The organism is Marinobacter mangrovi (genome assembly GCF_016798325.1).
GTDB lineage: Bacteria > Pseudomonadota > Gammaproteobacteria > Pseudomonadales > Oleiphilaceae > Marinobacter_A > Marinobacter_A mangrovi.
In genome coordinates, this window is sequence record NZ_JAERVO010000005.1 from 113,788 (window position 1) to 171,458 (window position 57,671).

Consider the following 57,671-nt stretch of genomic DNA (forward strand, 5'->3'; position numbering starts at 1 on the left):
AGGTCACGTTATGCACGGCATTGCCGTGCCCGCGAATATTGATATGCAGCTCGAAAGGCTGTCCGGGTCGGTAGCTTCCCGCGTTGGTTTCTTCCTCAAGCGGATAGCCGGTGAGAGCCTTCCCCTCAGGCTGCTGCACCGTTTTTTCCCGGCATTGCTCGACCAACTGCTGCGCTTTTTTCGCCGGCACCTCCGCCCACGCGTGAGCGGCCGTCAGAACGGACAGGGCCAAGGCAGGCAAGGTGACACGCTCGGCCAGTCTGGTGAATCGCATACGTTCCTCCGTGTTGGCTGTGCCCCCAGTGTAGGAAAAAAAACGGGCCGGATTGAACCGCCCTCCGCGTGACGACCCTTTAATGGGTGCTTATGAACAGGAACGACAAACCATGCCTCTTTTGACCACACCGGCTTGAATCCGGCCTGCCCCATTCCTAGGCTGGTCGGGTAGGACATTCAGCGGCAGGGTCCGCCCCCATTGCAGGAGGGTCGCACGGTGACCACGACGGACGTTTTTCCTCAAACCGCGGTCAACGCGGCTCTTCTCCACACCCGTTGGTCCGCTCTGTGAAAGTGCCGTCAAGCACCAGCTTTGCGCTGATCGGAGCCGGCCTGATTGCCATCAGTTACGGCCTGGCACGCTTCGCCTTTGGTCTGTTTGTGCCTCCCATTCGCGATGACCTGGCACTGACGCCGGAGGTCATCGGTGTCATCGGCGCTCTGCCGCTGATCAGTTTTTCACTGGCCACATTGGTTGCGCCGATCGTTGCCATTCGTTTCGGGGCTCGCAATACCACCGTGCTTTCCGGCGTGTTCGGCGTGGTGGGGTTGGCGGTGATCAGTCAGGCTTCAGGTGCCCTGTCGCTGGGGGTGGGCGTGTTCGCCTGCGGCATTTGCACGGGTTTGATGATGCCGGCGCTGACCGCGGCCATGCAGGCCCTGGTCAATCGCTCGCTGCACGGGCGGGTCAGCTCGGTGATGAACGCCGGGACCAGCGTCGGTGTGATCGTGGCCGTGCCAGCCATCCTGTTTGTCGCCAGTGCCTGGCGTTCGGCGTATCTCGTCTTTGCCATTCTGGCAGCGGTCGGGGTCATCGCCGCCCGCACCTTTATTCCGTCGGTATCGCGTGTCACGCCCCTGAACGCGGCCCCGCCTCCGCCGATCACGCGACTGCACTGGTGGCAGCTTTTCCGGCTCTCGCTGTTTGCCTTCGCGATGGGCTTTGTGTCCGCCGCCTACTGGATCTTTGCTCCGGACCTTATGGTGAACCTCAGTTCCCAGCCGCCGAGTGCCACCGGTTGGCTGTGGCTGGCGGTTGGCATCGCAGGCCTTGGAGGCGCAGTGGTGGCCGATCTGGCCGACCGCAACAACCCGCCCATCACCCAGGCCCTGATGCTGATGATGCTGGCGGCAAGCCTGGCCCTGCTGGCAGCCAGTCCGAGTCAGTTGGTGATCACCGCGTTTTCGGCGCTGGTGTTTGGCCTGGCCTATATGAGTCTGACCGGACTCTACCTGATGACCGGCATCCGCCTGTTGCCGGGCCGGTTGTCGATGGGGCCGGTGCTGCCCTTTATGGCGATCTCGCTCGGCCAGGCCACGGGTTCACCCGCCGTCGGCCTGCTGGTCAAGACGTTCGGTTACGCCGATGCGTTTGCCATGTTCTCCGCCATCGGCGTTGTCGTGGCTTTGCTGTCACCGCTCTATCCCCGCCACATTGACCAGGAGCCTGAGGAAGTCGAAGAGGATGAAACGGGCCTGCAGGCCGCTTATGACTACCAGCTCCAGGGCGAGGACGGCGAGCCTTGGGAAGATCACGGGCTGCCCAAGTCGGGGACGGCGCCCAAGCTGGAGACGGAAGAGAATCGGAGCTGAAAGACGGTTATCCACCGCTGGTTCAAAGTCAGCCACAAGTCAATGAACCCGCCGGGCGACTTCAGAACGACCAGTTCGCCGACCGGGTCAGCAACGCTTCTGAGGGTTGGGATAACAACCGGGTCAGCAGGGGCGGTTCAAACTGCCGCCGGATGCTGACTGCGTAAAACTCCTCGAACACGCCGGGCAACGCGCCGTAATCCACCAGACTGCCCCGCTCCAGCTCGTCACGGACCACGACCGGCGGCAATACCGCAAAGTGGCGTGTGTCCCGCGCCAGCAGACGCATCATCGCCATGTCGTCTACCTCCGCGACAATACGTGGGCTGATACCGTGGTAGTCGCACAGTTGGTCGAACGCATGGCGGATGTTGTTCTCCGGTCCCGGCACGATCAGGCTGCGCTCCACCAGCAATTCGGGAAACGTCTCCACACCGGTTACCCCCGGTGGGCCAATCACGCTGACGCCTTGCCGGGCAATGCGACGCGAGCGCCATGGGTTCTTTTCATCGCCATGGACGGGCTGGTTGGACAACACCAGGTCCAGTCGGTGGGCTGAGAGCCGGCGGATCAGGTCGTCCAGGGTGCCGCTCTGAATGATCAGCTCGATGTCGTCTCGCCCGAGCAGGGGTTTCAGGAACCCTTCCTGAAAGTTGCGGGAAAGGGTCGCCACCGCCCCGATCCGGAGGCTTTCCCGGTTGGCCTGGATACCGGAGCTGAACAGCTCCGTGAGCTCCTCGCCCTGCCGGAAGATATCTTCGGCATAGCCGAAAGCCACGCGGCCGGCCTCTGACAGCTTCAGCCGGCGGCCCTCCCGGATGAACAGCGCGTAGCCGAGACTGTCCTCCAGTTTGCGGATCTGGCCCGACAACGCCGACTGGGAAATGTGGAGGGACTCCGCGGCGCGGGTCAGGTGTCCGGCTTTGGCCACAGTCCAGAAATAGAACAGGTGATGGTAATTCAGTTTCATGGCAATTGTTCTCTAAAAAAGAACGATAGGATCTTTTTAAACCATTTTTTATATGAATGCATTCCCGGCAAAGTAAGCACAACGTCAACGGGAGGCCTTTATGAACGACCTTGCAACCGTATTTTCCATGCCAGCCCTCCTGGCCTGGCTCCTTCTGCCGGTGTCGCTCCTGCTGCTGGCGGGCTTCACGGGCTGGCAATCCAGCACACGGACCACCGGGCTCTGCTGGCGCCTCGCCAGCCGCCTGCTGGTGCTCTCGATCGGGGCCACCGCCCTCATCGGCGTGCTGCTGGTGGTCGATGCCTGGATCGCCGACACCGGCCTGCCGGAGATGGGCCATCGCCTGGGGCTCCAGCCCGATGGACTGGCCGTCTGGATGGCCCTGATGGTGGGCTTCATTGGCTGGGTCATTCTCCGCTACGCGGACACCTACCTGCTGGGCGATCCCGCACGCCATCGCTTCCTGCCCTGGTTCCTGACCACGCTGGCGAGCGTCCTTCTCCTGGTTTTCACCAACAACCTGCTGGTCCTGGCCTGGGCCTGGGTCGGTGTCAGCCTCGCCCTGCATCACCTGCTGACCCTGTACCATGACCGCCCGGAAGCCCGTCTCGCGGCGTTCCAGAAGTTCATCGTCAGCCGTATCGGCGACATCTGCGTGATGACCGGCGTCTGGCTGCTCTACCGCCACTACGGCACCTTCGACCTGCCTGCCATGATCACATCCGCCGGTGACACGGCCCAGGGCAGCACCCATCTCGAGATCGCCTCGGTCCTGTTCGCCGTGGCAGCGCTGCTGAAGTGCGCCCAGGTGCCGTTCCATGGCTGGCTGCTGCGCGTCATGGAAGCGCCGACGCCGGTCTCCGCCCTGCTCCATGCGGGCGTCATCAACCTTGGGGGCTTTCTCTGGCTGCGGCTGTTCCCGGTGCTGGACGGTTTCTCCCCGGGGCATCTGGTCCTGCTCGCTGTCGGCGGCCTGACGGCGGTGGTCGGGGTGCTGACGATGATGAGCCAGGCCTCCGTCAAACACGCCCTGGCGTGGTCCACGTCGGCCCAGATGGGCTTCATGCTGTTCGAGATCGGCATGGGCGCCTACACCCTGGCCTTCCTGCACCTGTTGGCTCACTCGCTCTACAAGGCCCATTCGTTCCTGGCTTCGGGGCGCACGGTGTCGGCGTCCCGGGTGGCGCCGTTCGCAACGGCCGATATCCGTTCGCGCCTGGCCTGGAGTGCAGCCGTCGCCGGCTTCGGGCTCGCTCTACTGTGGCTGAAACCGGGGCTTGTGGAGAATAACCCGGTGCTGGGGGCCATGCTGATCCTGGCGATTTTCGGGTCGGTGCTCGGTCTGCCGGCGGGTATCCGCCTGCGTCAGAAGCTGCTCCTGGGCGGCCTGGCCGTTGGCCTGATACCAATTTATGGGCTCGCCCACTGGCTGCTGGGCCCGGTCGTCGCCCCGCACTTCACCGGACCACTGCCCCTGGCGGGTGTGGTGATCGGACTGCTGATGGTCGGCACCCTCGCCCTGGTCTCACTGATCCTGCTGCTGAATCCGCAGAGCCGGATAGCCCGAACGCTGCGATTCCACGTGAGCAACGGCTTCTACCTGATGTTGCCTTTTGACCACCTGACAACGCGGCTGGCGAACAGCCTCGCCTGGCGGCAACCGGCCGAGGCGGCGTCGAAGAACGATCTGTCCATCCTGGGAGACAAGTCATGAATCAGGTCAGCGTATCCCGCTTTGGTAAACCGGCACTGGCGTCCGACCAGAAAGACGCCCTGACCCGGGCAACGTCCGTGATTCCACCCAACTGGCCGCTGGACCGGTGGATTGCCGTCAACCCCTGGTGGGGCCTGCGGCACCTTCCCGCCGAGCGGGCCTCCCGCATTCCCGGCGCGCGGGCCAAGACGTCCATGCTGATGCCGCCCGCCTTCTACCGCGATGCCTGGCAACGGGGCCGCATCCGGGAAGAAGACCTGCGAGACGCCCAGCGCGAGAGCGACGGCCATGCGACGCGGGACACCCTGCTTGCCGCCCTGAAAAACGGCGATACGGACAGCGGCATGGCGGCGCCCTCAATCCTCGACCAGACGTTCGGCAGCAGCGTCAGTCCGGCCATGGTGGCCGTTCGGCAACAGGTCGCGCGAACCTGCGGACTGTTCTTCGATACCCGGCAGTCGCGGTGGCTGGTGGACCTGGCGTCTGACGGTCTCTTTGCGAGCTGGCTGGAGCAAAGCCGGCACGACCCGCTCCTGGACCGCCGGACCGGTCTCGCCGGGGCCCGGTCAATCCTGAAAGACATGCCGGCCGCCCCGGCACAGGCCAGCAACTGGGCCATCGGTATCCTGAACCTCTCGGCAAGCGAACTGGAAGCACTGGCACACCGGCTGCTGTTCGAGCTCGTTGGCTGGAGCGCCTGGTGCAAGGGCGCCGAATGGCAGGCCGCGCTGGATGGTGGCGCAGCCAACTTGTGCGACCAACTGCTGGTGATTCTGCTGGTCTGGGAGGCGATTGGCGTCCATCTGGCAGCGCCGGAGCAGCGGCACCAGTGGCAGGCGGCCTGGAACACCTACCTCAAAGGCGCGACGCAACCCCATGACCCGACCCTGTGGCTCTGGCACCGCGCTTACGAGCGGGGCTATCAGCGGGAACTGATCGGCACGCTGACCGGTCCCAGAGATCCGGTGAGCACGGCGCCGCCGGCCGGGGCCGACAGCGAGATCCAGGCCGTATTCTGCATCGACGTGCGGTCCGAGGTGATGCGCCGCCATCTTGAGGCGGCGTGCCCGACGGTCCAGACCCTCGGCTTCGCCGGCTTCTTCGGTATGCCGGTGACGCACCGGGGCCTGGGGCCGGAGGACGACATGCCGAGGCTTCCGGGACTGCTGGCTCCGGTCTACCGGCTGGTGGACTCCACCGGCGACCGTCAGGCGGATCGGACACAGTACCAGGCCGCCAGCCAGCGCGAGATGACCCGGCAGACGGTGCGTAAGGCCAAGTACAGCAGCCTGTCCAGTTTCACGCTGGTCGAAACCACCGGACTGGCCTGGGGCTGGAAGTTGCTCCGCGACAGCCTGTACCGGAACCGTACGAAGCCGGCCACGTCCACCCCGGCCAAGAGCGGCCTTTTTCAGCGCTATGGCGGTGACCCGGTGTCCGACCCGGAAAAAGTCGACCTCGCCGAACGGATGCTGCGCGGCCTGTCGCTGACCACCGGCTTCGCGCCGCTGCTGGTGTTCGTCGGGCATGGCAGCCATACCGACAACAATCCGCACCAGGCCGGACTGGCATGCGGTGCCTGCGGGGGTCAGAACGGCGGAGTCAATGCGGCACTGGCGGCCCGTCTGATCAACGATCCCCAGGTCCGTGCCGGCCTGGTGGCACGGGGCATCCGCATTCCCGACTTCACGCTGGCACTGGCTGCGGAACACTGCACGGTGACGGATCGGGTCACGGTCCTGAATCGCGAGCAGGTGCCGGACAGCTACCTGAAAAAGCTGATCCGCCTGGAAAATGCCTTCACCGAAGCCGCCCGGCGCAGCCGCCGGGAGCGGGCTGCGGCCCTCGGCCTCGCCGGCCATGACGACGACCGCCTGCTGCAACACATGACCAAACGTACGGTGAACTGGTCCGAAGTCCGGCCGGAATGGGGGCTGGCGAACAATGCGGCCATCATCTTCGCCGACCGATCCCGGACGCGGGGGCTGAACCTGAAGGGACGCACGTTCCTGCATGACTACAAGCCCTCGCAGGATCCGGATGGCACCGTGCTTGAGGCCCTGATGACCGCGCCGATGGTGGTGGCGAACTGGATCAACCTGCAGTACCTGGGCTCGGTGGCGGCGCCGGAGACCTTCGGTGCGGGCAACAAGCTGCTGCATTCGGTGGTCGGCGGCAACGTGGGCGTGATCGAGGGCAACGACCCGGACCTGCGGATCGGCCTGGCGCTCCAGTCCGTCCACGACGGCGAAGCCTGGCGCCACGAGCCCGTGAGACTCAACGTGTTCATCGACGCCCCGCGCCAGCACCTCGAGCGGATCCTGGCACAGCAACCCGATGTGGCGCGGCTGGTGGAGAACCACTGGCTGTGGCTGTTCCGTTTCGCCGGGGACAGCGTCGAGCAGTACCGCAACGGCGACTGGCAGCCGTGCTGACAACCACCGGCCCGCGCCCTGGATGGTCGTGGGCCGGCTTTTCACTACCGGCACATGCCGGCCGATCAAGCCGTGCCTCACCGATACCCCTGCAATCCGGAATTCCGTCCGATAACGACAACATGTTATAACGTATCACATTTTTGCTCGACAGCCCGTCGCCTGATGAACCCGTCACATGGACCGGTACGTCACTGGATAAGGCGATGTTCGGATCCGAGTACACCGCGTCAGGAGATAGCATGATGGTCAAGAGAGAACGCGACCGGTTGGAGCGCCGGTTGATCAAGGCGCTGACCCGATCCTGTGAGGACGCCAAGCCCATAATTCCCGGCTTCACCTGGCTGACTCACGAGGTCGATTACCAGCGATTTCCCGGAAGCCTGATGGTGACCTGGGTGTTCGATACCGATGCCAACCTTGCCCAGGCACTGAAGAGCGGCGACCGACGGCGAATACAGGATCTTACGGCCGGAGCATTGGCCGACGCCGGAGTTGAGGTGGACGATGTAGCTCAACACGTGGACCTGGACAGCGAAGAGGCGTGCCTGAGGACCCATGCCGGCAACTGGCAGCAACGCTTGAAAACCAGGTCAGCGAGGCACTGAATGGCGGCGAAAATCGATTCCCCCTGCCAGTCGCTGTGCCAGCTCAAGGGCGGGCTTTGCACCGGCTGCGGCCGCACGACGGAGGAAATCCGTCACTGGAAATCCATGAAGCGGCCCGAAAAGATGAAAGCGTCCAAACGGGCGGAACAGCGGCTGAAGAAGATAGCTTCCGGCTGACGTCCTATGAGCAAACCCCATATCGGGTCGTCATCAGTCATCGGGTCCGCTCGCGCGGTAATGGCCCGAAAAGGAGGATTCAATAAATCGGCGATACGGAGGTGGTCATGCCTCAGCCGCTGCCAAGCAGGGCCACGTCACATTTCACAATTATCTACAACAAAAGTCTAAGGTCTGCCACCGCGGCGCCGATATGATGATGGAAGCACCCTTACCGAAAACAAGACCATAACGCTCAACGGCCTACTGCGGGGTTAGCTGTTCGTGATCCTCTTCAAACCGCTGCGTTTTGCCTTTGCCCTGTTGTGGCTGTGCCACTGGCAACTGGCCCACGCGGACCAGAAGCCTGTTACCGTGTTGCCCTCTTCACCGATCGAGGCCCACTTCCAGTACTGGGAAGATCCGGACGGCCAGGCCACGATGGATCAGGTACGGGCACTGCCGGACGACCAGTGGCAAACCAATCCGACGGACAGCGCCACCTTTGGCATCACTGAATCGGCCTACTGGCTGCGGTTTGCGGTCCGGAACCAGACGCCGGAACGGGTTAACCTGATCGCGGAAATCAGCTACTCGCAGCTGGACGACGTGATTTTCCATGAGTTCGACGACGACCGGGAAACGCACACCTTCAAGACCGGCGACACCCGCCCCTTCTATCCGCGGGAAGTGGATCACCCCAGCATGCTGATGCGTTTCGAGCTGGAACCCGGACAGGTCAAGACGATTTACGTGCGCGCCCAGACGGAAGGCTCGCTGGTCCTGCCATTACGGGTCTGGCGGGAGAATAAATTCTTCGAGGCCGCCGCAAACGAGCAGAAGCTGCACTTCTTCTACTACGGCAGCCTGGCCGTCATCATCCTGATCAACCTGGCGGTCTTCCTGACGCTGCGGGAAAAGCTGTACCTGTTTTACGCTCTGGCCATTAGCGGCTATTTGCTGTTCTTTGCGTCCATCAAGGGCTACAGCTTCCAGCATATCTATCCGCAGTTCCCGGCCCTGCACGCGCGGGCGCTGCTGGTGTCGATGCCGATTCTGGCGTTTTTCTCGGTTCTGTTCTGCCGGGAGTTCCTGAAGATCAAAACCCATAGTCCGCGGCTGGATATCGCCATTCGGGGGATGATCCTGTTCGAAGCGTTCAATTTCGTCGCTGCCCTGACGCTGAGTTACAACCACGCCGTGATGCTCTCGTCCGTGTCGGCACTGGTGTTCTTCTCGCTGTTGTTCGTGGCAGGCCCGATCACCTGGGCGGCCGGCGTGCGGGCCGGCGCCTTTTTCACGCTGGCCTGGACGCCGCTCACCGTTGGCGTTCTTGCGACCGCCGGTCGCGCCCTGGGGTTCTTTCCCGCCACGTTCATCACCGAATACGCGATGCAGATCGGCTCGGGCCTGGAAGCGTTTATCCTGACCCTGGCCCTGGCCGACCGCCTGTATCGCGAACGGGAGGATAAAATCGAGGCCCAGGCGGACAACCTGCGTAAGGAGAAGGCCCGTCACGAAGCCCACAACAAACTCACCGAGGCGATGACGCACGATCCGGTGACCGGTCTGCCTAACCGCAACCGCTTCGAGTGGATGGTCAACCAGCAGCTGCGCATGGATCCGGAGGGGCAGTACCTGGTAGGCGTCGCGAGGATCACCCGCCTCGACGAAATCAACCGCACGCTGGGCCTGAGCCGCAGCGAGCGTCTGCTCAAACGCATTGCGGAACAGATGACCGAGCTGGCCTCGGAACTGCCCATCGTGGAGGGTACCCAGGATCACCAGGGACGGGATGAGCGGGTGTATCAACTGTCCGGCGACAGCTTCGGGCTGCTGATCAATTCGCAGCGGGTGGATGATAGCTTCGAGGGGCTGGACCAGGCCTTGCGGCTGCTTTCGGAGCCGATCGCCCTGGACAACCTGGCCATCGAGCTGCACCCGAAGTTCGGCGCTGCCAGCTACCCCGAGCACGGCGATAACGCCGCCCTGCTGATCCGCAACGCCCACGTGGGTATGGAGATCACACCCGTCGGTTCCCATGAAACCGGGCTGTACTCCCAGGACTTCGACATCTACAGCGAGAGCCGGCTGACGTTGATGTCCGATCTCCGCGAAGCTCTGCACCGGGAGCAGACGGTGCTGTTCTATCAGCCCAAAATCTGCCTTCAGAGCGGCGAGGTCACGGGGATTGAGGCGTTGATTCGCTGGCACCATCCGGAGCGGGGCTGGGTCTTTCCCAGCGACTTCATTCCCCTGGCCGAGGAAACCGGCGTGATCAACCAGCTTACCCGCTGGGCGATCGGGCGCGGCATCCAGGATCTGACGGCGCTGCTGGGTGATTACCCCGATCTGGAGGTCTCGATCAACATCTCCGCCCGGGATCTGGTCTCCGGCGAGCTCAATGCGCTGATCGAAGACCAGTTGACGCGGCACCGGATCCGCCCGGACCGGCTGACCATCGAGCTCACCGAAACCGCCGCGATGGAAGATCCGGCCACCGGGCTGCAGGCGCTGAAGACCCTGGCGGATATCGGCATACGGGTATCGATCGACGATTTCGGCAGTGGCTATTCGTCACTGTCGTACCTCAAGCAACTCCCGGCTTCGGAAATCAAGCTGGACCGCTCGCTGATCCTGGACGTGGATACCAGCGACGGTTCCAAAGTCATCGTGGAAACCGCCATCAACATGGCCCACGGCCTGGGTTACAGCGTCGTGGCCGAGGGCGTGGAAGACCAGGAGACCGCCCGTTTGCTCAAGAGCATGGGCTGCGACAAGTTGCAGGGATACTGGCTCTGCCATCCCCTGCCGATGGAGAAACTGAAACCGTGGCTGGCCGCCAGGGTGGCGTGTCCGGTCTGATCGTTTTCTGCGGGTTTTCGGGTGACCGCCAAACGGGATCAGGTCCCCTGCTCAAAGATAGCTCGCAGGCGTGCCCGGTCTTCATCCGTGAGAGAGGCTTCTTGGCTCAGCCCGATCGCCCGTCGGGCGTGGTGGTCTGCGGCGGCCTGCGTTTCGAAATCTCCACACGCCCGCAGTGAGCGGAGGGCTTTCTGCAAACGGGTGCCCACTTCAATCAACCCGGCACCGTCCCGACTGATGCCGGTAAAGGCATCGTCAAACAGATCCCGGACGTCCAGCGCCGGCACCATGACCCGGCTGCATGCCGTATCGGGCGCAATGTCCTCCGATAAGGGCTCCTGCCACCGGCTCAACAGGGCCTGGCTCTCCACGATGACGTCGATAGCCGTCCCCGGATCGTTGATCGCGGGCGATAACGCGCGGCAGGCAATCTGCGACAACACCACGAATCCATAGCGGGGATCTTCGTCGAACGTTCGGGCCCTGCCAATCTGGAACTGCTGGGCAACCTCATCGGGATCCCAGCCCTCGCCATTGTTCGCGCCGCCATGCAAATAGGCCAGGGGGATGTCAGGGGCGATGCAGGTGCCCGGCAACGCCGCCACGGTGATGCAACCGTCGACGGCTTCAGCCTGTTCCTGCAATCCCCGGATGTCGATGTGCTGCAGATAACCCACCCGGCTCGTGTAGACGGCCCGTCCCGCAAGTTCATCACCCCGGGGTGGCACGCCGCCCAGGTGAGGGGCCCGTTTGCGGGTGTCCAGGGCGACGGCGGTGGCGGCCGCGACCTTGCCCATGATCATGCCGAGGCGCCCCAACCTGGCGATGCGGTCAATCCAGGTGACGAAGGTTAAAATCACGATGCCGAACACCAGGATCGTCAGGATGAACATCACAAAATGCCCGCCGGCATCGTAATCGCTGTTCTTCACCGCGATCAGGCCCACCAGGCTGTAGATGAACGTGCCGATAAACGCGGACAGTGCGAACTGGGAAATATCATCGGCCACCACCAGTGGAAATGCCCGGGGCGAGGCGGTGTTGCTGGCCGACGCATAGGCGGACACCATCGATCCCACCGCCAGCGATGCAATCACGAGCATGCTGGACGCCATGATCGACAACAGGGTTTCCACCGAATCGCCGGAGACTTCAGGCACGTAGTCCCCCAACCCGGTCCCATTCGCCATCTGCGCCAGTAAGGCACCCACAATGGACAACACACAGGCGGCCAGCGGTTTCACCCAAAGCTTTTCGCTCACCCGGTTGAGGTAGAAGCGCAGTTCACCCGCTAATCGACTCATGGGCATCTCGTGTCCTTACCAAAGAATGCAGTATCTGAAAGTCGCAGCAAGATGCGGGTTGCGGCGACCGCTGGCCTTACGGGAACTTGATGAATAACGGGAAGCTAGCTGAATTCTATTGTGGTCCATTCCGGCCGATGGCTCTACAGATCCAGCAAGCGATCCAGGTGGTTGTGAAACACCGATATGGCGGCTTCCACCGTTTGTTGCCCTACCAACACGCTCGTACCGAGCCCGTGGGTGATGGCGAGTATATGGGCAGCTTCGACAGAGGCCTCCAGATGCGGCGCCAGCTCACCGGTTAACTGGGCATCCTGAAGCGCTGTGACCAGCTGCTGCTCAAGGCGATCGGGCCCCTCAACAAACGGCTGGGCCGCCAAATCGGAATGGGTCATCGCCAACACTGCGAAGGACGTCCAGACGAGGTGGAACGTGCGACTGCGCTCATCGGTTGGCAACGCCGCAGCGAAAAACGTTTCAAGGAACCCTCGCAGCGACGGCGGGCCCGGCCGTTCGCTGAGGTAGGCATTCCATCGTTCATGGCTTTGCCGCTCCAGCAACCGCAACGCGGAATGCATCAGGCTGGCCTTGTTATCGAAGTAGTACTGCACCAGCCGGAGCGACACCCCGGACTCGATGGCCACACCCCGCATCGTGACGGCGTGCAGACCGTCGCGGCCGGCAAGGCGTATCAGCCCTTCTGCAATCCGGTTTCGGCGCTCTTCATGGTCGACTTTTTTCGGCAAGGCCAGCTCCCTGGTGGTTTTTTCAGTTTTTATGATACAAATGTATCATGAAAAGATGACCGCGTGAGACACAACCTCGCGTTCTCATGACAGCAACCGACGGGTAACCACTCCGATCAACGGGAGACCCACCATTGCACAGCATGGAGCTGCACTGGCATGACTCTGTCACCGAATGATGACCCACCCCATATTCCGCCCCGGCTATGGAAAATCGCGGCGGTAACCGGGACCGCCGCTTTCATGGCCATGCTGGATTCGACGGTGGCGAATCTTGCGCTGGAATCCATCGGCCGTGATTTCGAGAGTTCGCTTGCCGTTACCCAATGGGTGGCCACGGGCTACCTCATCGCTCTGGCGGTGTCCCTTCCCACCACCGGCTGGTTGGGTCATCGATACGGCTATGGCCGGGTTTGGGCCGTTTCTATGGCCACGTTCATCATCTCATCCGCTCTCTGTGGCCTGGCTCCAGGGCCGACGACGCTCATCGCCGCAAGGCTCCTGCAAGGTTTGGCAGCCGGACTGATGGTCCCGGCCGGACAGGCCGTTATCGGATCAACCGCCCACGCTAACCAGCTGGGACGACTGATGGGCACGCTGGGTCTGGTGATTGCGCTGGGGCCCGCCGTTGGGCCCGGCATTGCCGGTTTCCTTCTCGACATGGGGTCATGGCGCTGGCTGTTTTTGCTCAATGTGCCGATCGGTATCGTGGCCATTATCGCGGCACGGGATCTGGTACCGCGAGGGGCAAGGGATGAAGGTCGCCCCCTGGACCGGATGGGGCTTGTCCTGGTTGGGCTGGGCCTGCCCTTACTGTTGTATGGCGCGAATAGAATCGGAACTGACAGCGCCGACATAATAGCCGTTTCAACGGCTGCCATCGGCGTGGTGATGACCGTCTGCTTTGTTCCCGCACAGTTGCGGACTCGCTATCCGCTGATCGATATACGCCTGATGCACCACCGTCCCTTCTCAGCGGCGACGATGACAACGGGCCTGACAGGCGCCAGTATGTATGGCGGACTGCTCCTGTTGCCGCTGTACCTTCAACTGGCAGCGGGCCGAAGCGCCGGCGAAACCGGTCTGATGCTGCTGGCCATGGGGCTGGGCAGTGCCGTCGTTCTGCCGGTTGCCGGCTCATTAACGGATCGCTTCGGCACCGGCGCCACAGCCATTTCAGGAGCGGCCCTTCTGCTGGCCAGTACGATTCCCTTCGTCCTTTACCCGACAGTGCTGTCCAACACGACCCAGACGGTACTGCTCATCTCACGAGGCATCGGCCTCGCCCTGGCACAACTGCCTGCCATGACCGCCGCCTATGGAACGGTTACCCGGGATCAGATGGGCGATGCGGCAACCCTCGTCAACATCGTCCAGCGTCTCGGCGGCGCGATGGGCGCTGTCGGCGTCGTGATCGTCCTCACATCATCCGGCGGTACGGCCCGGATCGACGCCTATGTTGGCGCGTTCGCCGCGCTGGCCTGTCTGGCCGCCCTGGCCCTGGTCTCTACGGCACGTATGTGCGCTCCCGAGCGCAACCAGTACGATCGATCTTGAAACCGGCACCGCGTAGTATGACGGGCTCACCCGCCACGACTGCATAGGCCCTATACACCATGGCATCCATAAACCTTCCGAAAAACCGCTTCGCCGCCCTGCTCTTCGATATGGACGGCACGATCCTGAGCTCCATCGCTTCCGCCGAGCGCGTCTGGGCCGATTGGGCGCGGGAGCAGGGCCTTGATGTGGAAGCCTTCCTGCCGACGATCCATGGCATCCAGGCGGTCGAGACCATCCGACGTCTGGGATTGCCCGGGGTGGATCCAGTGGTTGAGGCCGAACGCATCACCCGGGCAGAGATCGAGAACGTGCAGGATGTTGAGGCCATTGCAGGCGTTGCGGCGTTCCTGGAAGGCCTGCCCGACGAACGCTGGGCGATCGTCACATCGGCGCCGCGGGCACTGGCGGAACGACGCATTGCGGCGGCGGGCCTGCCGTTGCCGGCGGTGTTGATCACGGCTGAGGATGTGGCGCGCAGCAAGCCGGCGCCGGACGGCTATCTGCTCGCGGCCGAGCAGCTTGAGGTCGACGCCAACGACTGCCTGGTTTTCGAGGACGCGCCGGCTGGCATCGAATCCGGCCTTTCCGCGGGTGCCCGCGTTGTGGTCGTCACGGCGACCCACAATCACGCATCAGGCGGAGCGCACCCGGCCATTGAAAGTTATCACGGACTGCAGGCCGTATCGGAAGCCAGCGGGATCGCCGTGCTCGGGATCACGGTATCCGGCTAGCCATCGCGCTCAATGCGCACCGGCACCGACTTCGATCCCGGCGTCTTCGATAATTGATCATGGTGACTCACCGGCACCAGCACGTTGCACTCCGGGTAATAGGAGGCGACCGTGCCGACGGGTATCCGGTACGGGGTGACCACCAGACCGCCCAGCCGCCGGTCCACGCCATCGTCCAGATCCGTGACCAGTCGGACGACATCCCCTTTCTCGACGCCGGCCTGTTTCATATCCTCCGGATTCATCAGCAGGACATCCCGCGTGCCCTCGATGCCATGGAACCGGTCCGAATAGCCGTAAACGGTGGTGTTGAACTGGTCATTCGAGCGCATCGTGAGCAGACTGAAGCGACCGGGCCGGGGCTCGAATCCCAATGAGGTGAGCTTGTCCGGTGTCGTAAACAGGGCCCGTTTTTCCGGCGTTTCCCAGATGCGTTCATGGGCGGCGATGCCGCGATGGAAACCGCCAGGCTCGAATAGGCGCTGGTTGTAATCCCTGAAGTCATCCGGGTACGTCTGCTCGATCAAATCGCGCACCCTGGCGTAGTCGCCCACCCAGTCGTCCCATTTCACATTGGGGTTTTCCGGAAGCAGCGCCTTCGCGATGCCCGCCACGATCGCCAGCTCACTTTTCAGGTGTTCCGACGCCGGCGTGCGATGCCCGGTGGAGCCGCTGATCATCGAGAAGCTGTCTTCAGTCGAGATCGCCTGCGGCCCGGTGGCCTGCTGATCCACTTCGGCGCGGCCCAGGCACGGCAGGATGTAGGCGGTCTTACCCGGATAGAGATGGCTGCGGTTCAGTTTGGTGGAAATCATCACCGTGAGGTTCTGGCGGGCCCAGCTGTCTTCCATCCGCTGCTGATCCGGCACCGCCCGCAGCAGGTTACCGCCCAGGCAGATGCTCGCCTTGACCGAGCCATCGATCAGCCCTTCGACCATTTCCACGATGTTGACGCCGTCCTTGGTCGGCGGCTCGAACTGGAACAGGGACCGCAGTTTGTCCATGGGCACCAGATCGGCCTTTTCGGCGATCCCCACCGTGCGCTGGCCCTGGACGTTGGAATGTCCCCGCACCGGACAGACGCCGGCACCGGGCCGGCCGATGTGGCCGCGCAGCATGAGGAGGTTCACCAGCATGCCGATGTTGACGGAACCATGGGTATGCTGTGTCAGCCCCATGCCGTATACCCCGATAACACGTTCCGCCGCCATGTAGGCGTCGGCCGCCTCCTTCAGGGTGGCTTTCGACAAGCCGCTGCGGGACTCGATGTCCGACCACTCGGCCGCTTCGACGGATGCCAGGAAACGATCGAATCCCTGGGTGTGCTGCTCGATGAATTCCACATCGAGGATGCGCGCGCCGCCCTCGCGCTGCGCCACCTTGTCGGCGTCGATCACGTGTTTACACATGCCCATGATCGCCGCCACGTCGCCGCCGGCACTGAGCTGATGGTACTGGTCTGAAATCTTGGTCTCGCGGCCTGTTGTCATGTCGATGGCGCTTTGCGGATCGACGAACGCCACCAGCCCCTGCTCGATGATGGGATTGAAGGTGACGATTTTGGCCCCCCGCTTTTTCGCGTCCTTCAGCGGGTGAAGAAAACGGGGGCTGTTGGTTCCGGGATTCTGACCAAAGAAGAAAAACGCGTCCGTCTGCTCCAGGTCTTCCCAGACGATCGTTCCAACCGGCGACCCAATGACTTTTTTCAGACCCACCGAGGTGGTCTCGTGGCACATGTTCGAGCTCTGCGGCAGATTGTTGTTGCCATAGAGCCGCGCCATCAGGGCATACAGATAGGAAGCTTCCAGCCCGGCGTGGCCAGAGGCGTAGAAGACGGCGCTTTCCGGATCGAGCGCATTCAATTCCCTGGCAATCTCGCGGAACGCGGTGTCCCAGTCCACCGCCTCGTAGCGATCGGACTCCGGGTTGTAGCGCATTGGATGGGTGAGCCGGCCGGTCTTTTCCAGTTCGTGATCGGTCCAGCGGCGCAACGCGTGGACGGTGTGATCGTCCCAGAACTCCGGCGTGCAACGGTCGCGGGTCAGTTCCCACATCACCGCTTTCGCGCCGTTTTCGCAGAACTCAAAGGCGCTGTAGTTCTTCGGCTTTGGCCAGGCGCAGGAATTACACATGAATCCGCCCGGCTTGTTCATGCGCCGCAGCGTGTCCATCGCGGTCGGCGAAGCGGACGATTCAACGGAGACGCTGGCAATGCCTTTCAACGATCCCCAGCCACCGGCAGGGCCATGTCCCTCTGTGATCTCGTCGTCTTGGCTCATAAGTTCCCTCCTGATGAGTTCACTGATACGCAAGTCTCACTATACGACCCGGATCGGGATCAGAGGCCAACTGGTTTTGCTTTGATCAAGTTCGGTATGCCTCAAAACGTGGAGGCGCATCCGGGCTATAAGAATGGATTTTTATAAGGGCGTACGGTTTTACACCGCCAAGTTACTTCCCCTCCTGAACGCCCGTCATCGATACTGCCAAGAGCCACTGGATGGCAGGCAGACCTCCAAGGACGGGCGACAGGATCGACGTCCCGCCCACGGATACGGAGGTGACCATGGCCAAATACCTGAATGCCCTGCCTCAGCTGTCCGGAGATATCTTCCTGACCGATGGCGGCATCGAAACCACGCTGATGTTCCACGACGGGTGGGAGCTGCCCTTTTTTGCGGCGTTTACCCTGCTGAAGTCACCACGTGGAAAAGAAGCCCTGCGGCGATACTTCCAGACCTACGCCACCCTGGCGGCCGACTATGGCGTAGGCTGCGTTCTGGAGAGCGCCACCTGGCGGGCCAGTTCCGACTGGGGCGACAAGCTCGGCTATTCGGAAGAGCAACTGGCCGAAGCCAACAGCGAGGCTATTGCGCTGCTCTACGAGATCCGCCAGACATCCGAGACCCGGCATACCCCGATCGTGATCAGTGGCTGCGTCGGCCCCCGGGGCGATGGCTATAACCCCGATACGTTCATGACCGACCGCACGGCCAAGGCCTACCACCTGCCACAGGTCACCACCTTCCGTGATGCTGGCGCCGATCTGGTGACGGCCATCACCATGACCTACACCAGCGAAGCCATCGGCATTGCCCGCGCCGCGAAAGCCGTTGGCATGCCGGTGGTGCTGTCGTTCACAGTGGAAACGGATGGCAGGCTGCCCAGCGGCAAGCCACTGGGCGAAGCCATTGAGGACGTCGACGCCGCCACGGATGCGGCGCCGGTGTACTACATGATCAACTGCGCCCACCCGACCCATTTCATGGCGGCCCTGGAGGCCGGCGGGGCCTGGCGTTCCCGGATTCGCGGCCTGCGTGCCAACGCCTCGGCCAAGAGTCATGCCGAGCTGGATGAGGCCACGGAACTGGACGAAGGCGATCCGGATGGATTGGCGCAACAATACGGCGATGTGCGCCGACTTTTGCCCAACCTCAACGTCTTTGGCGGATGCTGCGGGACCGACGAGCGGCATGTGGAGGCCATCTGCAAGGTGGTACTGGCGACCTGACGTCCGGGCAATGCGACCGCCACTTCAAGGCTCAGAAACCTTCCAGCACGATCTTGCCCACCGCTTGCCCAGACTCAATTTCCGCATGGGCGGCCTTGAGGTTGTCGGCGTTGATGGTACCGAGGTGCTTGCCTGCGGTGGTGCGGATGTATCCCTGGTCCACCAGCTCGGCCACCCGTTCCAGCAGGGTATGCTGCGCTTCCATATCGCGGGCATGATGCATAGAGCGCGCAAACATGAACTCGATGTGCAGCGACAGGCTCTTGGTCTTGATTTTCATCACGTCCAGCGCCCCGGGGTCGTCGATAAACGCAATCCGGCCGAACGGCTCCAGGACCTCGATGTAGCTGTCGAAATACTGGTCGGTGGCGTTGAGACTGGCCACGTGGGTGACGGGGCCGACCTGGCCAGCCTCGATCAGCGCATCGATCTGCGGCTTGAGGGGCTGCCGGTGATCCACCACAACATCAGCCCCCAGGTTCTGCACCCAGTTCCGGGAGGCGTCGCGTGAAGCGGTTGCGATCACGGTCGCGCCGGTCAGCGTTTTGGCCAGTTGGACCAGAATGGAGCCCACGCCGCCGGCCGCGCCGACGACCAGAAGGACCTCGTCCGAGGTTGCCGACGAACCGGGCGCCTGCTGCGCCAGTTCCAGGTGTTCGAACAGCAGCTCCCAGGCGGTGATCGTGGTCAGCGGCAGGGCGGCGGCGTCCGCATCGGACAGGCTCTTCGGCTTGTGACCGACGATGCGCTCGTCCACCAACTGATATTCAGCGTTGCTGCCCGGACGGGTCAGGTCGCCGGCGTAGTAGACGTGGTCGCCCGCCTGGAAGCCGGTAACGTCGGGCCCGGTGGCCACCACCTCACCCACGGCGTCCCAACCGATCACCTTGTAGTTTCCGTCTTCAGCCGGGACGTTCTGACGGATCTTGTAGTCCACCGGATTGACGGCAATCGCGCTGATTCTGACCAGCAAATCGCGGCCTTCGGCCACCGGCTGGGGCAGTTCGATATCCACGAGCGCCTTGGCGTCGGTAATGGGCAGTGCCTGGGTGTAGCCAATCGCTTTCATCGGAAGACCTCCTGTTGGGTCATGCGTGTATGAGATTCGATGGCGGTCAGTGTGGCGCTGATTTACACTTCCAAAAACAGCCTAATCACTGAAACTTTCTCAAAAATTATTTGAAAATATGACACTCGAAGACCTGCAGGTTGTCCTCAAGGTGGCGGAGTTCCGCAGCATTACGGCCGCGGCCACCAGTCTCGACATGCGATCCGCCACGGCCAGCGCCGCCGTCAAACGGGTGGAACAGGCGCTGGGCGCCGAGCTGTTTGTCCGGACGACGCGTCAGCTTCGCCTGTCCGGCGCGGGGGAGAAGTACCTGCCGCAGTGCGAGCAGGCGCTCCAGCTGCTGGCGCAGGCACGCAATAACATCCTCGACGATCAGAATGCGGTGGAGGGGGAGCTGCGGATCGCTGTGTCGTCGGACCTGGGGCGAAACCGGTTGATGCCATGGCTGGACGAGCTGATGGCGGAGCACCCCGGCCTCAGCCTGCGGGTGAACATCAGCGACAGCAACATCGACTTCTACCGGGACTCGGTGGACATGGCCCTGCGCTACGGCTCGCCCGAGGACGCGCACCTGCACGGCTTCAAGATCTGCGATGTCCAGGGTGTGCTCTGCGCCACACAGACCTACCTGGACCAGCACGGCACGCCTACGCACCCCCATGAATTGACGGCGCACAACGGGCTGTTCTACCAGCTTCAGGGCATCCCCCATGACGTTTGGAGTTTCACCCGGGGCGACCAGACGTTCAGGGTGAGCATGCGGGGCAACCGGTCCTCCAACGACGGCGATCTCGTGCGTCGCTGGTGTGTCGCCGGCCAGGGTGTGGCGGTCAAATCCTGCCTGGACATCTCGGCGGACCTGCTCGCCGGCCGGGTGGTGCCGGTGCTGCCCGATTACCAGCCCCGCAAGACCGAGCTCTGGCTGATCTGTCCCAGCCGCCAGTCCATCACACCGGCCATGCGGCTGATCCGGGATCGACTGCGCGAGCACTGCGCCAGCCTCCTCTCGGAATTAACGTCACGGGGTCTCCTGCCCGGAGCCGCTGAAAAACCGCAGTAAGCGCTATCCGTTCGGCCATAAAAAACCGCAGCCAGACGCTGCGGTTTTCAGGCTGGCAACGCGTCGGATCAGGCGTAAGCCAGCGTGAACCGACGGTTGGGATGCTGGGGCGATTCCAGCTCATCGATCATGGCTTTGGCGAAGTCTTCCACCGAGATCCGGCTGTTCCCGTCGGCATCGGTCAGCAGTTGATCCGTGCCCAGTTGATAATCGCCGGTGCGTTCACCGGGAGCGATCATCGCGGCCGGGCTCAGCATGGTCCAGGCCACGTCCGACTGGTGACGCAGGGACTCCAGAGCATAGCGGGCGCCCTCGGCTGTCGCCTTGTACTCGGCCGGAAATTCTGGCGTATCGATCAGCAACTGGCCCGGCGCCACTTCCAGAGAGCCGGCCCCGCCAACCACCAGCAGGCGAGACACCTGCGCGCCTTTCGCCGCCGCCAGGATGCTGTCAAAGCCCCGGTTGTAGTAGCCCGCCACGTCGGACTGGGCATGGCCGGAAAACGCGCTCAGTACGGCATCGTATCCGCCAAGTGCCTCGGTCAGGGCGGCGGTGTCCTGGACATCGACCGTGCGGATCGTCAGGCCGGGGCGAGCGGTCAGTCGGTCCGGGCGAGTCACCAGGGCCGTGACGCTGTGCCCCCGGCTCAGGGCTTCTTCCCGCAGGGCGGATCCGATAAAACCACTGGCACCAATCAATGCAACGTTCATGTGTCTGTCCTCTCTGGGTGATGGGTATGGCGGCCAGTATGCGAGCGGTTATTGATTCGAAAAACAGATCATTCAATAATTCATTGTTATTGGATTCGAAACGATACCCCCATGATCAACGAACTGGACCTCAACAACCTGCCCCTGTTTATCGCGACGGTCGAGGCCGGCTCATTTACCGGCGCCGCGGACCGGCTGGGCTGTACCAAGACCAAAGTGAGTCTCAAGATCCGCGCCCTGGAGAAACATCTGGGGCTGACGCTGTTCAGCCGGACCACCCGACAGGTCGCCCTGACCGAAGCCGGCCAACGTCTCTATCGGGACTGCCAGCCGCTGCTGGCCCAGCTGGGGGAAACGCTGAGTGAGGCCGGCACCAGCGCACGTTCGCTGTCGGGTTCACTGCGCATCACAGCGCCGATGGATCACATGACTCAGACCCTGGCCCCGGCGGCCGCGGCCTTCGGCCGGCGTCATCCGGACCTCAGCATCGAGCTGCGCAGCGGCGACAAGGTGGCAGACATGGTGCAGGACGGCATTGATCTGGCGATCCGGATGGGCTGGCTGAAAGACTCCACGCTGCGGGCCCAAAAGCTGGGAGAGTTTGATCAGCAGGTGGTGGCATCCCCGGGTTACCTGCGCGAATTCGGCACACCCCGTCACCCGACCGAACTCAGCCACCACCGGTGGATCGAATTCACACCGCTGCCCACGCCGCTGACCTGGTCGTTTACCCGGGGCGACGAGCAATGCCAGGTCCAGATGAGCAGTCGGATCAAAGTGGACAGCACAGGGGCGTTGCTGAGCCTGGTCCGGAGCGGTGCCGGGTTGTCGGCGATGGCGACTGTCGTGCGCCGGGAGGACACCGGTCTGGTCAGGCTGTTTGAAGATTGGCAACTGACCCGGGGCGGGATTTACGCCGTTTTTCCACCCGGTGCGTTTATTCCCGCCAAAGTGCGGGCCTTCGTGGACTTCTACCGCACCTGGCTGGCGCAGCACTGACGGCGGCGGTCCGGGGCAGCAACGGAAATCACTGCCCCGGGTGTTCCGCGTGGATCACAGGTTAGTGGGAACCCTGCATACTGCTCAGTTTTTTCTCGATCGAACTGAGGTTGAACGAGCCCGGTGACTGGCTCGGCGGGTACTCCTCCATCGTCTTCAGGAACTGGGTCGCGAGGGCCTGGATGGGCACGATAATGAACGCGTGATCCAGCAGCCAGTCGTAGTAGATGTTGGCGTTATGCTGGGCTTTCTCGAACGGATCGCGTCTCAGGTTGAAGATCTGCGGCACCCGCAGCTCGACAAACGGCTCCTGCCACACGCCAAAGGCCTGCCCACGGTTTTCCAGGAACACGATCTTCCAGGCGTCGTAACGGGCCGCCACGACGTTACCGTCGTCATTCACGTACCAGAACTCATTGCGTGGCGACTTGTCGGTGTTGCCACTGAAGTAGTCGACCATGTTGTAGCCGTCGATGTAGTTCTTGTACTTACGGCCATCAAGGGTGACGCCGTCCCGCAGCTTTTCCTTGATATCCGGCGCACCGGCAACCGCTGCGAACGTCGGCAGCCAGTCCTCGTGGGAGACGATGCCGTTCAGCGTGGTGTGATCCGGGAAGTGGCCCGGCCAGCGCACAAAGGCAGGCACGCGGTAAGCGCCTTCCCAGTTCGAGTTCTTTTCGCCCCGGAACGGCGTGGTGCCGGCATCCGGCCAGGTGTTGTAGTGCGGGCCGTTGTCGGTCGAATAGAACACAATGGTGTTGTCGGCGATGCCCAGGTCGTCCAACAGGGTCAGGAACTGGCCGACGGTGGCATCGTGTTCGATCATGCCATCGGTGTATTCGTCATTCCCTTTATGGCGATGGTCTTCCCGAACGTGGGTGCGGAAGTGCATGCGGGTGCCGTTCCACCAGACGAACCAGGGCTCACCGGCCTCGGTCTTCTCCTTGATGAATTCCATCGCCCTCTCGGAGGTCTCGTCGTCGATGGTTTCCATGCGTTTGCGAGTCAGTGGGCCAGTGTCTTCGCAGGTCTGCTTGCCCCACTCGCCAAAGCGCGGCACCTCGGTGGTATCCACCTTGTCCGTGGCGTAGCAATGCAGCACGCCACGGGGACCGAACTGCTCCCGGAACGTCTTGCCGTTGGCCAGTTTCATATCGCCGGGATAGTCCTCGTTTTCCGGCTCCTCCTCGGCATTCAGGTGATAGAGATTGCCGAAGAACTCATCGAACCCGTGGACCGTGGGCAAATGCTCGTTGCGGTCGCCCTGGTGGTTCTTGCCAAACTGGCCAGTAGCGTAGCCCTGACTCTTGAGCACCGTCGCCATGGTCACGTCGGTTTTCTGCCAGCCTTCCTTCGCGCCAGGCAACCCCACTTTGGTCATCCCGGTGCGCACCGGCACGTTCCCCCCAATGAATGCAGCACGACCGGCCGTACAGCTTTGCTGTCCGTAATAGTCCGTGAAGGCAATGCCTTCATCGGCAATCCGATCGATGTTGGGCGTCGGATAGCCCATCATGCCGTGGTTGTTGTGGCTGATATTCCAGTAGCCAATATCGTCCCCCCACAACACCAGAATGTTTGGTTTTTCCTGTTGCTGTGCGGCTAATGCTCCGCAGGCAAACAGGCCAAGCAACGCTGCGACAACCATCTGCAGACGTAACGGGTGCCTTCTCCAATGCCCTTCCATAATGCCTCCAACCCATGTTCAAAGGCGGCACGCACAGCACTCGCGGCCACGCCACTCATGTTCCTGACTCTGGACCAGGCACGATCGTGTGCCCGTCTCAGGACGCCCGGATATCCACCGCCGATCGTTGTGCGCCGACTCATGATCGGCTCAGCCAGACAACGGGTGAATCCACATCAGGGTTTGTTCGCCAACGCCACGGCCATGGCATCTCGGATGATTGACAGGAAGGGACAGACGACAGAACGCAGGCCACCGGGAGGCAGCGCAGCGCATTGTATGGAAGAGATTTTGAGCGCCCAATAGACTAGTGCCCACAGCAAACTCCTTTCCTTGAAGCTTCCCGACAGACAACTGCATTGGCCGATAGACAGGCTGGCACTGCCAATTGAAAACTGGGGTGTTCGAAATATTGACCGTGCAACTCCAGTTTGCACTCTTAAGATTAGAGCATCGCCGGGCATGTGCAACGCGGATTGATCGAAATTTGTACGCCAGCCTTGCCAGACAGACTCATGCCGCTTGGCGCTGCTGCAGCCAGACCCGCAACCCCTGGCCATTCAATCGAATATCCATGCCCAGCAGTGCCATCAGTCGATCGTCATCCAACGAGCAGCCATGCTCCCGGAGTTTGCGGAAAAGGAAGTCTTTCATGGCGGAGGCCAGGGCGCTTTCCAGTTGGTCCGGCTCTACCTGTTTTTCCACACGCTCCGCCAGCGCCACGAAGCCATCCACCATCGCCAGTAAACGCTCACCCAGCGGCTGCGGATTCTCCACCAGACCATAGTGAGTGAGGTACATCCGTTCGGGCTCCAGCGCCAGGAGTCTGTGGATCGATTGCTTCAAGGGCTCGGGGTCAAACTGCACCGGCGTGGTGGTGGGAAAGATAAAGGGCCCGTTTTCGGTCATCAGCGAGGGATAGCACAACCCAAACGTATCACCGGTGAAGATACCGTTGGATGCTGCATCGTAGATGCAGAAGTGATGGCGGGCGTGACCGGGCGTATCCAGGAACAACAACCTGCGATCGCCGAGCAGAATCTCGGCGCCATCATCCAGGGTACGCACCCGCTCTCCAGGAACCGGGATGATGTCTTCGTAGACCTCTGCGAATGTCTTCTCGCCGTAGACCGCCAGGACCCCGGCCTTCAGCCTGGACGGATCGATCATGTGTCGGGCCCCGCGCGGGTGGATCAGCAAGGTTGCCTCCGGCAGCGCCTGCATCAGTCCACCGACACCCCCGGCGTGATCCAGGTGCACATGGGTGGGGATCACGTAGCGGACCTGTGAGCGCGGGATGCCGCGCTCTTCGAGCAGCCCCAGGATGACGGGAACCGTCCGGTTTGTCCCGGTGTCGATGATGGCGTACTGGTCCGCGCCCCGGATCAAGTAGCAGGCCGCCAGTTCGTCCCACATCATACCGGTATCGATGCGGGTGATCTGGTGGTCGAGATCTTCGATGGTTTGGAAAGGCATGGCACAGTCCCCCGGAAGGTCAGCAGAACAAACCGATTTTGGTTATGGTGACATCAAAACCACCCCGTGTCGGCCCTATCTGCGACACAACGTTTCTGAAAGAGACGCTACTGACCACTCCGGTGATAAAACGTGGCGATATCAGCGCTGAGCCCTGAGCAGCGCCCCTCCCGCCGTAATAAACAAGCTTCCAGTGATGCGATTAAACCAGCGAACGTGCGTCGACTTCTGAAACCAGCGTCCGGCTTTCGAACCAACGGAGCTGTATGCCGACATCAGAGTGGTATCAATCACCAACCAGGTGACAGCAAGGATGGCAAACTGGATGCCTTGGGGTTGATCAAGGACGATAAAACCGGGGAACAGCGCCGCGAAGAAAAGAAGATCTTTCGGGTTGCTGATGCCGACCGTAAATCCAACCCTGAAAAGCTGCCAGTGGGATCGCTTTTCCGCCGCTGTCGGCACAGCATTGACATCCCATTGGGGCGCTTCCGCTGGCGCGCGCCAGCTCTGGATCCCCAAAAAGATCAGGTAGGCGCCACCCACGAACTTCAGCACCAGAAAGGCGGTTTCCGACGCGGCCAGAATCGCTCCCAGCCCCAAAGCAGAGGCCGTCATCATGATCATCGCAGCCACCGCACCACCCAAAACTGTGGACAATGCCCGACGATGACCATGTTTCAAACCATGGCTGGCGCACAGCAATGCAACCGGACCGGGAAACGCAATCAGCGCTGTGATGACACCGACATACGTCAACCATGTCATCCATTCCATGGCGCTATCCTCCATTTTCAACACGGCCTTACTCTAGCCCAAAACCATAATCGGCCAAAACCGCTCGGCCCATGATTCCACGGGAGGTCACTGGACGATACAAAACCACCATCATTCAGCGCCCTCTACGCAAGACGGCACCCCCTAAAAACTGGATAATGGCCGGTTCAGCCACACGGCTCGCCAAATTCTCCAAGCCCGGTGCTTACGTCATGGAAATTAAAGTCAACTTCCTCGAAAACCTCCGACTGGAAGCCAAGTTCGACGATTTCACCGTCGTCACCGACCAGCCGATTCGCTACAAGGGCGATGGATCGGCCCCCAGTCCGTTTGACTATTTCCTGGCGTCATCGGCCCTGTGCGCGGCCTACTTCGTGCGGGTGTACTGCAAGGCGCGGGATATCCCGACCCACAATATCCGCCTGTCCCAGAACAACATCGTCGATCCGGAAAACCGCTACAACCAGATCTTCAAGATCCAGGTGGAGCTGCCAGAGGACCTGCCCGAGAAGCACAAGGAAGGCATCCTGCGCTCCATCGACCGGTGCACGGTGAAAAAGGTGGTGCAGACCGGACCGGATTTCCAGATCGAGACGGTCGACAACCTGGACGAAGACGCCCAGGCCCTGCTGATGGTGGAGCCGGACAACGATGCCCAGACGTATATCGAGGGCAAGGATCTGCCGCTGGAACAGACCATCGCCAACATGTCCGGCATCCTCGCCGACCTGGGCATGAAGATCGAGATCGCCTCCTGGCGCAACATCGTGCCACACGTGTGGTCACTGCACATCCGCGACGCCGCTTCGCCCATGTGCTTCACCAACGGCAAGGGCGCCACCAAGGAAAGTGCCCTGTGCTCGGCGCTGGGTGAGTTCATTGAGCGGCTCAACTGCAACTTCTTCTACAACGACCAGTATTTCGGCGAGGAGATCGCCTACAGCGACTTTGTCCACTACCCGAACGAAAAATGGTTCCAGCCCGGCCCGGACGATGCGCTGCCCGACGGCATCCTGGATGAGCACTGCCGCGCCATTTACGATCCCGAGGGTGACCTGCGCGGTTCCAACCTGATCGATACCAACTCGGGGCGGACCGATCGTGGCATCTGCTCCCTGCCCTTCGTGCGCCAGTCCGACGGCGAGACGGTCTATTTCCCGTCGAACCTGATCGAGAACCTGTTCCTGAGCAACGGCATGAGCGCCGGCAACACGCTGCAAGAGGCGGAGGTGCAGTGCCTGTCCGAGATCTTCGAACGGGCGGTGAAGAAGCAGATCATCGAGGAAGAAATCACACTGCCGGACGTGCCGAAAGACGTCCTGGCGAAATACCCCAACATCGTCGAGGGCATCGAAGCGCTGGAACAGCAAGGTTTCCCGGTGCTGGTCAAGGATGCCTCCCTGGGCGGCCAGTTCCCGGTGATGTGCGTCACCCTCATGAACCCGCGCAACGGCGGTGTGTTTGCCTCCTTTGGCGCGCACCCGAGCTTCGAGGTAGCGCTTGAGCGCAGCCTGACCGAACTGCTGCAGGGCCGCAGCTTCGAGGGCCTGAATGACGTGCCGGCGCCCACCTTCAACAGCCTGGCGGTGTCCGAGCCCAACAACTTCGTGGAGCACTTCATCGACTCTACGGGTGTGGTCTCCTGGCGCTTCTTCAGCAGCAAGCACGACGTCGAGTTCTGCGAATGGGACTTCTCCGGCACCAACGCCGAGGAGGCCGAGCGCCTGTTCGGCATCCTCAGTGAACTGGGCAAGGAAGTGTACGTGGCTGTCTACGAAGAACTGGGGGCGCCGGCCTGCCGCATCCTGGTGCCGGGCTATTCCGAGGTGTATCCGGTCGAGGACCTGATCATGGACAACACCAACATGGCGCTGGACTACCGGGAGGACATCCTCAACCTGCACCGCCTGAGCGACGAGCAACTCGCGGATCTGGTGGAGCGCCTGGAAGCCAGCCAGCTCGACAACTATATGACGATCATCACCCTGATCGGCGTGGAGTTCGACGAGAATACCGTATGGGGCCAGTTGACTATTCTGGAGCTGAAGATCCTGATCTGCCTGGCCCTGCAATGGCACGAGGAAGCGCTCGAGTTCGTCGACATGTTCCTGCAGTTCAACGACAACACGGTCGAGCGTGGCCTGTTCTACCGGGCGATGAACGCCGTCCTTGAAGTCACCCTCGACGAGGAGATGGCCCTGGACGACTACCTCACCAACTTTACCCGCATGTACGGCGAGGACACCATGAACGCCGTCGTCGGATCCGTGAACGGCACCGTGCGATTCCATGGCCTGGAGCCAACCAACATGCAGCTGGAAGGCCTGGAAAAACACCAGCGGCTGGTGGAGAGCTACAAGAAACTGCATGCCGCCAGGGCCGCGAAGGCCACGCAAAAGCCATGACGCATTCTGGCTGACCACGATCGTGGAGAGCCGGTAAGGCGCCCGATGAAACCCGCCGTGAAGTGGCGGGTTTCCTGCATTTAAAGCCCCCACCGATTCAAGATCCGATAAACACCACCGGATTGCGCAGCCCGTCGTTCCATTCCCCCGCCCTAAGGGAGCCCTAAGGGAGCCTTAAGGTGCGGTCTGTAATCTCTTCAGTCTGGCCACTGGACTCTAAGATCCAGTCTCCGAACTGAACCCTTCGTTAGTGGACACGCGCTTTGATCAGTCGTCGCTTTTTTCTGGTGCAGACCCTCGGCACATTGCTGTTCCTGGTGACTGCCGTCCTGGTGTGTGAAGCCACCGGTCTGGATATGATCGTCCAGGACGCCTTCTATCAGTTCGGCAGCCAGCAGTGGCTGCTGAGCAAGCACAATGAGGTCTTGAGGCTGTTGTTCTACACCGGCCCCAAGGCGGTTTTTATCCTGTTTGCGGTGGCCCTGCTGGTCAGCCTGATCGGCCTGCGCAAAAAGCCCTGGGTCCAGCGATACAAACGCGGCCTGCTGACGGTGCTGATCGCCAGCCTGTTAACGGTTGGGGTGGTCAACCTGCTCAAAGCGGTAACCAACGTGCCGTGTCCCACTAACCTGTCCCATTACGACGGAACCTACCCCTACGTCACCTTGCTGCACCGAGTCCCCGCCGCAGAGCATCTGAAGCGGATCCGCTGCTTTCCTGCCGGGCATGCCAGCGGCGGGTTTGCCCTGCTCTCGCTGTTCTTCCTGTTTCGCACAAAACGGAACCGGATGATCGCCTTTAACGGCGCCATGGCCCTGGGCTGGACGCTGGGGCTCTACAAGATGCTCATTGGGGACCATTTCCTCAGTCATACCCTGGTCACCATGGGCCTGGCCTGGCTGATCAGCGTTCTGGTGGCCGGCTGCGTATTCGGCCTGGCGCGTGTTGTAGACGCCCCCGAGGCGACTGATGGAGAGTCAATGGCAGGATCGGAGGCTCATTACCATTAGCCGCTCGTTCTGTTCTCCGGGGAGAGGCGCCCTTGAGAAGTAGCGCCACTCCGGATCAGGGACGACCTAAACACCGCCCGGCACGGGCTTCTGTTCCAGGGTATACGCTTTGACCACCATGTCCCCGGCTGTCAGCCCGGTGTTCGAGTCAGTCAGCGTCTGCTCGATCGCCGTCTTGAGCGCCGGGCGCAGGTCACCGGTTCCCGGCTGCGTATATATGATCATCAGCGTGCGAGGACAGTCGTCATCGCCCCAATGGCCGAACGATGGCGCACCGTAACGTGGCGTGGCACCGGGGGCGAACCACTTCCAGCTGCCCTCGTGCTCCACGGCCCGGATCCAGCTCGCCTCGGCAGTGGCGGATAGGATCGCTCCGGTCCCTTTCACGTCTGACAACGGTCCGGTAAGCGACATGGTAGCGGCAACCACCGGCTGACTTTCACAACGCCGGATGTCCGGGTCCAGCGTGACCGTGTAGGCCTGGATAGCCGGCTGGGGCTTCGCCCCGGAATCGGCAGGCGATGTTTCCGAAGCCTTCGTCTCAGGTACCGGCGCCACCTCCCGCAATGTATAGCGACGCGCCCCGGCAATCGCAAACGGCTTGCCATCGAGGGGCATGGCGGCCACCTTCTTCGCCAGGGACACGGTCTTGCCGTCGGCCGATGGTTCGTCGATGTCCGACGCATCGACCACGAAAGACGCGCGCGCGTAATCCGGGTCGATGTAGAGCCCCTGGTACCCGCCCTGCTCCAGCCGGCGGACCAGCGCCCGGCGCTCGGGATCGCCGAGCGCTTCGTAGCGCGCCGGGTCCGCCGATACGTTCAGCAGCCGGCGTCTGTAGTAACCTCCCATCGCACGGACTTCCAGGCTGCCGGACCAGACCGACTGAAGCCGCGAAGACCGAACACCCAACTGCTCTGCCAGCTCGTCCTGAAATCCGGCCACCTGCTCGTAGACTCCGGGGGAAAGCACGTCCTTTTCGGTCGTCGTGTCGTCATCGCCGGAGCGCATGAGCAACGTCCAGGCCAGCCAGCCGGTTTCCGAGGACGGCGTCCGGGAACGGCGCCAATAGGGTTGCGGCTTGCCGATGTCCAGCAGGTGGCGCGTCATGGGCATGGCCATCAGCTGGCGTCGGCGAAAATCACCCACCGTTCCCGCATCCTGCCCCTGGAACCGGTACCCGTCCGCAGTCTGGCGCCCCAGCCCGGACTGCCCGGCCAGCAGCAGCGTGCCGTTTTCCAGGCGATCCATGGCGAGCACGACGCCCTTGTCCAGCTCCGGGTCCACCAGGAATGCCTCTGTTTGGGGCGCCTGGCGAACAATGACACCGTCGGACCCGGCCAGGACGACGGTGCCATCGGGCTCGATACGACCGCTATAGAAGTCCGCCTTGCTGGTGGCATCGACACGATCCCAGCGGTCGTCGTCCGGTCCGCGACGAAAGACACCGCCATCGGCACCGAAGGACAGCAGTGTTCCATCCGCCTGTTCGACAACCCCGTACAGGGGCCGACCAGACCAGCTGGCGTTCTCCCGGTGCCACTCCGTCTCATCATTGGAGCGCCGCAGGAGCGCGCCACCGGATGTGGTGATGGCAACAGCGCCCGAGCGTAACCGCTGGATCGAATAGAGGTGATCCCGGGAAGCCCGGTACGGCACCTCATCCCGCGCCCAATGGCTGCCGCCATCGGATGAGGTCAGCAGGGTGCCGTCGGAGCCGACGATGAATCCGGTGTCCGGCGCGGTGAACAGCACGTCGAAGGCTGCGAAATGTTCCGGCAACTCCGCCGAAAGCGCGACGCGCTGCCAGGTCTGCCCGGCATCGTCGGAGCGCAGGACAGTGCCCTGGTGCCCGACCGCCCAGGCGGTCTTCGGCCCGGCAAAGGTCACGGCGGTCAGGGTCGACGCGGTCGGTGTCGCTACGGTCGCCCAGGTCTTGCCCTGATCCGCAGAGCGCCGCACCTGCCCGGCGTCACCGACGGCGATCACGACATCGCCGGCATGGGCCACGTCAAAGAACAGATGACCCTGCACGTCCGGGCCGCCGGCACGCAGCTGTTCCGCCAGCGTCCGCTGGGGTTCCTGGGCGGCCATGTAGGCCCGGTAGCCCAGGCCGCCCAGCAGGGCGGCCACGAGCACGGCAATCAGTGCGGTAATCCAGATTCTCGATTTCATGTCTAGCGTAATGTCCCTTTACCCTGAGCCGAGCCCCCTGTCGGGGCACGGCATTTCCTGTTCCGTATCAGCGCGATACCGCGATCAGAGAAGGCCGGAAGCCCCGTCCGCGTTGTCCCGGGTCATTTCCAGGACCAGCTCACCGTCGCGATAGACCTTGCGGCTGACGATCGAGCCTTCGTAGTCGGTCTTCAGCCACTCACCGTCGGGGGTTCCCCGGGTGTACGACGCTTTACTCTCCATCCGCCCCCGGGGGCTGAACGTGTAGATGAGGCCATCCGGCTCCCCCTGGATGTAGTGCCCCTTCTCGAGCAACCGGCCGTCCTCGGTGTAAGCCCGGAAATCGCCGTGTCGCTTGCCCTGGCGAAAGCCGGCCACGATGCGACGGCCATAGGCGTTGACGATGTCGACACTGCCGTCGAGATCGCCGTCGACATAGCGGGCATGTTCCACCCGCTTGCCGCTGGCGTTGTACGCGGCAAAGTCACCGTGCTTGACGCCATTGCGATAGCGGGTCTCGGTGCGTTTGCCGTCCGCGGACACGTCCACCCAGAGGCCGGTTTTCTTGCCATGCTTGTAGAGGCCTTTGAGCAGCGCACCGTCGTCATCGGTTTCGCGGTATTCCCCGTGGTACTGGTTGTCGACATAGTGGGCACGGATGGTCCGGCCATAGCCCTGGTTCAGGTACAGACCCTGGCGACCGTCGCGATCACGCTCGTCCCGCTCCACCAGCTCGCCAGACGGCGCATAGGTCTCCACCAGGCGGTAGTGATCCCGCTCCACCCGCCGGTACTTCAGGTGCCCCTCGTCGTCGTACTGTTCGTCCGTTTCCGAGACCTGGCGCCCGCGGTCATCGCGTTTGGTGTCAATAAGGCGGGTTCGAATACCTTTCTCGTTGTAATAGCTGTGCTCGCCCACCGAACGCGAATGCTCGCCGACGAACCAGATTTCCCGGAGCACGCCGTTCGGGTGGTAGCGTTTCTGCACCCCGCGTTTCGAGCCGTCGACGTACTGGTACTCGCTGCGCTTCTGTCCGTCGGTGTAGGCGATCTCCGGACCGTCGGCCTGGCCGTCCCGGTATCGCTTGCGATACACCGGCTGGCCGTCCTCGTAGCGGACCAACCAGCCATTCCGCTGGCCGTCCTGGTAGTGAGTCTCCTGGGTGAGTTCACCCTCTTTGAACGTCTTGACCGCACCATCGTAATGGCCATCAACGTAAGCGTACGTCTTGGTGGGCCGGCCCTCGGCATCAAACTCGGTGTAGTCGCCGTCCTGCAGCACACCGTCCACGTAAGTGCGCTCGTAATGGAGCTGGCCGTTCTGGTAGTAAGACACGAAGCGACCATTCTCGAGGGCGTGCATGTGCCCACAGCCACAGTCCTCCTGCCGCTCCTCGTATTGGCCGGAGGCAGCGCGGGCGCCGTCCGGGTAGTAGGTCTGGAAGCGACCCACCAGCTCCCTTTGGGCCCACTGCGGATCCGGGGAAAAACCTTCCATGGCCAGTTGGCCGTTCGCGTGGAAATAACGGAGCACGTAGCGATCCCCGTTCTCGGCCTTTTCCAGCGGTAGCGTCATGTAATACACCTGGCGGTCGTGCGGATCCGCCGGATCGTAGAACGCCTCGGACTGATTGAGCCACACCCGCTGGCCAGCCAGGACCGGCAGCGACAGGACCATGGCCAGGATGAAACATAGCGTCTTCATTGTTGCTTCCCTTCTGTCGTGTCCCTGATCAGGGCAGTGGCTCGAACGTGACATTGAATGTCCGGCTTTCGCGCTTGCTGATCCTGGGCAGGGTCAGTGTCTGGACCTCGCCCCAGAAGCGGTACTGGTTGGTCCCGCTTGCCTCGAGCTGCTTCAAGGCCGCGCCATCGGCCCGGCATCCGACGGGGTCCATAGAGGACACCATCGCCATGTCGGCAACGCGATCCAGTTGCTGCCGGGCATTGTCGGACAGCTCGACGGTGTTGGCGTCGATACGCTTGACCAGGTCACTGTGATCCACATCCACGGTCGTCATCTCGATCTCGGTGACACACTGCAATGTGATGCCCAGGGACAGGTCGTAGAAGAACTGAAGGCCGTTGGTGGTCTGCAGTTGCAGGCCCGATCCATAGCGGGCGGGGTACAGCTTCAATGAATACCCCTTGTAGGCCTGGGCGTCCGCCACGCCTGCCTCGCAGCGGGAGGTACTACCGGGCATTCGCAGCCTGAGCTGGTGATGCCCGACCCCCTCGATGGCGGCGTCGTCCATGTTCAGGGTCTGGAAATCCCAGCTCCGGATCAGGCCCTCCGACACCGTCCGTTCTCCCACAACGGGGCCACCACTCAGGGTGAATCCGGCATTGTGGGCCACCCAGGTCTGGGAAACGGTTTTCACCGGCATGACCTTCAGCTGGAGCGAGTCCACCGGCGCGTCCGGCTCGATGGTGATCCGCTTGTCACCACGACGCTGTGCCGGACTTTGCAGTCGCAGGGCGTCAACCGCGTCACGCAGCAGCTCGTTGTCCACCTCCCGGTCGGCCAGGGCCGGCGTGGCCATCAGCCGCTCCAGCGCCGTGTTCGAGGCGGTGTAGTGATAGGACGGAAGCTCGTTGCCCTCAGCGTCCCGGGGAATCACACCGAGGAAGGTCCAGTCCTTCACCCGGAAACCGCCGGGACGCGAGACGCGCAGCACGATGCGATCGGGGGACCAGCTGTCCACCGACACGGTGATCGCGTCACCCAGCTTTACCGAAGCCGCGCCCTTCTTGAGTGTTCCTTCGTACACCGTATCCGGGACGCTCGTCTCGACCGTCATCTCGAGGGTGTCCAGGGCCTTGAGCTGCCCGTCGTTCAACGGCTCGTTTAAAAGGGGCGCGGTGGCGCGACGGGAGGGCGGCCAATCGGCACTGATCCGGGCCTGGAGGTCGAAGCGGGGATTAGGCGCTGACGGGCCGCTCAGCGTCGCGCCGCTGGCATCCCGCAGTGTCACGGACGTTACCTTCAGGGGGTCGATGAAATTTTCGGTCAGCCAGCGGATCGGGATGTCCAACCCTTCCTCCTTACCGGCGTCATTGGGCGGCATCCACATCAGTTCGCTGTTGAAGGCGTCCAGTACCTCATCGGCGGGTTTGATACCGAATGGCGGCAGGAAGTAGCGGCGCGTGTCCGGGTTCGACAGGTCCACCGGGAAACCTTCCAGGGCCATGCGCACCATATGCTCGTAGCGCAAGTCCGGGACGGGCGACGGCTGGTCCGCCCGGCGCAGGTTGATCCGGGCGCGAGCCACCAGCGCATGGTCCATCATGTTGGTGTGGACGGTGTAGTCCAGCGTGGCCTGGAGCGGCCAGCCCGTTCCCCGCTCAAACAGGATGTAACCGACCTTGTCCGGTGTCCCGTCTTCACTCGGCTGGGTCACGTCGACAGACACCGTGTCCGCGTCGACCGCCGACACCGTGTAGGTCATGGCCGGCAGCGCGGCGCTGTGATTGCTGCCCGTCACCGCCGGGGACTGCCAGGTCAGGCCGGTCCTGAGCGGCGCCGTCGGCAGGCCGCCGTTGAACAGGTTCATCTGCACCATGCTCTGGCTGAGCTGTGCAAGCGCCCCGTCAGGCAAGTCCTCTTCGAGAGAGGCCAGGGTCTCGGCATCGACAAATTCAGCACCGTGGGCGACGCCCTGCGGATCCACCGTCTGGCGGATGCCACCGCGCAGCAGCCGGGCCATCGCCCGCTTGCGGTCCGAGCCGTGATCCAGCTTGCGGGTGTTGACCACTTCGCGGCCATCGCTGTCGAAGGCGAGGAAATCCACGCCGGTCTCGACCTCGAATCCACCACCACTGCGTCCCGTGACGGTACTGCGCGACAGGGCATCCATGTGCATTTCCCGCATCGGCAGGCGGGTACCGCGCTTGTCGGGCGTCAGGTCGAGCTGGTAGGTGAGATTGAAGGCATAGTCGTCACCCACCTCGGGTTTAAACGCCAGCCGTTCACGGGTTTGCCAATACACAAGTGCGCCAGCCCCGACTGCCAGAACGACAGACAGCAGGACGGCCACAGACTTCGTCCTTGTCATTTACCGATGTCCTTATCGCTTACCGATTCCATGGAAGCCGATCAGGGCTTCCGAGCGATCGCGCAGTTTACAGAAGCCGGAGACAGGTTTGCAGGCGGGGGAAACCGAAATTCCGAGTCTTTCCAAAAAACAGGGGGCGATGTCACCTGCGGAAGGCACAGGTGACATCCATCGGGCTACAGTCTGAAGCGGGTCGTCAGACTCTGGAGATCCTGGCTCAAGCGCGCCAGTTCCTCGCTGGCCGACGACGTTTCCTCGGCGCCGCTCGCCGTTTGCTCGGCAATATCGCGGACGGTCTCGACGCTCTGGCTGATCTGCTCGGATGCCGCACTCTGCTCGGTGGTTGCCGATGCAATCTGCGTATTCATATCCGAAAGCCGTTCTACCGACTCTGCGATCTGGCGCAACGCCTGGCTTGCGTCTTCACTGGCAGTGACCGACGCCTCAGCGGTCTGGCGGTTACTGTTCATCGAATCGACCGCCAGCCGGGCCTTACGTTGCAGGGCGTCGATCAGACCGGTGATTTCCTCGGTGGATCCCTGGGTGCGCTGGGACAGGTTGCGGACTTCGTCCGCCACAACGGAAAAGCCCCGGCCATGCTCTCCGGCACGGGCGGCCTCGATGGCGGCGTTCAGTGCCAGGAGGTTGGTTTGCTCGGCAATGTCCTGGATCACCTCGATCACGCTGCTGATCTGCTTGGACTCTTCGTTCAGCTCTTCGATCTGGGTGGCTGACGATTGCACCTCACCGGCCAGTGCCGCAATTGCCGTTCGATTGTTGCCCACCAACTCGTCGCCGCGGCTGGCGGCGTCGCGCGCCTCAGCCGCCGTATCGGACGCCTGCTCGGCATTGCGGGCCACCTCCTGGATGGTCGACGCCATTTCCTGCAGCGCTGTCGCCATCTGCTCAATTTCCTGGCGCTGGCTGCTGACACCGGAAGCCGTCTGGTTAGTGACCACAGACAGCTCTTCCGACGACGAGGCAACCTGGTCGGCACTGGAGCCGAGTTGGGTCACCATATCGCGCAGGCCTTCCATCATCCGCCCCAGCGATACCATCAACCGGCCCACCTCGTCCCTGGATGCTTCGGGAACCTGGGCCGTCAGATCACCTGCCGCAACCGATTCAGCCAGGCGCTGCGCCTGCATCAGGGGCGGCACAATCAGGTGGTTGATCATCCAGGCGGCGAAGATCCCGATGACAATGGCCAGGGCCCCGAGTTCCAGTGACCAGGTTTCGACATCCTGCTTCAAGGTCATCATCTCCTGCTTTTGGTCGGCACGGATTTGCTCGGCCACCTGCATGGCATCGCGGGCGGAGGCGACCATTCCCTGCTTCGCCACCTTCTCCTGGCGATCGATATCGAAGTACCGCCGCAAGGCATCCTCGTACTGTTTGACCTGCGTGGATGCCGCATCGGCCAGGGCGATGTTGTCGGCCTTGTCGAGAGCCTGCTTCAGCTGGGCGACTTTCTCGTCAAGCTGCTCGACGCCGGCGTTGGCAGCGTCCACGTACTGGTTGTCGCCGCTGATCAGGAAGTTCTTTTCGGCCTCACGGACTTCGAAGATACCGCGAATCAGGTCGCCGGATACCTGCGATTGCTCAACCCGATCCTGGATCAGGGCAATCGGTTTCTGGTCCTGGATGTACTGCGAGGCGTCCTGTGCGAGATTGGTGCGCAACTTGAGCAGTGCCGCTTCCGCCTCCCGGGCCGCGTCACGCATCTGGGCGAGCGTGGTTTTCCTCTGCTCCACCAGCGACACAAACTGATCCAGGTTATTCCGGTACGCGCCGGATCGCTCCAGCACCTTGTCTGTCAGGGCCTGATTGTCGGGGGCCTCAAAACGGGCTTTGAGGTCCTTGGCCAATGCCATGACCTCATCAAGCCGGTCACCGGCGTCGGAGACGGCCTGGGGATCGCTCCTCAGTTCAAAGTTCTTTTCACTGACCCGAGCGGCCAGCAGTAGCTTGACAATCCGGTTTGCCTGATCCGCCTTGGCCACGCGCTCTCCGACGGCGTCCCGCCCAAGACTGCCCATGACGATCAAGCCAATCACCGTCAGCGTGACAAGCCCAAAACCCACCATGAGCTTGTACTTGACCGGGAGATTGGCCAGCCCCGTGACCTGAAGCAGCTTCTTCATACACAACACCCTTTCCTTTGAGGAATGATTGACGACGTAAGAAACGCCTTGCGTTTGGTTATACGCATCGTTTCACGATGCGATGGAGCCGCTGTTCGTTATTATCAGGCCGTTTGCGCATGAAGCGAGCTGGCCGGGTTGTTTTGCGGGATGTGACGGTTTTCGATGGCACGTGTCTCTCGACCGTTGCGTTGCGCCTGGCCTGTGTCGTTGCCGAGCCGCTTTTCGCAACAGCGTTTGACGGTATCACAGGCGCCCCAACAACAAGTCTGACTGCAGAAAAACTTTGTTAAATCATTGGGTCTGGCCGGATAAGACAATCAATTGATCTCCGAATTCGTCCAGTGCGGTGTGCTGACGTTGCTGGCCATTCCCGAGATTCGAAGAACCAACCCGGTCAATACCTGCTGGCAGGTCGCTATCGGTTGGTTTGCCAAGGAGGGGATGGGCAACCCGGAACAGTCAAGATGCGCCGGTGCCCAGGGTGTTTGAATACGATGCTGTTCCCGATCCGAAAAAGGGGGCCATGACAGCCCCCTGATTCTGATCCAACGATCCGACTAGAAATCGTAATCCGGCATGTCATGGGCATGGGAAGCTTTTTTCTCCTCCGGCGCCTCGCTCACCATCGCCTCGGTCGTCAGCATCATGCCGGCCACGGAGGCGGCGTTCTGCAGGGCGGTTCGGGTGACTTTGGCCGGGTCGAGGATGCCCATGTCCAGCATGTCGCCGTAGGCCTCGGTCTGGGCGTTGTAGCCCCAACTGACGCTGTCGTTGCTGCGCACCTTGTCCAGCACCACGCTGGGCTCGACCCCGGCGTTGGAGACGATCTGACGGAACGGCTCTTCCATGGCCCGCAGGGCGATTCGGACACCGGCCTTCTGGTCTTCGTTGGCCGCCGTTTTCAGCGTCTGGCGCACGGCATCAGCCGCGCGAATCAGGGCCGTCCCGCCGCCCGGCACGATGCCTTCTTCCACGGCCGCACGGGTCGCGTGCAGGGCATCGTCCACCAGGTCCTTTTTCTCCTTCATTTCCATTTCCGTGGCCGCGCCGACCTTGATCACCGCAACACCGCCGGACAATTTAGCGACGCGTTCCTGCAGCTTTTCGCGGTCGTAGTCGGACTTGGACGCGTCGATCTCCTTCTGGATCTGGGCAACCCGGGCCTCGATGTCCGCCTTCTTGCCACCGCCATCCACGACGATCGTGTGCTCCTTGGTGATCACGATCCGCTTGGCGGAACCCAATTCGTCCAGGGTGGTCTTCGCCAGGGACAGCCCGACTTCTTCGGAGATCACCTGCCCGCCGGTCAGCGTGGCGATGTCCTGCAGCATGGCCTTGCGCCGGTCACCAAAGCCCGGGGCCTTCACCGCGGCCGCTTTGATGATGCCGCGCAGGTTGTTCACCACCAGTGTGGCCAGGGCTTCGCCCTCAACGTCCTCGGCGATCAGCATCAACGGCCGGCCGGCTTTGGCGACGGCTTCAAGCACGGGCAACAGATCGCGGATGTTGCTGATTTTCTTGTCGAACAGCAGCACATAGGGGTTGTCCAGTTCCGCCTGCATCTTGTCGTGGCTGGTGATGAAATACGGCGACAGGTAGCCGCGATCGAACTGCATGCCTTCCACGACCTCCAGTTCGTTTTCCAGGGATTTGCCCTCTTCGACCGTGATGACACCGCCCCGACCGACCTTCTCCATGGCCTCGGCCAGGATGTCGCCAATCGCGGTATCCCAGTTGGCAGACACGGTGGCAACCTGGCCGATGGCCTTGTTGTCGGCGCAGGGTTTGGCGAGGTTTTTGAGCTCTTCCACGGCGGCGCTGGCGGCGAGGTCGATGCCGCGTTTCAAGTCCATCGGGTTCATGCCGGCCGAAACGGCCTTATGACCTTCCCGCACAATGGCCTGGGCCAGCAGCGTGGCCGTGGTGGTGCCGTCGCCGGCCAGTTCGGCGGTCTTGGACGCCACTTCTTTTACCATCTGGGCACCCATGTTCTCGAACTTGTCCTTGAGCTGGATTTCCTTGGCCACGGACACGCCGTCCTTGGTGACCCGGGGGGCGCCGTAGCTCTTGTCCAGGATCACGTTGCGGCCTTTCGGTCCCATGGTGACCTTGACGGCGTCGGCCAGGACATTCACGCCTTTGAGCATGCGCTCGCGGGCGGTTTGGGAAAAGGTAATGACTTTCGCGCTCATGCGGCTTTCTCCTGCGCATCAACGTCCTCAAGAACAGCCAGGATGTCGGATTCACGAATCACCAGGCCAATGTCGTCGTTCAGTTTGATATCGGTGCCGGCGTGCTTTTCAAAGAGCACGCGATCCCCCACCTTCACGGTCAACGGACGCTGGACGCCGTTGTCCTGCAAGGCGCCGTCACCCACCGCCAACACGATTCCCTGGGTCGATTTGCCGGCCGCCTTGTCGGGAATGAGGATCCCGCCTTTGGTGGTGGTTTCGGCTTCCAGTCGACGAACAACCACCCGGTCATAGAGCGGTTTGATCTGCATTGAGGTGTCCTCCTGAATAAAGGTCATGCACGAGAAAACGGCACATGGATGGGCCGTTGCGGCCCTCTCTGATCGCGAACATAAGTGCAGTCCCGGCGCTTTCAAGTGGACGTTGAGCACTTTCAATCAACTCTTTTTCTATAACCGGCGGCGGCTTTATGCCTTGAATTGGCGATTGGCTGTTTTATAGTCAAAGAAGGTCAGCCAGAACGAGGTGTCGCCATGCAGGAACGCGCTGTTCAGACGTTTGAGCGCACGTTGGGTGATTATTTCCGGGAGCGTCTTGTCCACTGCGCCGAGGCACTGGCGCCACGGCCCGAAGAGGATACATTGTGGTATGTCGGGTCGGTCCTGGCGCGCCTGGGGGACAGCCGCCAGCTGTTCAGCTATGACGAGGGGCAACTGAGCCTGCGGCCACTGGCCCTGCTCTACAAGGACGCACACGAAGCCAGCGCCGATCACGAACGCTGCCTGATTCTAAGGCAATTGGGCGACCAGGCCCTGTTCGTCGGCGCATTGTTTCCGGAGCGCTATGCCCGCAAGGGCTTCCGGCAAGACTATTTCGTCGGCATGGGCGGTGGCGCCTACGACTACCTGGCCGACAACGCCCACAGCCACCGCCACGTGTTTGCCGACCTGGCGGATCGCTTCGCCGCCTTCCTGGATCTGGTCGCCCGGGCCTGCACCCGCAAGGCAGGCTCCAGTGTTGATGATGTGCTGACGCTCTACCAGCAGTGGCGGGCCACCGGTGACGAACAGCTGGGCGAGCAATTGCAGGCCCTGGGGATCGCCCTGGACGATGACAGGAAACTGCACTGACCGGCGGGCTTAATGGGAGCCCGGTTTTGTGCCACTGATCAAAAGTCCCAGGCCGTTCAGGTAATCTTCCTGCTGGACATCGTCCAACTGCGCTTCAAGATAAGCCCGGCCTTGCGCCCATTTAGCCTTCAGCCGGTCGTGGTCGAGGTCCTCGGCCGTGTCGATACCCGTGACTTGAAGCAGCTTGCTGTAGATCGGATAGAGGTGGCGCAGCAGACCCCGTTCCGGCCGGCTGCCCTGAAAGTCCAGGATCACCAGCCGTCCACCCGGGCGTAACAGGCCCAGTGCCCGCTCGAGTGCGGCTGGCAAATCGTAGACAATGCCCAGGCACCAGCTGGCGATCACCGCGTCAAACGACGGCGCAACGTCGTCAAGGCGGGCGGCGTCCTGCTGTGCAACGGCGACCTGGTGCCACCCGTTCCGTTCGACCTTTTGGCGAGCCCTGGCAAGCATTCCCCGGGACAGGTCAACCCCGAGCAACCTCCCCTCCGGCCCCAGCTTCGGCACCAGGTAGGAAAAGTTGCGCCCCGTTCCGCATCCGATATCAAGAACACGGGCGCCGTGTATATCACCCAGGAGATCGACACTGCGCTGGCGATACCGGTCCTCGACCCGAAACAGTCGCTGGAAGATCCAGCCGGTCAGAAGATCGTAATAGCGCGCAGCCTTGTTGTAGTAATCGTTGATTTCTTCGCGTTGCATTGCAGGGCTCCCGAGTGCCGGCCATGAAATGGAATATGGCCATTTCAAACCCTGTAGTGATTACAGGGTCAAGCCCATCCGACGATTCGGAGAGGCAATGACGCCAGACGCGGGAACGTGGCACCCGGAAGTCCGCCTTCCTGACAGGGCGTCACTCCCGTCCCAGCATCCGCATCAGCACTCGATCTTTCAGCACATGGTGGTGGTAGAGGGCAGCGAGGGCATGCAGCAAGGCGATGATCATCATGGTATTCATGGCGATCACGTGGACGTCCCCCATGAATTCCATTCCCAGGTACCACGCCATCGCGCCGAAAACCGGCACCAGCAGCATCAGGAGATAAAGCAGGCCATGGGCCAGTTTCTGCGCCTTGTCGAGCAGAGGATGCCCCGCGCTGACGACTTCAGGGACCGGGCTAACCAGTCGGACGATCAGGCGGACCAGCACCAGGCCAATGACCGTCAGCCCCACATAAACGTGAAACGTCCCCACCCAGTTCGTCTGGAATCCGGCGTTTTCAAGATGCTCGTCCAACTGGTGACCCATCCCGTCACTGACGATGTAATTCGCAACGATCAATATCGCGATGGCCCAGTGCAGGACGATCTGGGGCATGCTGTAGGCTTTGGTGTGTGTGGTGGTGGACATGATCGGTCTCGGCTTCCTGTTGAGTGGATCCTTTCGTAACCACGGCGTGCCTTCGCCTGGCTCAGTGCCAGAGCAAGTGGCCCACCGCGGGTCCTTACTGACAGGGGAAGTCTATGCACGAAACATTAAGTGTTTCTTATAAACCCCTCATGTCCTTGCCCAACGCCCTTGCGGCCGTCACTCTCTTTCTGAAGACTCGTCCTGAATCGTGGACTTCACATCGGTCAACCGGCCGACCGGAAGGTTGTCGGGGACGGGTCTACAGTGACAGGAGGGGCTCTGCTCTCTGCCGGCGAGCCCCAGCAACCGCTTGATATTGAGGAACGAGTCGATGAGCACCTTCGAGCAGGATACCGACACGCTGAAAGCCTGGGACAAGGCCCACGTCTGGCACCACATGACGACAGGGCAGGCGGCGGACGCGGGGCTGACCATGTTCGTCCGTGGCGAGGGTCTCTGGCTCTGGGACATCGACGGCCAGGAGTACCTGGACGCCACCGCCGGCGGTGTCTGGGTGACCAATGTGGGCTACGGGCGACGGGAGATCGCCGATGCCGTCCACCAACAGCTGCTGGAACTGAATTATTTCGCCGGCTCCATGGCAAGCAAACCGGCGTCGGCGTTCGCCGAGAAACTGCTGGGCAAGATGCCGGGTATGAGCCGGGTCTACTACTCCAGTTCCGGATCGGAGGCGAACGAGAAGGCCTTCAAGATGGTGCGCCAGATCGCCCACAAGCACCACGGCGGCCGCAAGCACAAGATCCTCTACCGCGAGCGCGACTACCACGGCACCACCCTGGCGGCGCTGAGCGCGACCGGGCAGATGGAGCGGCGTGAGCACTTTGGTCCTTTCCTGCCGGGGTTCGTGGAATTTCCCCACTGCTGCGAATACCGCAGCCAGTATGGCGACGTCGACGACTACGGCGCACGGGCGGCCCAGGCCATGGAGGACGTGATCCTGCGGGAAGGTCCTGACACCGTGGGCGCGGTCATCATTGAACCCATCACCGCCGGTGGCGGCATCATTCCCCCACCCGCCGGCTACCTGAAGGCGGTACGCGAGATCTGCGATCGTCACGACGTGTTGCTGATTATGGACGAGGTGGTCTGCGGCATGGGCCGGACCGGCACCTGGTTCGGGTACCAGCACGATGGCATCACACCGGACATCGTGACCATGGCGAAGGGCGTGGCGTCCGGATACGCCGCCATTTCCTGCACCGTGACCACGGAGCGAGTCTACGAATTGCTGAAAGAAGCCGAAGGGGACACCCTCGGTTATTTCCGCGACATTTCCACCTTCGGTGGCTGCCTCGCGTCCCAGGCGGCAGCGCTGGCTAACGTGTCGATCATCGAGCGCGAGGGACTGGTGGAAAACAGTGCCCGCCAGGGGGAACGGCTGATGGCCGGCTTCCGCGACCTGGCCGAGCGCTATTCATTGATCGGGGACATTCGCGGCAAGGGCCTGTTCCAGGGTATCGAACTGGTGACCGATCGCGCCTCCCGCCGACCGGTGGAGGAATCCGTTCCCATGGCCATCGTTGCCCGCTGCAAAGCCCATGGCTTGCTGATTGGCCGCACCAATCGCTGCGTACCGGGCTTCAACAACGTGCTCAACTTCAGCCCGGCGCTGACGGCGACCGACCAGGAGATCGACACCATCGTCGAACGCCTGGACCGGGCCCTGCACGATGTGACGCCGACGCTCTGATTGTCCCGGTCACGGGGTCGTTCCGGCAAAGTGCACAATGTGTTGCACCAGCTGGTCCGGCTTCTCCTCGATCACGAGATGGCCCGCGTCGTCGACCACGCGCAACTCCGAAGATGGAATCAAACCACGGAGGGTTTCACCGCGTTCCAGCGGAATCCAGCGATCCTCCCGCCCCCACAGGATGAGGGTCGGCGTGGTGATCGTTGGATACCGTGTTTGGACCTCGTCCGTGTAGCGCGAATCCGCCTGGGCGATCTGACGATAGAAAGCGGGCTGCCCCTGCTCGCCGGTCCAGGGCCGGACAATGCCGTCCAGTGTGGCGTCATCCAACGGCTGGTGAGCCGCTGTTTGCACGTAGGTCCGAACGATCGCCTGATGGATAAAATCGGGCACACCGGAAAACGCAGCCTCGTGTTCATTGACGTGCCGGAAGAACGGCGAGCCCCAGGGCGAGACCGCCACCGGGTCAATCAACATGATTTTCCGGAAGGATCGCCCATTCAGCAGGTGCGTTCTCAGGACGGTGGCCCCACCAAAGTCATGGCCGACCACCCGCGGATTATCCAGGCCCCAGTGATCCAGCAGGCGCGCCAGCACCTCGTTTTGCACGCCCAGCGAGACGTCCCCCTCGGCCATGCTCGACTGGCCATAGCCCAGCAAATCGTAAAAGTAGACGGTGTGCTTTGCGGACAGCGACCGGATCAGGTGACGCAGATTGAACGACGACCAGGGCGTGCCGTGAACCATCACCATCGGCGGGCCGTCTCCCAGCCGACCGTACCGGACTTCGCGCCCCTGATAGTCAAGGGTACCGGGGAGCTGCCAGTCGCAGCACGCATCAACGCCGTTCCTGTTCGCCATCGACTCATCCCTCCCGCGAGTCGGCATCACGCATCAGCGTCGCCACCCGTTCCAGGGCGCGCTCGGGCGGTAACCTCAAAGCCGCTTCAAGAGCGTCTCGCGGTACGCCGACGACATCGTCCAGGGCCCGATCATCCAGCGTGGCCAGTAGGCGTTCCAGTTGTTTGAGACGGGCCTGTTGCGGGTGGCGGACGACGTGACATCCGCGGTGATCCCGGGCCCAATCGCGCAGAGAGCGAAGGAGCCGGGTGCGTTCGGTCCTCTGGTGTGCCGTGAAAGTAGCCATCGAAACCTCCTGTGTTTCGATCACCTTGCCGCGCGCCTATTGATTAGACAAACGAGAAGATTTGACCCATGCTTTGAGAAATTCTCAAAGATACACAGCCATGTCCCTCGCATCGCCCCTGCCCAACCTGGATCTTGATCTCGCCCGGACCTTTGTGGCCATCTGCGAGACCGGTAATTTCTCACGGGCCGCCACGCAGGTTCACCGCAGCGCGTCCGCCATCAGTCTGCAGGTCAAGAAGCTGGAGGCGATGGTGGGCCGCGAGCTCTTCCTGCGGGAAACCCGACGGGTCAGCCTGACCAGTGATGGCGAGATCCTGCTGGGCTATGCCCGCAAGCTGCTGCGCCTGAACGACGAGGCCTTTTCCCGCTTCCGGTCGTCCGAGTTCCAGGGGCGTGTCCGGCTGGGCGCGCCCAATGACAACGGCATTGTCGCCATGCCGGAAATCCTGCGGCGATTCGCTGCGTCCCATCCTCATGTTGAAGTGGATGTGCATCTGGGCCCGACCAATAACCTGCGCCGTCGTATTAACGCCGGCGAGATCGACATCGCGATCTTCAGTTTCGATCCGGAGCTCGACAACCAGGCGCCTATCCACTCCGAACCGCTGGTGTGGCTCGGCGCGCGAAACGGCACCACCCTCGACACGCGGCCGTTGCCAATCGCCCTGGCCGAGCCCGGCTGCTACTGGCGGGACATGGCGCTCAAGGCACTGGACGAAGCCGGGATCGACTACCGCATCGCCTACACCAGCGAGTTCTGCCAGGCCCAGATCGCCGCGGTGCGGGCCGACCTGGCGGTTGCGCCGCTGCCCATCAGCGTGATCGACGACGACATGATTCACCTGAGCGCCGACCATGGCCTGCCGGAGATGGGTGAGTACCGGATGACCCTGGCCAAGCGGGACGGATCGGGCCCGATTGAAGACGCGCTGGCCGAACATGTGGTCTCGGGCTTCAAGGCAATTTCCGAAAGGGGCATGCGCCTGTTTGCCTGATCTGTCGGCGCGGTTTCAGGACAGCAGACAAGCCGGACGCCATGCTATAGTGGGCGACGCATGACACAGAGAGCTTTCCCATGAATCAGGAACCGCTGGACACCATCCTCGAACTCGACGGCGAGGAACGCTTCGATTACTTCCTCGATACGGTGATCGAAGAGCGCGACATCTGGATCCTCATCAACGCTGACAACCGCTTCCTGAAGATTGTCTCCGACGACGATGACGTGGCCTATCTGCCGGTCTGGCCCAGCGAATCGTTTGCCGCACAGTACGCCGGCGACGCCGGCGGCCTGAGACCCAAGCGTCTGTCGCTGCCCGAATTCTTCAACAAATGGGTGCCCGGACTGACCAAAGACGGTCTGGAAATCGGCGTCTTCCCGGGGACGGACGGCACCCTTTGGATCACCTCGCCGACCGACCTGAAGAACGACCTGCAGAACGAAATGGCCAGTCTTTGAAGCGCCGAGTGGGGCGTTAACCGGAACGCCTCACCCAGCGATCGCCCTCCTTAAGGTATTGCTGCTTAACCGCCGCCCAGGCCACCTTGTGGGCCACCGCCTCGCGGCTCTCATCACCCCTGCGGCTGTCAGGATCGCTGTATTCGTCCCACGCTGAATTGAAGGCCTTCAGATAGATGTCCAGGGCATGGGGCGGCAGGTGTTTGCGGACGCTCTCGGGCAGATCGTCTTTGCGATGATAAGGCATGGCGATGCACCTCCCGTTTCGGTGGCAGAATCAGCGGTTTCGCCTGCCATCATCGCACCGATCGACATCAATCAGCAGAGTCGCTGACCGTTACGCACCCCCGAGTCCGGCCCGACCAGGGACACAGCGCCATCCTCATTATGAACGCCCGTCACCAGGCATTCGGAGACGAACGGGCCGATCTGTTTCGGCGGGAAATTGGTGACCGCCAGCACCTGCTTACCCAGCAGGCTTTCCTTGTCGTAGAGATCCGTAATCTGTGCGCTGGATTTACGCACACCCACTTCCGGGCCGAAATCCACCTTCAGCTTGTAGGCCGGTTTGCGGGCCTCGGGAAAGTCCGACACCTCAATGATGGTGCCGATACGCAATTCCACTTTCTCAAAGTCGTCCCAACTGATCATTCGGGGTTCTCCAGGGTCTGGTTTGCCGGGCGCCGTCAAGCGCCGGATGCTAGAGGACGAAGTCTAATGCGCAAAGCCGCCATCGAGCCAGAATGCAGTCGGGGCCGGATGGATTTGAACCACCTCCTGGCTGACCGGTCCGGGCGATGCTGGAGGGCGCAGGCCGCGATTTCTGCTACCCTGCGTCCTGCCATGGATCAAGGAGTCCCCGATGTCCGAACAAGCCCTGAAAGCCCTGTCCGATATGGCCAGCGAGGCCCACGCCCGCATCCAGGCGGCGCACCAGCACATCAATCCAGTCGTGGGCGTGCGCCGGGGCATGCGAGACATCGGGATACCGGCCGATGCCATGACCATCGATTGCCTGCAGACCCGTCGGCGCATCGTGATGGTGTTGCATGATGAAGACCCGGGTGCCCTGCTCTACCAGTTTTCCACCATCGATGAAGAGATCGGGATGGATTTCCAGCGCATGCCGCTGGCCGACATGAACACGGGCAAACTGTTCGACTGGATAGAGGACTACTTTTCGGACGAGATAACGCCCGGCGCGCCCCATTGAACCCGGGCTGACATTCTGCGCCAACAACACCATACTGGGGCCACCTTTTCGCTCAAAGGCTTCTGCCATGCGCGTGTTTACCAATCCCGTCGGTTCCGGTTCGCTCTGGTTCGACAACCTGGCCACCGCCGACGGCACCCCCGTCGCCTATGATCCGCAGGCGCGGGCTTTCCTGCCCATGCCGCCATTCTGTATCAACCGTGATGTGATCGGCTGCAACTGGATCGCACCGAGACAGGGGGCGTTTTGCCGCTCCTGCGCCATGACCGCGCTGGCGCCCGACCCGGACATTCCCGACGCCATGCCCAACTGGGCCCTGACCGAAGCCGCCAAGCGCTGGACGCTGGATAACCTGGGCCGCTGGCACTGGTTCCGACCCGAAGACCCTGGTGTAAAACCGGTTTTCCATATGCTGGCTGAGGGGCTGACGCCCGTTATGATGGGGCACGCACAAGGCGTCGTGACCATCAGCGTCGCAGAAGCCGACCCGGTCGTCCGAACGGCCCGCAGGCAACAACTGGCCGAACCATACCGGACGATGATCGGCCATATGCGCCATGAAATTTCGCACATGCTCTGGTGGCGACTGAGCCTGCGCAGCGACTTCCTGGACGCCTTTCGCGCTATGTTCGGTGATGAGAGAGAGGACTACACGTCCGCGTTGCAAATGCATTATGAACAAGGCCCTCCTGCTGATTGGACACAGCGCTACCTGACGACGTATGCATCGGCGCACCCCCATGAAGACTGGGCGGAGACTGCGGCCCATCTATTGCACCTGACGGATATCACAGACAGTTTCATCGCCTCGGGCCTGTCCTCACCGATGCTGCCCCACTCGGGTTGGGATCCTTACTCAGAAACAGATGCCGACCGTCTGATACAGATCGCCGCGTCGTTAACCGTTGGTGTGAATCACGTCAACCGCTCCATGGGACTGTCGGATCTTTATCCCTTCGTCCTGTCTGACGTGGCACGACGCAAACTGGCGTTCGTACATGAATGGCTTCGTCGGGGCGCCCAGGGGCTGTAGATTCGGCCAGCGAAAGGGCCCTGGCTTGTTTCCGGCCAATTTGACACGCATATTGATAGATAACGCAGTCCAAACGCATCCGAAATTCGGCTCGCCACGGAGGTGATCCCAATGGCGGAAAAACGCAATCATCAACCCCGCAACGTCACGCAAAAACTGATCGCATCCCACCTGGCCGACGGTCGTATGAAAGCCGGTGAGGAAATCGGCCTGACCATCGACCAGACCCTCACCCAGGACGCCACCGGCACCCTGGTGATGCTGGAACTGGAAGCCATGGGTCTGGATCACGCCCGCACCGAAGTGTCTGCCCAGTACGTCGACCATAACCTGCTGCAGACCGACCACCGCAACCCGGACGACCACCTGTTCCTGCGCAGCGCCTGCGAGAAATTCGGCCTCTGGTTCAGCCCGCCCGGCTCGGGGGTGAGCCACCCGGTCCACATGGAGCGTTTCGGCAAACCCGGCAAAACCCTGCTGGGTTCGGACAGCCACACCTGTGCCGCGGGCTCACTGGGCATGCTGGCCATCGGTGCCGGCGGCCTGGCGGTGGCCATGGCCATCTGCGGGCAGCCGTTCTACCTGAACATGCCCAAAGTGATGGGCGTGAAACTCACCGGCAAACTGCCGGACTGGGTCAGCGCCAAGGACGTGGTGCTGGAGATGCTGCGCCGCCATGACGTGAAAGGCGGTGCCGGCCGGATCATCGAGTACTACGGCCCCGGCCTCAAGCACCTGTCCGCCATGGATCGCCACGTGATCGCCAACATGGGCCAGGAAATGGGCCACACCACCACCGTATTCCCCGCCGATGACGCGGTGCGGGATTTTCTCAAACAGCAGCAGCGGGCCGACGATTTCAAGCGACTGGAGGCGGATCAGGGCGCCACCTACGACGAACACGACGAAATCGATCTGGGCAAGCTGGAGCCTTTGATCGCCCTGCCCAGCAGCCCGGGCAAAGTCGTGCCCGTGCGCGAAGTGGCAGGTGAGCCCATCTACCAGGCCTACATCGGCTCTTCCGCCAATCCGGGACTGCGGGATTTTGCGGTGCCGGCCATGGTGGTGAAGGGCCGCCAGGTGCATGAGCGGGTGTCGTTCGATATCAACCCGACGTCCCGCCAGATCCTGGAAAACCTGGCCAAGCTGGGGCACCTGAGTGACCTGCTCAGCGCCGGCGCCCGCCTGCACCAGACCGGTTGCAATGGCTGCATCGGCATGGGCCAGGCACCGGCCACGGACCAGATCAGCCTGCGCACGGTGCCGCGCAATTTTGCCGGGCGCTCCGGCACCGAGGAAGACAAGGTTTGCCTGTGCAGTCCGGAAACCGCCACGGCATCCGCCCTGATGGGTGAGATCACCGACCCCCGCGACCTGGACATCGACTATCCGACCTTCGACGACAGCCGGTCGTTCTACGTGGAGGACCGCAACATTCGCCCGCCGGCGCAGCATCCGGAGCTGACCGTCGTCGAGAAGGGGCCCAACATCAGCACCCTGCCCCAGTTCGATGGCCTGCCGGACGAACTGACCGCGCCGGTGCTGCTCAAGGTGGGCGACGACATCTCCACCGACGAAATCCTGCCTGCCGGGTCTCGGATCCTGCCGTTCCGCAGCAACATCCCGGCGATCAGCGAGTTCACCTACACCCGGGTCGACGCGTCCTATCCGGAACGGGCGAAGAAGTATCAGGAACACGGCTCGATGATCGTCGGCGGCGAGAACTACGGGCAAGGCTCCAGCCGCGAACACGCGGCACTGGCGCCGCGTTACCTGGGCGTTCGGGTGGTCATGGCCAAGAGCTATTCCCGCATCCACTGGCAGAACCTGTGCAACTTCGGCATTTTGCCGCTGCGCTTTACGCGCCCCGAGGATTACGACGACATCGAACAGGGCGACGAACTGGCGCTGGACGCCCTGGCCGAGACGCTGGCGCAAGGCGGTCAGTTGGCCGCAAAAAACACCCGCAGCGGTCAGCGCTACGAGCTGACCCACGATCTCAGCGACCGCCAGATCCGGATGATCCTCAAGGGCGGCCTGCTCAACCTGATGCGCGAGTCCCTGGCCGCCTGATCGCCCGCGCCGGCCCTGGCCTCACCGGACAGGGCCGGCGCCTTCGCCTATACTGATCCTGCTGGCGTCATATGACTCCCGCCGTGTCGCCGTTTGGCCTGTCAGCTGATGAATGGACCGAATCGAGCCCATGAGGCTAACGGAGGATATGGCATGCCTTTCTTATCCCGACTTCCCTGTATTGCCACCGCTCTCGTTCTGGTTGCTGGCCTGCTCAGCGCCTGCAGCACCCCGTCGGAAAAACCGTTGAAGACCGATGTGTCGGAATCCACCACCATGGAAAAAGGCGTCCCCGGCGGCGTCCACACCCGCACCGAACGTCTTGAAGCCACCATCCGAACCATCAACTACGACGCCCGCACCGTCACACTCGCAGACGATGACGGCAACATGAAGACCATCACCGTCGGACCCGACGCGGTGAATTTCAATCAGGTGGAGGTGGGTGACCGGGTCACGGTGGTCTACACCGAAGAAACCGTCGTTTACCTGAAAGCGATCGGCGAGACGTCCACCGACGGTGCCGCCGGCATGGCCGCCGCCGCCCCGGAAGGCCAGAAACCGCGGGGGTTTGCCGGCGGTACGGCGCAGGTCACCGCGGTGGTCAAATCGGTCAACCTGGAACACCACACCGCCACGCTGGAATTTCCCAACGGCGATGTCCGTCAGGTGCCGGTGCGTGACGACGTCAAACTGAGCAACGACCAGGTCGGCCGGGAAGTGGTGATCCAGATCACTGCCGCCGTGGCGCTGTCGGTGGACAAGGCCGAATAACGGCACCGGATTGGCGATTCGATGACCAGCCTGGCGAAAACCTCGACAGGCTGGTCATTTGCCAGCCATGACCGGCCACCGCTACAGCCAACTCGCCCACCGACGTTCTTCCAGACGTTACTCACGCACTTATCCACAGATTCTGTGGACATGATCGTCTGTGGATAACGAGCAACCGGCGGTCTGCCCATCCAGGTGATTCGCCGAATCGCTTACGGCTCGGAAAGCGCCAATTCATTGAGAGAACAACCGGTTAGCAATCCCACCTTTTGCGTCCCGTTAGGACCCTTCCTATAATCGCCTAACGAAGCGCACTCTGATTGCCGCGCCGCGGTCGTCCCATTCCAATAAAAAGGAAAACAACATGTTGAAACGTTGCACCCTTCTGGCTGCCGCGGCGGCTACGCTGCTGTTCAGTGCCGCCTCCCAGGCCCAGTACAAAGACGAATACACGGTGTCCACGGTCCTGCCTTCCGCCTTTCCCTGGGGGCAGGCTGCCGACAAATGGGTCGAACTGGTCAAGGAGCGCTCCGACGGGCGCATCAACATGAAGATCTACAGCAACTCCCAACTGGTCTCCGGCGACCAGACCAAGGAGTTCTCGGCCATGCGCTCCGGCCTGATCGACATGGCGGTCGGTTCCACCATCAACTGGTCGCCGCAGGTGCCGGAGCTGAACCTGTTCTCCCTGCCGTTCCTGATGCCGGACTACGCGGCGATCGATGCGATTACCCAGGGTGACGCCGGCGAGGCCATCTTCGCGGCCATCAAGAAGCGCGGCGTGACTCCGCTGGCCTGGGGCGAGAACGGCTTCCGCGAGCTGTCCAACTCCAAGCTGACCATCGACGAGCCGGCGGATCTGGACGGCCTGAAAATCCGCGTGGTGGGTTCGCCGCTGTTCCAGGACACCTTCACCGCGCTGGGTGCCAACCCGACGCAGATGAGCTGGGCAGACGCCAAGCCGGCCCTGACCACCGGTGCCGTCGACGGCCAGGAAAACCCGCTGTCCGTGTTTGACGTGGCCCGCATCGATCAGGTCGGCCAGAACCACCTGACCCGCTGGCACTACATGGCTGACCCGCTGGTGTTTGCCATCAGCAACCGCGTGTGGGACACGTTCAGCCCCGAAGACCAGGCGCTGCTGAAACAGGCCGCCATCGACGCCGGTCAGTGGGAGATCCAGAAATCCCGCGGTGAACTCGACGACACCCTGGCTGCGATCAAGGAGCGGGGCGTGGAAGTCACCGAGCTGACCCCGGCCCAGCACGATGCCTTCGTCAAGGCGACCCAGTCGGTCTACGACAAGTGGACGCCGCGCATCGGCGGAGACCTGGTCAAGCAGGCGCAGGACGCGGTCGCCAACCGCGCCCAGTAATACCGATCGTCCCCGACGCCCGTTTTTTTGGCGGGCGTCTTCCTGCCACCTGGAGTCCCCATGCCCTCCCGTCGTCCCAAATTCCGGCCCGATGCCTGGCTGGCCACCCTCGCCCTGGTAGCGATCTGCCTGATCAGCCTCGGTAATGTGATCGTGCGTTACGCCACCGATGCGTCCTTTGCCTTCACCGAGGAATTCTCGGTGTTCTGCCTGGTGCTGCTCACGTTTGCCGGGGCTGCGGTGGCGGCGCGCCACAACCAGCACATCCGCATCGAACTGGTCGAGCACCACCTGCCGCCCTGGGCCCGGAAGATCGTGTTTGTACTGCAGTGGGCCGCCAGCGTAGCGGTGCTGGGCGTGATGACCTGGTATGGCAGCACCTTTGCCCTGCAGGAGTATCAGTGGGACTCGCTGTCACCGGGGCTGGGGCTGCCCAACTGGATTTACGTGGTGTGGTTGCCGATCCTCTCCGTGGTCATCATCCTCCGCATGACCCAGAACCTGATCGATCGCCTGCGCGGCAAGCACGACCCGGAGGTGGTCCATGAGTCCTGATCTGCTGATGATCGGCAGTTTCCTGCTGGCGCTGCTGCTGGGCATGCCGGTGGCGATTGCGCTGGGCGTCGGCGGTCTGGTGGGCATCGTCGCGGGCCTGCCGCCGACGATGCTGGGCACCTTCGGCACCAACACCTACAACAGCGTGGCCAAGTACCCGCTGATTGCCATTCCCCTGTTTATCCTCACCGGCCTGATCTTCGAAAGGGCCGGGGTCGCCGCCAGCCTGGTGCGTTTCGCCCAGGCCATTATCGGGCCGCGTCACGGCGGTCTGACGGTCGTCGCCGTGCTGGTGTGCCTGATCATGGGCGGCATGAGCGGTTCCGGGCCGGCGGACGCGGCCGCAGTGGCGATGGTGATGCTGCCGAGCATGCATAAAGCCGGATACCCAAAGCCGTTTTCCGCTTCGCTGATCGCGGCGTCCTCTTCAACCGCGATCCTGATTCCGCCGTCCATCGCCCTGATCCTCTACTCCATCGTGGTGCCGGGCGTGGACCTGCGGGCCCTATTCGCCGCCGGGCTGTTCCCGGGCATCCTGGCGGGCATTTCCCTGCTGGCGCCGGCGCTGTATTTCGCAAAAAAATACCGCTGGGAAGACCCGGAGACCGTCGAGCGCCCGGCGTTCTGGCCGAGCTTCAAGGCGGCCATTCCCGCCCTGTTCGCGCCGGTGATCATCCTGGGCGGCCTGCGCTCGGGCCTGTTCACGCCCACTGAAGCGGCGGTGGTCGCCGTAGCCTACGGCGTGTTGGTGGGCTGCCTGATCTATCGCAACCTGAGCCTGCGGGATCTGTGGGGGCTGATGTCCGAGGCGGCTGTGACCTCCGGCGTGGTCATGTTCATCATCGCGCTGGCCGGTATTTTCGCCTGGGCCGGCACGACCCTGGGCACGTTCAACCACCTGGCCAATGCCCTGCTGTCCCTGTCGGACAACGGCTGGGTGCTGCTGGGTCTGGTCATGGTGCTGGTGCTGATTGCCGGCATGCTGCTGGACGCGATTTCGATCTACCTGATCCTGATCCCGATCGTCCTGCCGATGATGAATCACTTCGACTGGAACCCGATCTGGTTCGGCATCCTGCTGGCCATGAACATCGCCATCGGCCAGTTCACGCCGCCGGTTGCGGTCAACCTGATGGTCACCACCCGCGTGGCCAACATCCGGCTGGAACACACCATAGGCTGGGCACTGGTGTTCATCGCCGCCATGGCCGTCAGTCTGGTGCTGGTGATGCTGATGCCGGGGATTGCGCTGTGGTTGCCGGAACAACTCGGGTATGTCGTTGGCTGACCGTGCCCTACCGCGCGCTCAGCGATCGCAGGTAGGCATCGTCAGCATCGATCCGATAGAAGCATTCGCCATCCCCATAAACGAAGCGGCTGCCCGGCACCCGCTTCAATTGCACGCCATCCTTCAGGCGCAGCACCATGGCCTTCGCGCAGGTTCGGCCTGATACCGTGCCAATCTGCAGCCAGTCGTCGTCCCGGGCCTCATACACCCTGCCGGGCGGATAGCTTTGTACCGTGAGGCCCCACCACTGCGGTCCGGGTACTGCATCCTCTACACGGACCAGGCGGCAGTGCTGCTTCCAGGTGAGGCAGCCTGGAGCATCGTCAATAAAGCGCCTCAACAGACTGTCCGGCACAAGGGCGCCTTCGGGTGTCACTTCAACAACACGCCGGATCGCCGACAGATCGTCCGCTTTGATATCCGGCAGGTCCTGCCAGCGGTTATCAAGTGTGGAAACAGTCTCGATGCGCAGGCCCACGACTGGATGATTCTTTGCAAAGTCCGATTGCCCGAGTGCCTCCAAGGCGTCCCGACCGTACTGGCCAAGCTCGAAGCGCAGGTATCGATAGTCGAACGCCTCGGGTGTCACGCGACCGCTGATCAGCCGGTTCACCTGGCTTTGGGCCGACCAGTGACGCAGATCCGCGAACGGCGTGTGAATCAGGATCAGGATCGCGGCGACCAGCAGGGCCAGCCATTGATTGGCCGTTCGGATACCGCAAAGTGCCCGGCGGCGACACCAAGGGATGATCACGGCGTAAGTAAGCGTGAACGCGGCGATCAACAGCTGGAGGACCGCAGCAATGAGACGGTCGACAGTCAGCCCGTACTGATCGATCCGCAAACCAAGCGCCCAGGCCGCCAACAGCGAATTAATGGGCAGCAGCAGAATACCGAACAACACGAACCGTCGCAGCCAGGCCGGATAGTCGGGATGGTCTGGATCATCGGTCAGCACCGCATTGAAGAAGAACAGCACCACCACCGTCAGGACCATCATCAACAGGGCGGCCCGACCGGTGTCCCAGATGGCATCCAGTCCAGTAAAGGGCAGCGCAGCCAGAAACAGGACCGTGATCAGGGCAGCCAGGGGCAGCAGGGCCCTGATCAACGCTTCACATACGACCCGGATCGTCACCATCAAACGGATGCGCTCGCGGTTCAGCACCAGCCCCCAACCTCCGACCAGCGCCGTTACCGGGTATATAAACAGGGGTTCGCCAAACAGATCGGCAAAGAATTCGATGCCGATCACCTTGAACAGCATTGCCCAGATCAGCAGGAGCAGCCAGAACGCCAGGATGAAGAGCCCGACCATCGCTATGGTCTGGGCCTGCTGCCAGGAATACTCCAGCAGCTGGCTGTAGCGGAAGGTCAGTCGCTCGTTGAACGACCAGCTGCGAAAATAAAGCGCAAGGATGAACAGGGCCATGCCAATACTGCTGCCGAAGAAAAAGCCGAACTCAACCGTGCCGGAGCTTCGGCTCCCCGAGGTGAGCCACCCCAGGTGCCACCCCAGCCCGAAAAGCAGGGGCGTCAGCAGCCCGGCGGCGATCAGGTTGCGGGCGTCCTTCAGTTTTTCCAGACCCAGGTAAAAAAAGGCTGGTACGCCGACGATGACGGTATACAACGCGACCAGCCAGGTGACGTCGGTGGCCGGCCAGAATCGCTGATCCATGGCGAGGTGGAGGAAATACAACAGCCAGCCCTGAGCCAGGGCCATCACAATGAGCCCGTAACGGGTGGCCGTATCCAGCGGCATGCGGGTGCGTTCTTCCATGACGACAACGTCCTGTCGGAGAGGGCCTTGACGCCTGTAAGACAGACGCCGGTTGATCCGGTCGATTCTAGCGCAGTCTTCTGCCGCCGACCGGGTTCATCAGCCGGATTCTGTGACCGGTTTCCTGAAGCGACAGTGTTCAGACCGTCCGGACTCCGACAATACCCCCTGGAAAGAAAGCCTCGCCGCTCCACTGCTCAGCTTATGACCGCATACTCCACCGCCCGGACACTTCTGGTCATTTACCGGTCACAACGCGCCATGTCAGGCCCCATCGGGTCCGGCACCGTTCATCCTGAGCTTACCCACGGAGTTATCCACAGTTTATGTGGATGATACCGGCCGCACTGATGTCTTTTTCAGGGGACACCTTGCGCTCACCAGTCCACGGGTATACATTGCAAACACAGTATCAACAAAGTTGATATATTATTGATAAAAACAAGCCCTCAGAATGCCTGCCGCGCGCAAGGGGCTATCAACGCACGACAATCCGTACGCACTACAAAAACAAGACGAGGTGATCCCATGTTGAAGTTGCTGGTTTCCA

49 protein-coding genes (2 of these 49 only partly in view) are annotated in these 57,671 nt (G+C 62.2%); 26 read left to right on the forward strand and 23 right to left on the reverse strand.

Annotated features, from left to right (window positions below):
* Positions 1-274 carry the 5' portion of a hypothetical protein gene (locus JL474_RS15400; protein ID WP_203142770.1) on the reverse strand. It extends 68 nt beyond the left edge of the window, so 274 of the gene's 342 nt are visible here — the first part of the coding sequence; the start codon lies at positions 272-274; its stop codon lies beyond the left edge, outside the window.
* A 290-nt stretch (positions 275-564) separates the two neighbouring features.
* Here JL474_RS15400 and JL474_RS15405 point away from each other — a divergent pair, with 290 nt between their 5' ends.
* Positions 565-1,869 (forward strand): MFS transporter, encoded by a 1,305-nt coding sequence (locus JL474_RS15405; RefSeq protein WP_203142771.1) that lies wholly within the window; start codon positions 565-567, stop codon positions 1,867-1,869.
* 61 nt (positions 1,870-1,930) lie between these two features.
* On the opposite strand, the gene JL474_RS15410 is transcribed toward JL474_RS15405, so the two are convergent.
* Positions 1,931-2,839, reverse strand: coding sequence for a LysR family transcriptional regulator (locus JL474_RS15410; protein ID WP_203142772.1), 909 nt, complete (start codon positions 2,837-2,839; stop codon positions 1,931-1,933).
* Between the two features lie 100 nt (positions 2,840-2,939).
* On the opposite strand from JL474_RS15410, the gene JL474_RS15415 reads away from it, so the two are divergent.
* The 5 genes from JL474_RS15415 to JL474_RS15435 all read left to right on the forward strand — a co-directional run bounded on the left by JL474_RS15415 (position 2,940) and on the right by JL474_RS15435 (position 10,617).
* Positions 2,940-4,553: an NADH-quinone oxidoreductase subunit L gene (locus JL474_RS15415; protein ID WP_203142773.1), complete on the forward strand. Its 1,614-nt coding sequence runs from the start codon at positions 2,940-2,942 to the stop codon at positions 4,551-4,553.
* A complete protein-coding gene (locus JL474_RS15420) occupies positions 4,550-6,988 on the forward strand; it encodes a YbcC family protein (RefSeq protein WP_203142774.1) in 2,439 nt (812 codons plus the stop codon). Before JL474_RS15415 ends, JL474_RS15420 begins: the two co-directional genes overlap by 4 nt.
* A 242-nt stretch (positions 6,989-7,230) precedes the next feature.
* A complete protein-coding gene (locus JL474_RS15425) occupies positions 7,231-7,596 on the forward strand; it encodes a hypothetical protein (RefSeq protein ID WP_123633964.1) in 366 nt (121 codons plus the stop codon).
* Positions 7,597-7,773 carry a DUF1289 domain-containing protein gene (locus tag JL474_RS15430; protein ID WP_203142775.1) on the forward strand — a complete coding sequence of 59 codons (177 nt, stop codon included), beginning with the start codon at positions 7,597-7,599 and terminating at the stop codon, positions 7,771-7,773.
* Positions 7,774-8,037: 264 nt separating this feature from the next.
* Positions 8,038-10,617, forward strand: coding sequence for an EAL domain-containing protein (locus JL474_RS15435; RefSeq protein ID WP_203142776.1), 2,580 nt, complete (start codon positions 8,038-8,040; stop codon positions 10,615-10,617).
* A gap of 38 nt (positions 10,618-10,655) precedes the next feature.
* Here JL474_RS15435 and JL474_RS15440 read toward each other — a convergent pair whose 3' ends face one another.
* The gene (locus JL474_RS15440) at positions 10,656-11,921 is read right to left on the reverse strand and encodes a DUF2254 domain-containing protein (RefSeq protein ID WP_236012298.1); all 1,266 of its coding nucleotides are present in this window, start codon (positions 11,919-11,921) and stop codon (positions 10,656-10,658) included.
* Positions 11,922-12,064: 143 nt separating this feature from the next.
* Positions 12,065-12,667 (reverse strand): TetR/AcrR family transcriptional regulator, encoded by a 603-nt coding sequence (locus JL474_RS15445; protein ID WP_203142778.1) that lies wholly within the window; start codon positions 12,665-12,667, stop codon positions 12,065-12,067.
* A gap of 159 nt (positions 12,668-12,826) precedes the next feature.
* Here JL474_RS15445 and JL474_RS15450 point away from each other — a divergent pair, with 159 nt between their 5' ends.
* Both JL474_RS15450 and JL474_RS15455 read left to right on the forward strand, forming a co-directional pair.
* On the forward strand, positions 12,827-14,224 hold the full coding sequence (locus tag JL474_RS15450) for a DHA2 family efflux MFS transporter permease subunit (protein WP_203142779.1): 1,398 nt from the start codon (positions 12,827-12,829) through the stop codon (positions 14,222-14,224).
* 59 nt (positions 14,225-14,283) lie between these two features.
* Complete coding sequence (locus JL474_RS15455) at positions 14,284-14,958, forward strand: HAD-IA family hydrolase (RefSeq protein WP_203142780.1); 675 nt, start codon at positions 14,284-14,286, stop codon at positions 14,956-14,958.
* On the opposite strand, the gene JL474_RS15460 is transcribed toward JL474_RS15455, so the two are convergent.
* Positions 14,955-17,237 (reverse strand): FdhF/YdeP family oxidoreductase, encoded by a 2,283-nt coding sequence (locus tag JL474_RS15460; protein WP_203142781.1) that lies wholly within the window; start codon positions 17,235-17,237, stop codon positions 14,955-14,957. The two genes, JL474_RS15455 and JL474_RS15460, sit on opposite strands and share 4 nt — an antisense overlap.
* A gap of 287 nt (positions 17,238-17,524) precedes the next feature.
* Between JL474_RS15460 and JL474_RS15465 the strand changes: the two genes are divergently transcribed.
* Positions 17,525-18,469, forward strand: a complete 945-nt coding sequence (locus JL474_RS15465; protein WP_203142782.1) for a homocysteine S-methyltransferase family protein — start codon at positions 17,525-17,527, stop codon at positions 18,467-18,469.
* Between the two features lie 31 nt (positions 18,470-18,500).
* Here JL474_RS15465 and JL474_RS15470 read toward each other — a convergent pair whose 3' ends face one another.
* Positions 18,501-19,538: a zinc-binding alcohol dehydrogenase family protein gene (locus JL474_RS15470; RefSeq protein WP_203142783.1), complete on the reverse strand. Its 1,038-nt coding sequence runs from the start codon at positions 19,536-19,538 to the stop codon at positions 18,501-18,503.
* 118 nt (positions 19,539-19,656) lie between these two features.
* Between JL474_RS15470 and JL474_RS15475 the strand changes: the two genes are divergently transcribed.
* A complete protein-coding gene (locus tag JL474_RS15475; protein ID WP_203142784.1) occupies positions 19,657-20,598 on the forward strand; it encodes a LysR family transcriptional regulator in 942 nt (313 codons plus the stop codon).
* A 68-nt stretch (positions 20,599-20,666) separates the two neighbouring features.
* Here the strand turns inward: JL474_RS15475 and JL474_RS15480 are convergent, their stop codons facing one another.
* The gene (locus JL474_RS15480; RefSeq protein ID WP_203142785.1) at positions 20,667-21,308 is read right to left on the reverse strand and encodes an NAD(P)-dependent oxidoreductase; all 642 of its coding nucleotides are present in this window, start codon (positions 21,306-21,308) and stop codon (positions 20,667-20,669) included.
* Between the two features lie 111 nt (positions 21,309-21,419).
* Here JL474_RS15480 and JL474_RS15485 point away from each other — a divergent pair, with 111 nt between their 5' ends.
* A complete protein-coding gene (locus JL474_RS15485) occupies positions 21,420-22,307 on the forward strand; it encodes a LysR family transcriptional regulator (RefSeq protein WP_203142786.1) in 888 nt (295 codons plus the stop codon).
* Positions 22,308-22,368: 61 nt separating this feature from the next.
* Here JL474_RS15485 and JL474_RS15490 read toward each other — a convergent pair whose 3' ends face one another.
* From JL474_RS15490 to JL474_RS15500, 3 genes are all read right to left on the reverse strand, one after another.
* A complete protein-coding gene (locus tag JL474_RS15490; RefSeq protein ID WP_236012299.1) occupies positions 22,369-23,994 on the reverse strand; it encodes an arylsulfatase in 1,626 nt (541 codons plus the stop codon).
* A gap of 513 nt (positions 23,995-24,507) precedes the next feature.
* Positions 24,508-25,470, reverse strand: coding sequence for an MBL fold metallo-hydrolase (locus JL474_RS15495; protein ID WP_203142787.1), 963 nt, complete (start codon positions 25,468-25,470; stop codon positions 24,508-24,510).
* A 141-nt stretch (positions 25,471-25,611) separates the two neighbouring features.
* Positions 25,612-26,247 (reverse strand): LysE family translocator, encoded by a 636-nt coding sequence (locus JL474_RS15500; protein WP_203142788.1) that lies wholly within the window; start codon positions 26,245-26,247, stop codon positions 25,612-25,614.
* Positions 26,248-26,459: 212 nt separating this feature from the next.
* Between JL474_RS15500 and JL474_RS15505 the strand changes: the two genes are divergently transcribed.
* Positions 26,460-28,652 (forward strand): OsmC domain/YcaO domain-containing protein, encoded by a 2,193-nt coding sequence (locus JL474_RS15505; protein ID WP_203142789.1) that lies wholly within the window; start codon positions 26,460-26,462, stop codon positions 28,650-28,652.
* A gap of 263 nt (positions 28,653-28,915) precedes the next feature.
* On the forward strand, positions 28,916-29,662 hold the full coding sequence (locus JL474_RS15510) for a phosphatase PAP2 family protein (RefSeq protein ID WP_203142790.1): 747 nt from the start codon (positions 28,916-28,918) through the stop codon (positions 29,660-29,662).
* Between the two features lie 66 nt (positions 29,663-29,728).
* Here the strand turns inward: JL474_RS15510 and JL474_RS15515 are convergent, their stop codons facing one another.
* The 4 genes from JL474_RS15515 to JL474_RS15530 form a co-directional block, all read right to left on the reverse strand.
* Positions 29,729-31,837 (reverse strand): WD40/YVTN/BNR-like repeat-containing protein, encoded by a 2,109-nt coding sequence (locus tag JL474_RS15515; protein ID WP_203142791.1) that lies wholly within the window; start codon positions 31,835-31,837, stop codon positions 29,729-29,731.
* A gap of 84 nt (positions 31,838-31,921) precedes the next feature.
* On the reverse strand, positions 31,922-33,541 hold the full coding sequence (locus tag JL474_RS15520) for a toxin-antitoxin system YwqK family antitoxin (protein ID WP_203142792.1): 1,620 nt from the start codon (positions 33,539-33,541) through the stop codon (positions 31,922-31,924).
* Positions 33,542-33,569: 28 nt separating this feature from the next.
* Entirely contained in the window at positions 33,570-35,891 is a 2,322-nt protein-coding gene (locus tag JL474_RS15525; protein ID WP_203142793.1) for a hypothetical protein, read from the reverse strand.
* 176 nt (positions 35,892-36,067) lie between these two features.
* Entirely contained in the window at positions 36,068-38,035 is a 1,968-nt protein-coding gene (locus JL474_RS15530; RefSeq protein WP_203142794.1) for a methyl-accepting chemotaxis protein, read from the reverse strand.
* Positions 38,036-38,359: 324 nt separating this feature from the next.
* Between JL474_RS15530 and JL474_RS15535 the strand changes: the two genes are divergently transcribed.
* Positions 38,360-38,527: a hypothetical protein gene (locus JL474_RS15535; protein WP_203142795.1), complete on the forward strand. Its 168-nt coding sequence runs from the start codon at positions 38,360-38,362 to the stop codon at positions 38,525-38,527.
* Positions 38,528-38,595: 68 nt separating this feature from the next.
* Here the strand turns inward: JL474_RS15535 and groL are convergent, their stop codons facing one another.
* Together groL and JL474_RS15545 are read right to left on the reverse strand one after the other, a co-directional pair.
* Positions 38,596-40,230, reverse strand: a complete 1,635-nt coding sequence (gene groL, locus JL474_RS15540; protein ID WP_203142796.1) for a chaperonin GroEL — start codon at positions 40,228-40,230, stop codon at positions 38,596-38,598.
* A complete protein-coding gene (locus tag JL474_RS15545) occupies positions 40,227-40,541 on the reverse strand; it encodes a co-chaperone GroES (RefSeq protein WP_123633986.1) in 315 nt (104 codons plus the stop codon). Before JL474_RS15545 ends, groL begins: the two co-directional genes overlap by 4 nt.
* A gap of 222 nt (positions 40,542-40,763) precedes the next feature.
* On the opposite strand from JL474_RS15545, the gene JL474_RS15550 reads away from it, so the two are divergent.
* Positions 40,764-41,360, forward strand: coding sequence for a hypothetical protein (locus JL474_RS15550; RefSeq protein ID WP_123633987.1), 597 nt, complete (start codon positions 40,764-40,766; stop codon positions 41,358-41,360).
* Positions 41,361-41,369: 9 nt separating this feature from the next.
* On the opposite strand, the gene JL474_RS15555 is transcribed toward JL474_RS15550, so the two are convergent.
* Together JL474_RS15555 and JL474_RS15560 are read right to left on the reverse strand one after the other, a co-directional pair.
* Entirely contained in the window at positions 41,370-42,062 is a 693-nt protein-coding gene (locus tag JL474_RS15555; protein ID WP_203142797.1) for a class I SAM-dependent methyltransferase, read from the reverse strand.
* A gap of 151 nt (positions 42,063-42,213) precedes the next feature.
* A complete protein-coding gene (locus tag JL474_RS15560) occupies positions 42,214-42,711 on the reverse strand; it encodes a cytochrome b (RefSeq protein ID WP_123633989.1) in 498 nt (165 codons plus the stop codon).
* Positions 42,712-43,042: 331 nt separating this feature from the next.
* On the opposite strand from JL474_RS15560, the gene JL474_RS15565 reads away from it, so the two are divergent.
* Positions 43,043-44,422, forward strand: a complete 1,380-nt coding sequence (locus tag JL474_RS15565) for an aminotransferase family protein (protein WP_203142798.1) — start codon at positions 43,043-43,045, stop codon at positions 44,420-44,422.
* 9 nt (positions 44,423-44,431) lie between these two features.
* Here the strand turns inward: JL474_RS15565 and JL474_RS15570 are convergent, their stop codons facing one another.
* Both JL474_RS15570 and JL474_RS15575 read right to left on the reverse strand, forming a co-directional pair.
* Positions 44,432-45,283: an alpha/beta fold hydrolase gene (locus JL474_RS15570; protein ID WP_236012300.1), complete on the reverse strand. Its 852-nt coding sequence runs from the start codon at positions 45,281-45,283 to the stop codon at positions 44,432-44,434.
* A 4-nt stretch (positions 45,284-45,287) separates the two neighbouring features.
* Positions 45,288-45,569, reverse strand: coding sequence for a hypothetical protein (locus JL474_RS15575; RefSeq protein ID WP_203142800.1), 282 nt, complete (start codon positions 45,567-45,569; stop codon positions 45,288-45,290).
* A gap of 100 nt (positions 45,570-45,669) precedes the next feature.
* Here JL474_RS15575 and JL474_RS15580 point away from each other — a divergent pair, with 100 nt between their 5' ends.
* Complete coding sequence (locus JL474_RS15580) at positions 45,670-46,566, forward strand: LysR substrate-binding domain-containing protein (RefSeq protein ID WP_203142801.1); 897 nt, start codon at positions 45,670-45,672, stop codon at positions 46,564-46,566.
* An 80-nt stretch (positions 46,567-46,646) separates the two neighbouring features.
* Positions 46,647-47,030: a DUF2750 domain-containing protein gene (locus tag JL474_RS15585; protein ID WP_203142802.1), complete on the forward strand. Its 384-nt coding sequence runs from the start codon at positions 46,647-46,649 to the stop codon at positions 47,028-47,030.
* A 16-nt stretch (positions 47,031-47,046) separates the two neighbouring features.
* Here the strand turns inward: JL474_RS15585 and JL474_RS15590 are convergent, their stop codons facing one another.
* Complete coding sequence (locus JL474_RS15590; protein ID WP_203142803.1) at positions 47,047-47,277, reverse strand: ChaB family protein; 231 nt, start codon at positions 47,275-47,277, stop codon at positions 47,047-47,049.
* A gap of 71 nt (positions 47,278-47,348) precedes the next feature.
* Entirely contained in the window at positions 47,349-47,681 is a 333-nt protein-coding gene (locus JL474_RS15595; protein ID WP_203142804.1) for a tRNA-binding protein, read from the reverse strand.
* 211 nt (positions 47,682-47,892) lie between these two features.
* Between JL474_RS15595 and JL474_RS15600 the strand changes: the two genes are divergently transcribed.
* From JL474_RS15600 to JL474_RS15630, 7 genes are all read left to right on the forward strand, one after another.
* The gene (locus JL474_RS15600; RefSeq protein WP_203142805.1) at positions 47,893-48,243 is read left to right on the forward strand and encodes a hypothetical protein; all 351 of its coding nucleotides are present in this window, start codon (positions 47,893-47,895) and stop codon (positions 48,241-48,243) included.
* Between the two features lie 67 nt (positions 48,244-48,310).
* A complete protein-coding gene (locus JL474_RS15605) occupies positions 48,311-49,276 on the forward strand; it encodes a zinc-binding metallopeptidase family protein (protein WP_203142806.1) in 966 nt (321 codons plus the stop codon).
* 111 nt (positions 49,277-49,387) lie between these two features.
* Complete coding sequence (locus JL474_RS15610; protein ID WP_203142807.1) at positions 49,388-51,349, forward strand: aconitate hydratase; 1,962 nt, start codon at positions 49,388-49,390, stop codon at positions 51,347-51,349.
* 153 nt (positions 51,350-51,502) lie between these two features.
* On the forward strand, positions 51,503-52,123 hold the full coding sequence (locus JL474_RS15615) for a hypothetical protein (RefSeq protein ID WP_203142808.1): 621 nt from the start codon (positions 51,503-51,505) through the stop codon (positions 52,121-52,123).
* A gap of 364 nt (positions 52,124-52,487) precedes the next feature.
* Entirely contained in the window at positions 52,488-53,498 is a 1,011-nt protein-coding gene (locus JL474_RS15620; RefSeq protein ID WP_203142809.1) for a DctP family TRAP transporter solute-binding subunit, read from the forward strand.
* 60 nt (positions 53,499-53,558) lie between these two features.
* Complete coding sequence (locus JL474_RS15625) at positions 53,559-54,053, forward strand: TRAP transporter small permease (RefSeq protein WP_203142810.1); 495 nt, start codon at positions 53,559-53,561, stop codon at positions 54,051-54,053.
* Entirely contained in the window at positions 54,043-55,341 is a 1,299-nt protein-coding gene (locus tag JL474_RS15630) for a TRAP transporter large permease (protein ID WP_123634003.1), read from the forward strand. The genes JL474_RS15625 and JL474_RS15630 overlap by 11 nt, the downstream gene beginning before the upstream one ends.
* A gap of 7 nt (positions 55,342-55,348) precedes the next feature.
* Here JL474_RS15630 and JL474_RS15635 read toward each other — a convergent pair whose 3' ends face one another.
* The gene (locus JL474_RS15635; RefSeq protein WP_203142811.1) at positions 55,349-57,121 is read right to left on the reverse strand and encodes a DUF4153 domain-containing protein; all 1,773 of its coding nucleotides are present in this window, start codon (positions 57,119-57,121) and stop codon (positions 55,349-55,351) included.
* A 528-nt stretch (positions 57,122-57,649) separates the two neighbouring features.
* Here JL474_RS15635 and JL474_RS15640 point away from each other — a divergent pair.
* Positions 57,650-57,671 carry the beginning of a TRAP transporter substrate-binding protein gene (locus tag JL474_RS15640; protein WP_123634005.1) on the forward strand. 1,016 nt of this gene lie beyond the right edge of the window, so 22 of the gene's 1,038 nt are visible here — the first part of the coding sequence; it begins with the start codon at positions 57,650-57,652; its stop codon lies beyond the right edge, outside the window.

Coding starts and splice junctions, on each gene's coding strand:
- JL474_RS15550 (WP_123633987.1), top strand. CDS start 40,764: ATGCAGGAACGCGCTGTTCAGACGTTTGAGCGCACGTTGGGTGATTAT.
- JL474_RS15525 (WP_203142793.1), bottom strand. CDS start 35,891: ATGACAAGGACGAAGTCTGTGGCCGTCCTGCTGTCTGTCGTTCTGGCA.
- JL474_RS15515 (WP_203142791.1), bottom strand. CDS start 31,837: ATGAAATCGAGAATCTGGATTACCGCACTGATTGCCGTGCTCGTGGCC.
- JL474_RS15495 (WP_203142787.1), bottom strand. CDS start 25,470: ATGCCTTTCCAAACCATCGAAGATCTCGACCACCAGATCACCCGCATC.
- JL474_RS15570 (WP_236012300.1), bottom strand. CDS start 45,283: ATGGCGAACAGGAACGGCGTTGATGCGTGCTGCGACTGGCAGCTCCCC.
- JL474_RS15565 (WP_203142798.1), top strand. CDS start 43,043: ATGAGCACCTTCGAGCAGGATACCGACACGCTGAAAGCCTGGGACAAG.
- JL474_RS15555 (WP_203142797.1), bottom strand. CDS start 42,062: ATGCAACGCGAAGAAATCAACGATTACTACAACAAGGCTGCGCGCTAT.
- JL474_RS15470 (WP_203142783.1), bottom strand. CDS start 19,538: ATGAAAGCGATTGGCTACACCCAGGCACTGCCCATTACCGACGCCAAG.
- JL474_RS15475 (WP_203142784.1), top strand. CDS start 19,657: ATGACACTCGAAGACCTGCAGGTTGTCCTCAAGGTGGCGGAGTTCCGC.
- JL474_RS15430 (WP_203142775.1), top strand. CDS start 7,597: ATGGCGGCGAAAATCGATTCCCCCTGCCAGTCGCTGTGCCAGCTCAAG.
- JL474_RS15425 (WP_123633964.1), top strand. CDS start 7,231: ATGATGGTCAAGAGAGAACGCGACCGGTTGGAGCGCCGGTTGATCAAG.
- JL474_RS15460 (WP_203142781.1), bottom strand. CDS start 17,237: ATGAGCCAAGACGACGAGATCACAGAGGGACATGGCCCTGCCGGTGGC.
- JL474_RS15455 (WP_203142780.1), top strand. CDS start 14,284: ATGGCATCCATAAACCTTCCGAAAAACCGCTTCGCCGCCCTGCTCTTC.
- JL474_RS15580 (WP_203142801.1), top strand. CDS start 45,670: ATGTCCCTCGCATCGCCCCTGCCCAACCTGGATCTTGATCTCGCCCGG.
- JL474_RS15505 (WP_203142789.1), top strand. CDS start 26,460: ATGGAAATTAAAGTCAACTTCCTCGAAAACCTCCGACTGGAAGCCAAG.
- JL474_RS15575 (WP_203142800.1), bottom strand. CDS start 45,569: ATGGCTACTTTCACGGCACACCAGAGGACCGAACGCACCCGGCTCCTT.
- JL474_RS15545 (WP_123633986.1), bottom strand. CDS start 40,541: ATGCAGATCAAACCGCTCTATGACCGGGTGGTTGTTCGTCGACTGGAA.
- JL474_RS15490 (WP_236012299.1), bottom strand. CDS start 23,994: ATGGAAGGGCATTGGAGAAGGCACCCGTTACGTCTGCAGATGGTTGTC.
- JL474_RS15410 (WP_203142772.1), bottom strand. CDS start 2,839: ATGAAACTGAATTACCATCACCTGTTCTATTTCTGGACTGTGGCCAAA.
- JL474_RS15620 (WP_203142809.1), top strand. CDS start 52,488: ATGTTGAAACGTTGCACCCTTCTGGCTGCCGCGGCGGCTACGCTGCTG.
- JL474_RS15465 (WP_203142782.1), top strand. CDS start 17,525: ATGGCCAAATACCTGAATGCCCTGCCTCAGCTGTCCGGAGATATCTTC.
- JL474_RS15420 (WP_203142774.1), top strand. CDS start 4,550: ATGAATCAGGTCAGCGTATCCCGCTTTGGTAAACCGGCACTGGCGTCC.
- JL474_RS15560 (WP_123633989.1), bottom strand. CDS start 42,711: ATGTCCACCACCACACACACCAAAGCCTACAGCATGCCCCAGATCGTC.
- JL474_RS15590 (WP_203142803.1), bottom strand. CDS start 47,277: ATGCCTTATCATCGCAAAGACGATCTGCCCGAGAGCGTCCGCAAACAC.
- JL474_RS15500 (WP_203142788.1), bottom strand. CDS start 26,247: ATGGAATGGATGACATGGTTGACGTATGTCGGTGTCATCACAGCGCTG.
- JL474_RS15585 (WP_203142802.1), top strand. CDS start 46,647: ATGAATCAGGAACCGCTGGACACCATCCTCGAACTCGACGGCGAGGAA.
- JL474_RS15530 (WP_203142794.1), bottom strand. CDS start 38,035: ATGAAGAAGCTGCTTCAGGTCACGGGGCTGGCCAATCTCCCGGTCAAG.
- JL474_RS15440 (WP_236012298.1), bottom strand. CDS start 11,921: ATGAGTCGATTAGCGGGTGAACTGCGCTTCTACCTCAACCGGGTGAGC.
- JL474_RS15625 (WP_203142810.1), top strand. CDS start 53,559: ATGCCCTCCCGTCGTCCCAAATTCCGGCCCGATGCCTGGCTGGCCACC.
- JL474_RS15600 (WP_203142805.1), top strand. CDS start 47,893: ATGTCCGAACAAGCCCTGAAAGCCCTGTCCGATATGGCCAGCGAGGCC.
- JL474_RS15610 (WP_203142807.1), top strand. CDS start 49,388: ATGGCGGAAAAACGCAATCATCAACCCCGCAACGTCACGCAAAAACTG.
- JL474_RS15480 (WP_203142785.1), bottom strand. CDS start 21,308: ATGAACGTTGCATTGATTGGTGCCAGTGGTTTTATCGGATCCGCCCTG.
- groL (WP_203142796.1), bottom strand. CDS start 40,230: ATGAGCGCGAAAGTCATTACCTTTTCCCAAACCGCCCGCGAGCGCATG.
- JL474_RS15415 (WP_203142773.1), top strand. CDS start 2,940: ATGAACGACCTTGCAACCGTATTTTCCATGCCAGCCCTCCTGGCCTGG.
- JL474_RS15635 (WP_203142811.1), bottom strand. CDS start 57,121: ATGGAAGAACGCACCCGCATGCCGCTGGATACGGCCACCCGTTACGGG.
- JL474_RS15605 (WP_203142806.1), top strand. CDS start 48,311: ATGCGCGTGTTTACCAATCCCGTCGGTTCCGGTTCGCTCTGGTTCGAC.
- JL474_RS15615 (WP_203142808.1), top strand. CDS start 51,503: ATGCCTTTCTTATCCCGACTTCCCTGTATTGCCACCGCTCTCGTTCTG.
- JL474_RS15630 (WP_123634003.1), top strand. CDS start 54,043: ATGAGTCCTGATCTGCTGATGATCGGCAGTTTCCTGCTGGCGCTGCTG.
- JL474_RS15485 (WP_203142786.1), top strand. CDS start 21,420: ATGATCAACGAACTGGACCTCAACAACCTGCCCCTGTTTATCGCGACG.
- JL474_RS15520 (WP_203142792.1), bottom strand. CDS start 33,541: ATGAAGACGCTATGTTTCATCCTGGCCATGGTCCTGTCGCTGCCGGTC.
- JL474_RS15595 (WP_203142804.1), bottom strand. CDS start 47,681: ATGATCAGTTGGGACGACTTTGAGAAAGTGGAATTGCGTATCGGCACC.
- JL474_RS15450 (WP_203142779.1), top strand. CDS start 12,827: ATGACTCTGTCACCGAATGATGACCCACCCCATATTCCGCCCCGGCTA.